This is a genomic window from Mesorhizobium temperatum, from assembly GCF_002284575.1.
In the GTDB taxonomy this organism is placed as follows: Bacteria; Pseudomonadota; Alphaproteobacteria; order Rhizobiales; family Rhizobiaceae; genus Mesorhizobium; species Mesorhizobium temperatum.
Map to the genome: position 1 here is coordinate 57,672 of NZ_NPKJ01000040.1, position 56,782 is coordinate 114,453.

The 56,782-nt window shown below is 62.5% G+C and carries 53 protein-coding genes and 2 pseudogenes (2 of these 55 only partly in view); 33 read left to right on the forward strand and 22 right to left on the reverse strand.

The features are described 5' to 3' along the window. The 8 genes from CIT26_RS11445 to CIT26_RS11480 all read right to left on the reverse strand — a co-directional run. Positions 1–428, reverse strand: the 5' end (the start) of a protein-coding gene (locus CIT26_RS11445) for an SPFH domain-containing protein (RefSeq protein ID WP_095492671.1). It extends 523 nt beyond the left edge of the window; the window shows 428 of its 951 coding nt (coding positions 1–428); the start codon lies at positions 426–428; its stop codon lies beyond the left edge, outside the window. Positions 429–680: 252 nt separating this feature from the next. Continuing rightward, entirely contained in the window at positions 681–1,751 is a 1,071-nt protein-coding gene (gene hemH, locus CIT26_RS11450) for a ferrochelatase (RefSeq protein WP_095492672.1), read from the reverse strand. A 144-nt stretch (positions 1,752–1,895) separates the two neighbouring features. Continuing rightward, positions 1,896–3,986, reverse strand: a complete 2,091-nt coding sequence (locus CIT26_RS11455; RefSeq protein WP_095492767.1) for a bifunctional metallophosphatase/5'-nucleotidase — start codon at positions 3,984–3,986, stop codon at positions 1,896–1,898. Between the two features lie 179 nt (positions 3,987–4,165). Continuing rightward, on the reverse strand, positions 4,166–4,537 hold the full coding sequence (omp10, locus tag CIT26_RS11460; RefSeq protein ID WP_095492768.1) for an outer membrane lipoprotein Omp10: 372 nt from the start codon (positions 4,535–4,537) through the stop codon (positions 4,166–4,168). Positions 4,538–4,735: 198 nt separating this feature from the next. After that, on the reverse strand, positions 4,736–6,181 hold the full coding sequence (locus CIT26_RS11465; protein ID WP_095492673.1) for a homospermidine synthase: 1,446 nt from the start codon (positions 6,179–6,181) through the stop codon (positions 4,736–4,738). A gap of 375 nt (positions 6,182–6,556) precedes the next feature. After that, positions 6,557–6,817: a nitrate reductase gene (locus tag CIT26_RS11470; protein WP_095492674.1), complete on the reverse strand. Its 261-nt coding sequence runs from the start codon at positions 6,815–6,817 to the stop codon at positions 6,557–6,559. An 81-nt stretch (positions 6,818–6,898) separates the two neighbouring features. Beyond that, the gene (locus tag CIT26_RS11475) at positions 6,899–7,879 is read right to left on the reverse strand and encodes a CobW family GTP-binding protein (RefSeq protein WP_095492675.1); all 981 of its coding nucleotides are present in this window, start codon (positions 7,877–7,879) and stop codon (positions 6,899–6,901) included. A gap of 109 nt (positions 7,880–7,988) precedes the next feature. Beyond that, positions 7,989–8,369, reverse strand: a complete 381-nt coding sequence (locus CIT26_RS11480; RefSeq protein WP_095492676.1) for a Fur family transcriptional regulator — start codon at positions 8,367–8,369, stop codon at positions 7,989–7,991. A 149-nt stretch (positions 8,370–8,518) separates the two neighbouring features. Here CIT26_RS11480 and CIT26_RS37070 point away from each other — a divergent pair, with 149 nt between their 5' ends. From CIT26_RS37070 to aztD, 3 genes and pseudogenes are all read left to right on the forward strand, one after another. Continuing rightward, positions 8,519–8,707: a hypothetical protein gene (locus CIT26_RS37070; RefSeq protein WP_095492677.1), complete on the forward strand. Its 189-nt coding sequence runs from the start codon at positions 8,519–8,521 to the stop codon at positions 8,705–8,707. A gap of 17 nt (positions 8,708–8,724) precedes the next feature. Beyond that, positions 8,725–9,711: a zinc ABC transporter substrate-binding protein AztC gene (aztC, locus tag CIT26_RS11490; protein WP_095492678.1), complete on the forward strand. Its 987-nt coding sequence runs from the start codon at positions 8,725–8,727 to the stop codon at positions 9,709–9,711. An 84-nt stretch (positions 9,712–9,795) separates the two neighbouring features. Continuing rightward, positions 9,796–11,006 (forward strand): annotated as a pseudogene (aztD, locus tag CIT26_RS38730) (zinc metallochaperone AztD). Positions 11,007–11,142: 136 nt separating this feature from the next. Here the strand turns inward: aztD and CIT26_RS11500 are convergent. The 3 genes from CIT26_RS11500 to CIT26_RS38735 all read right to left on the reverse strand — a co-directional run bounded on the left by CIT26_RS11500 (position 11,143) and on the right by CIT26_RS38735 (position 13,296). Next, complete coding sequence (locus CIT26_RS11500) at positions 11,143–11,805, reverse strand: aminotransferase class IV family protein (RefSeq protein ID WP_095492679.1); 663 nt, start codon at positions 11,803–11,805, stop codon at positions 11,143–11,145. Further along, positions 11,754–12,899, reverse strand: a complete 1,146-nt coding sequence (locus CIT26_RS11505; protein WP_095492680.1) for an aminodeoxychorismate synthase component I — start codon at positions 12,897–12,899, stop codon at positions 11,754–11,756. The genes CIT26_RS11500 and CIT26_RS11505 overlap by 52 nt, the downstream gene beginning before the upstream one ends. A gap of 163 nt (positions 12,900–13,062) precedes the next feature. Then, a complete protein-coding gene (locus CIT26_RS38735) occupies positions 13,063–13,296 on the reverse strand; it encodes a hypothetical protein (RefSeq protein WP_095492681.1) in 234 nt (77 codons plus the stop codon). Between CIT26_RS38735 and CIT26_RS38740 the strand changes: the two genes are divergently transcribed. Beyond that, complete coding sequence (locus CIT26_RS38740; RefSeq protein ID WP_095492682.1) at positions 13,286–13,834, forward strand: pentapeptide repeat-containing protein; 549 nt, start codon at positions 13,286–13,288, stop codon at positions 13,832–13,834. The genes CIT26_RS38735 and CIT26_RS38740 overlap by 11 nt on opposite strands. A 409-nt stretch (positions 13,835–14,243) precedes the next feature. On the opposite strand, the gene CIT26_RS11520 is transcribed toward CIT26_RS38740, so the two are convergent. Continuing rightward, entirely contained in the window at positions 14,244–16,082 is a 1,839-nt protein-coding gene (locus CIT26_RS11520; protein ID WP_167391368.1) for a M3 family oligoendopeptidase, read from the reverse strand. A gap of 196 nt (positions 16,083–16,278) precedes the next feature. On the opposite strand from CIT26_RS11520, the gene CIT26_RS11525 reads away from it, so the two are divergent. Both CIT26_RS11525 and mepK read left to right on the forward strand, forming a co-directional pair. Beyond that, positions 16,279–17,814 (forward strand): sigma-54-dependent transcriptional regulator, encoded by a 1,536-nt coding sequence (locus tag CIT26_RS11525; RefSeq protein WP_095492683.1) that lies wholly within the window; start codon positions 16,279–16,281, stop codon positions 17,812–17,814. Positions 17,815–18,192: 378 nt separating this feature from the next. Then, positions 18,193–20,109, forward strand: coding sequence for a peptidoglycan L,D-endopeptidase MepK (gene mepK / locus CIT26_RS11530; protein ID WP_095492684.1), 1,917 nt, complete (start codon positions 18,193–18,195; stop codon positions 20,107–20,109). A gap of 108 nt (positions 20,110–20,217) precedes the next feature. Here the strand turns inward: mepK and CIT26_RS11535 are convergent, their stop codons facing one another. Beyond that, positions 20,218–20,856, reverse strand: a complete 639-nt coding sequence (locus CIT26_RS11535; protein ID WP_095492685.1) for a 2-dehydro-3-deoxy-phosphogluconate aldolase — start codon at positions 20,854–20,856, stop codon at positions 20,218–20,220. Between the two features lie 191 nt (positions 20,857–21,047). Here CIT26_RS11535 and trhO point away from each other — a divergent pair, with 191 nt between their 5' ends. The 3 genes from trhO to CIT26_RS11550 all read left to right on the forward strand — a co-directional run bounded on the left by trhO (position 21,048) and on the right by CIT26_RS11550 (position 24,015). Continuing rightward, entirely contained in the window at positions 21,048–21,971 is a 924-nt protein-coding gene (gene trhO, locus CIT26_RS11540) for an oxygen-dependent tRNA uridine(34) hydroxylase TrhO (RefSeq protein ID WP_095492686.1), read from the forward strand. Positions 21,972–22,211: 240 nt separating this feature from the next. After that, positions 22,212–22,979, forward strand: coding sequence for a tellurite resistance TerB family protein (locus CIT26_RS11545; protein ID WP_095492687.1), 768 nt, complete (start codon positions 22,212–22,214; stop codon positions 22,977–22,979). Positions 22,980–23,259: 280 nt separating this feature from the next. Further along, on the forward strand, positions 23,260–24,015 hold the full coding sequence (locus tag CIT26_RS11550; RefSeq protein ID WP_095492688.1) for an SDR family oxidoreductase: 756 nt from the start codon (positions 23,260–23,262) through the stop codon (positions 24,013–24,015). Between the two features lie 111 nt (positions 24,016–24,126). On the opposite strand, the gene CIT26_RS11555 is transcribed toward CIT26_RS11550, so the two are convergent. Together CIT26_RS11555 and CIT26_RS11560 are read right to left on the reverse strand one after the other, a co-directional pair. After that, positions 24,127–24,507 carry a YciI family protein gene (locus tag CIT26_RS11555; RefSeq protein WP_095492689.1) on the reverse strand — a complete coding sequence of 127 codons (381 nt, stop codon included), beginning with the start codon at positions 24,505–24,507 and terminating at the stop codon, positions 24,127–24,129. Between the two features lie 159 nt (positions 24,508–24,666). After that, a complete protein-coding gene (locus tag CIT26_RS11560) occupies positions 24,667–25,851 on the reverse strand; it encodes a pyridoxal phosphate-dependent aminotransferase (protein WP_095492690.1) in 1,185 nt (394 codons plus the stop codon). A gap of 83 nt (positions 25,852–25,934) precedes the next feature. On the opposite strand from CIT26_RS11560, the gene CIT26_RS11565 reads away from it, so the two are divergent. From CIT26_RS11565 to denD, 4 genes are all read left to right on the forward strand, one after another. Next, positions 25,935–26,621, forward strand: a complete 687-nt coding sequence (locus CIT26_RS11565; RefSeq protein ID WP_095492770.1) for a GNAT family N-acetyltransferase — start codon at positions 25,935–25,937, stop codon at positions 26,619–26,621. A gap of 114 nt (positions 26,622–26,735) precedes the next feature. Further along, positions 26,736–27,716 carry a cation diffusion facilitator family transporter gene (locus CIT26_RS11570; RefSeq protein WP_095492691.1) on the forward strand — a complete coding sequence of 327 codons (981 nt, stop codon included), beginning with the start codon at positions 26,736–26,738 and terminating at the stop codon, positions 27,714–27,716. Between the two features lie 63 nt (positions 27,717–27,779). Continuing rightward, positions 27,780–27,986, forward strand: coding sequence for a hypothetical protein (locus tag CIT26_RS11575; protein ID WP_095492692.1), 207 nt, complete (start codon positions 27,780–27,782; stop codon positions 27,984–27,986). Position 27,987: 1 nt separating this feature from the next. Then, positions 27,988–28,959, forward strand: coding sequence for a D-erythronate dehydrogenase (gene denD, locus CIT26_RS11580; RefSeq protein WP_095492693.1), 972 nt, complete (start codon positions 27,988–27,990; stop codon positions 28,957–28,959). 291 nt (positions 28,960–29,250) lie between these two features. On the opposite strand, the gene CIT26_RS11590 is transcribed toward denD, so the two are convergent. The 4 genes from CIT26_RS11590 to CIT26_RS11605 form a co-directional block, all read right to left on the reverse strand. Beyond that, positions 29,251–30,390, reverse strand: a complete 1,140-nt coding sequence (locus CIT26_RS11590) for a nickel/cobalt transporter (RefSeq protein WP_425350344.1) — start codon at positions 30,388–30,390, stop codon at positions 29,251–29,253. 4 nt (positions 30,391–30,394) lie between these two features. Beyond that, the gene (locus CIT26_RS11595) at positions 30,395–31,063 is read right to left on the reverse strand and encodes a DUF1007 family protein (protein ID WP_095492694.1); all 669 of its coding nucleotides are present in this window, start codon (positions 31,061–31,063) and stop codon (positions 30,395–30,397) included. Between the two features lie 83 nt (positions 31,064–31,146). Next, entirely contained in the window at positions 31,147–32,046 is a 900-nt protein-coding gene (locus tag CIT26_RS11600; RefSeq protein ID WP_095492695.1) for a LysR family transcriptional regulator, read from the reverse strand. A 1-nt stretch (position 32,047) separates the two neighbouring features. Next, positions 32,048–33,247, reverse strand: coding sequence for an amidase (locus CIT26_RS11605; protein ID WP_095492772.1), 1,200 nt, complete (start codon positions 33,245–33,247; stop codon positions 32,048–32,050). 544 nt (positions 33,248–33,791) lie between these two features. Between CIT26_RS11605 and odc2 the strand changes: the two genes are divergently transcribed. Both odc2 and CIT26_RS11620 read left to right on the forward strand, forming a co-directional pair. Beyond that, complete coding sequence (gene odc2, locus CIT26_RS11610) at positions 33,792–34,925, forward strand: ornithine/lysine decarboxylase (RefSeq protein WP_095492696.1); 1,134 nt, start codon at positions 33,792–33,794, stop codon at positions 34,923–34,925. Between the two features lie 215 nt (positions 34,926–35,140). Further along, positions 35,141–35,809 (forward strand): GNAT family N-acetyltransferase, encoded by a 669-nt coding sequence (locus CIT26_RS11620; protein ID WP_095492698.1) that lies wholly within the window; start codon positions 35,141–35,143, stop codon positions 35,807–35,809. A gap of 65 nt (positions 35,810–35,874) precedes the next feature. On the opposite strand, the gene CIT26_RS11625 is transcribed toward CIT26_RS11620, so the two are convergent. Beyond that, positions 35,875–36,159 carry an SCP2 sterol-binding domain-containing protein gene (locus CIT26_RS11625; protein ID WP_095492699.1) on the reverse strand — a complete coding sequence of 95 codons (285 nt, stop codon included), beginning with the start codon at positions 36,157–36,159 and terminating at the stop codon, positions 35,875–35,877. 432 nt (positions 36,160–36,591) lie between these two features. Between CIT26_RS11625 and CIT26_RS11630 the strand changes: the two genes are divergently transcribed. After that, complete coding sequence (locus tag CIT26_RS11630) at positions 36,592–37,704, forward strand: TauD/TfdA family dioxygenase (RefSeq protein ID WP_095492700.1); 1,113 nt, start codon at positions 36,592–36,594, stop codon at positions 37,702–37,704. A 335-nt stretch (positions 37,705–38,039) separates the two neighbouring features. After that, entirely contained in the window at positions 38,040–39,542 is a 1,503-nt protein-coding gene (locus tag CIT26_RS11635; protein WP_095492701.1) for a coiled-coil domain-containing protein, read from the forward strand. Positions 39,543–39,643: 101 nt separating this feature from the next. On the opposite strand, the gene CIT26_RS11640 is transcribed toward CIT26_RS11635, so the two are convergent. Beyond that, on the reverse strand, positions 39,644–41,287 hold the full coding sequence (locus CIT26_RS11640; protein ID WP_095492702.1) for an MFS transporter: 1,644 nt from the start codon (positions 41,285–41,287) through the stop codon (positions 39,644–39,646). Between the two features lie 73 nt (positions 41,288–41,360). Between CIT26_RS11640 and CIT26_RS35830 the strand changes: the two genes are divergently transcribed. From CIT26_RS35830 to CIT26_RS11665, 6 genes and pseudogenes are all read left to right on the forward strand, one after another. Continuing rightward, positions 41,361–41,669, forward strand: coding sequence for a hypothetical protein (locus CIT26_RS35830; RefSeq protein WP_143747830.1), 309 nt, complete (start codon positions 41,361–41,363; stop codon positions 41,667–41,669). Between the two features lie 47 nt (positions 41,670–41,716). After that, positions 41,717–42,058, forward strand: coding sequence for an ArsR/SmtB family transcription factor (locus CIT26_RS11645; RefSeq protein WP_095492703.1), 342 nt, complete (start codon positions 41,717–41,719; stop codon positions 42,056–42,058). Next, the gene (locus CIT26_RS11650) at positions 42,055–42,981 is read left to right on the forward strand and encodes an SRPBCC family protein (protein ID WP_095492704.1); all 927 of its coding nucleotides are present in this window, start codon (positions 42,055–42,057) and stop codon (positions 42,979–42,981) included. The genes CIT26_RS11645 and CIT26_RS11650 overlap by 4 nt, the downstream gene beginning before the upstream one ends. A 36-nt stretch (positions 42,982–43,017) precedes the next feature. Further along, entirely contained in the window at positions 43,018–43,215 is a 198-nt protein-coding gene (locus CIT26_RS11655; RefSeq protein ID WP_095492705.1) for a dihydrofolate reductase family protein, read from the forward strand. Further along, positions 43,212–43,760, forward strand: coding sequence for a dihydrofolate reductase family protein (locus CIT26_RS11660; RefSeq protein WP_095492706.1), 549 nt, complete (start codon positions 43,212–43,214; stop codon positions 43,758–43,760). Before CIT26_RS11655 ends, CIT26_RS11660 begins: the two co-directional genes overlap by 4 nt. 102 nt (positions 43,761–43,862) lie before the next feature. Continuing rightward, positions 43,863–43,993: pseudogene (locus CIT26_RS11665) on the forward strand (IS5/IS1182 family transposase); the annotation flags it as partial. 80 nt (positions 43,994–44,073) lie between these two features. Here the strand turns inward: CIT26_RS11665 and CIT26_RS11670 are convergent. Beyond that, positions 44,074–45,105: a histone deacetylase family protein gene (locus tag CIT26_RS11670; RefSeq protein ID WP_095492707.1), complete on the reverse strand. Its 1,032-nt coding sequence runs from the start codon at positions 45,103–45,105 to the stop codon at positions 44,074–44,076. Positions 45,106–45,274: 169 nt separating this feature from the next. Here CIT26_RS11670 and CIT26_RS11675 point away from each other — a divergent pair, with 169 nt between their 5' ends. The 10 genes from CIT26_RS11675 to CIT26_RS11715 form a co-directional block, all read left to right on the forward strand. Further along, positions 45,275–46,942 (forward strand): amidohydrolase, encoded by a 1,668-nt coding sequence (locus CIT26_RS11675; protein ID WP_095492708.1) that lies wholly within the window; start codon positions 45,275–45,277, stop codon positions 46,940–46,942. A gap of 125 nt (positions 46,943–47,067) precedes the next feature. Next, the gene (locus CIT26_RS11680; protein WP_095492709.1) at positions 47,068–48,162 is read left to right on the forward strand and encodes an ABC transporter ATP-binding protein; all 1,095 of its coding nucleotides are present in this window, start codon (positions 47,068–47,070) and stop codon (positions 48,160–48,162) included. After that, positions 48,162–49,082, forward strand: coding sequence for an ABC transporter permease (locus CIT26_RS11685; RefSeq protein ID WP_095492710.1), 921 nt, complete (start codon positions 48,162–48,164; stop codon positions 49,080–49,082). Before CIT26_RS11680 ends, CIT26_RS11685 begins: the two co-directional genes overlap by 1 nt. Then, positions 49,075–49,881: an ABC transporter permease gene (locus tag CIT26_RS11690; RefSeq protein ID WP_095492773.1), complete on the forward strand. Its 807-nt coding sequence runs from the start codon at positions 49,075–49,077 to the stop codon at positions 49,879–49,881. Before CIT26_RS11685 ends, CIT26_RS11690 begins: the two co-directional genes overlap by 8 nt. 13 nt (positions 49,882–49,894) lie before the next feature. Continuing rightward, complete coding sequence (locus CIT26_RS11695) at positions 49,895–50,929, forward strand: ABC transporter substrate-binding protein (RefSeq protein WP_095492711.1); 1,035 nt, start codon at positions 49,895–49,897, stop codon at positions 50,927–50,929. Between the two features lie 119 nt (positions 50,930–51,048). Beyond that, positions 51,049–51,567: an amidase family protein gene (locus CIT26_RS37530; RefSeq protein ID WP_245319367.1), complete on the forward strand. Its 519-nt coding sequence runs from the start codon at positions 51,049–51,051 to the stop codon at positions 51,565–51,567. Then, a complete protein-coding gene (locus CIT26_RS37535; protein WP_245319368.1) occupies positions 51,489–52,055 on the forward strand; it encodes an amidase family protein in 567 nt (188 codons plus the stop codon). The genes CIT26_RS37530 and CIT26_RS37535 overlap by 79 nt, the downstream gene beginning before the upstream one ends. A gap of 69 nt (positions 52,056–52,124) precedes the next feature. Further along, positions 52,125–53,330: a serine hydrolase domain-containing protein gene (locus CIT26_RS11705; protein ID WP_095492712.1), complete on the forward strand. Its 1,206-nt coding sequence runs from the start codon at positions 52,125–52,127 to the stop codon at positions 53,328–53,330. Continuing rightward, the gene (locus CIT26_RS11710; RefSeq protein ID WP_095492713.1) at positions 53,327–54,508 is read left to right on the forward strand and encodes a serine hydrolase domain-containing protein; all 1,182 of its coding nucleotides are present in this window, start codon (positions 53,327–53,329) and stop codon (positions 54,506–54,508) included. The genes CIT26_RS11705 and CIT26_RS11710 overlap by 4 nt, the downstream gene beginning before the upstream one ends. Before the next feature lie 135 nt (positions 54,509–54,643). Next, positions 54,644–56,782: the 5' portion of a Tex family protein gene (locus CIT26_RS11715; protein ID WP_095492714.1), read on the forward strand. The gene runs 177 nt beyond the window's last position; the window shows 2,139 of its 2,316 coding nt (coding positions 1–2,139); its start codon is at positions 54,644–54,646; its stop codon lies off the right edge, out of view.

A 56,782-nucleotide genomic window follows, 5' to 3' on the forward strand; every position in this document is an offset into this window, starting at 1 on the left:
CGTTCGTTGATGGCGTCGCGGTTCGACAAAAGCTCGTCGAGGTCCATCGAACCCATCACGGTACGGATGTTGGTCATCGTCAGGTTGAGGATGGCGTTCTCCAGCCCAGCGACCTGGTAGGCGGCCTGCGCGGCGTTGAGCACCTGGTAGAATGCAACGCCGTCGACGGCGACGGTGGCGTTGTCGCGGGTAATGATCTCCTGGGTCGGGACGTCGAGCACCTGCTCCATCATGTTCAACTTGGCGCCGATGCGATCGACGAACGGCACGATGATGTTGAGACCGGGGCTCAATGTCTTGGTATAGCGGCCAAAGCGTTCGACGGTATAATTGTAGCCTTGCGGGATTGTACGGATGCCTTTGAAAAGCACGAGCACGACAAGAGCGACAAGAACAAGAAGCGCGATATCGAAACCACTGAAATCCATTTGGCTCTCCCTCAGATGCCGAGCACATTGATGCGACGCGCGTCCACTGGACGCACAAAGTACGCTTTAACCTTTGTACCTGCGCATCGTGCTTTCCAAAAATCGAGTCCGATTTTCCGGCCGATGCAGTAGACGTTTCAACGCAACCGACTTCACCAAACACTTAAGTGTGTTTCAGAAATGTTACAATCAGGTGATCGCGGATTGTCGGTGCATAGACAGCCGGGCTTGCGGCGCTCGATTATGTCCGCTTCAGATCCAGCCCGACAGTTCGCGCCGCACCATCGCCTCGATCACCGCCATGCCCTCGGCACTGTCGTTGAGGCAGGGGATGTGTGCGAACTTCTCGCCGCCTGCGTGATGGAAGGTCTCGGCCGCCTCTCTGCCGATCTCGTCCAGCGTCTCGATGCAGTCGACAGAAAAGCCCGGATTGACGATGGCGATCGATCTCACGCCTTCTCCGGCCAATTTCTCGACCGTCTTGTCGGTGTAGGGCTGTAGCCATTCCTGAGCACCGAAGCGCGACTGGAATGTGGTGATCAGCCTCTTCTCATCCCAGCCGAGCTTTTCCCGCAGCAGCCGGGTCGTCTCCAAGCAATGGGCCTGATAGGGGTCACCCTTGTCGGAATAGGGTTTCGGAATGCCGTGATAGGAGGCGATGACCACCTCCGGCTCGAAATCGAGCGTCGCCAGATGGCGCGAGATCGAACGGGCAAGCGCCTCGATATAGACCGGTTCGGCATAGTAGGGCGGCACGCTGCGGACCGCCGGGGAGCGGCGCATCTTCATCAGCGCGCGAAACAGCTGGTCGTTGGCGGTCGCGGTGGTGGTCGCGGAATATTGCGGATAGAGTGGAAAAGAGAGAATGCGGTCGCAGCCTTGCGCGACCAACCCTTTGGCGACGCTCTCGGTCGACGGATTGCCGTAACGCATCGCCCAGTCGACGATAACGTCGGGCAGGTCGCGCAGCGCCTCGGTCAGCTTTTCGCTTTGGGCGCGGGTGTAGGTGCGCAGCGGCGACTCGTTGCGCTGCCGGTTCCAGATCCTGGCATAGTTGGCGCCCGACTTCTTCGGCCGTGTGGTGAGAACCAGCCCGTAGAGGATCGGGTACCAGATCGCCTTGTTGAGCTCGATGACGCGCGGATCGGACAGGAATTCCCTGAGATAGCGCCACATCGGCTTGAATTCCGTGCCGTCGGGCGTGCCGAGATTAACCAGCATGACGCCGATCCTGCCCGCCCCGACCGGCGGCTGTCCTGCCGGGAGCGGGCCGACGCCCTTCGCCGCCGCGGCCTTGGGATCGACAGGGTTGGAAAGCGTCATTAGGGATCTCCGGACACCGCGCGAAACTAGCGATGCCGCGCCGGTTTTCAATGCAGCGTCTGGCCGCACCTTATCTTACCTCGGGCGGAAAGCAGAAAACCCGCCCGGTTCCCCGGACGGGTTTTCCAGAAACGACGGAAGAATTTAGTTTGCGGCCGGGATGGTCAAGGTTGCGCCGACGGGAAGGCGGCGCGGCTCATAATCCTTGTTGGCGTCCGAGATCGTTTTCCACTTGGCGCCATCGCCATAGGCCTTCTCCGCCAGGTCCCAATAGGTATCGCCGACAACGATCACATGGCTGCTTTCGGCCGGTGTTGCCTCGGCCGGCTTTGCCGGCTCGGCAGGCGCAGCCTCGGCTGGTTTGGCCGGTTCCGCCGCAGGAGCCGGTGCCACGGGCGCCGTCTCGGCCGGTTTAGCCGGCTCGGCAGGTGCCGGCGCTGCCGGGGCGGGTTCCGCCGGGACGGCTGGCGGCGTCGTGGCGATATCGTCCGAACCAGCCGGCGGTTCGGGCATCGCCGGCTCCGCAGTTGCGGCTGGAGCCGTTTCTGCCGGTTTTGCCGGCTCGGCCGGAGCAGGCGCGGTTTCAGCCGGCTTAGCCGGTTCCTGGGCCGGTTCCGCCGCGGCGGCCACGATCTCGGTGATACGGCCATCGAGCTTCGGCGTATAGGGCCGATGCGCGCCGAGATAATCGGCGACCACCTGTTCGAGCCCCGGACCGTAATCGTAGGCGTTCTTGGCCTTGTCGGCGAATACGTCGTAGCCATCGCCGCCCTGGCGCACATAGTTGTTGGTGGCGACCAGGTAATCCTTGTCCGGATTGATCTGCGTCCACGCGCCGCCTTGCATGACTTCGACCGACTTGACGCGCCCGGCATTCGGGGCGGCCGATTTGTCGAATGAATACTTCAGGCCGGCAACCTGCGGGAAGCGGCCGGCGCCGTCCTCGATCTGGCTGAGACCGTTCTCGAGCCCGGCAACCAGATCCTTGCCGGAAATCTGGAAGGTCGCCACTGTGTTCTGGAATGGCAGCACGTTCAGCACCTCGCCCATGGTGACGGTGCCCTGGTCGATCGAAGCGCGCAGACCGCCGCCATTCGTGATGACGATCTCGACACCCTGATCCTTGACGCGGTCGAGGACGGCATCGGAGACAAGGTTACCCATCTCGCACTCGCGGGTGCGGCAGTTCTCACGGCTGCCGTCGATCGCCTTGGTGGTCTCGGCGACCTCCTTGTTCTTCAACGCCTCGATCGGCGCGCCAAGCTCCTTGATGCGGGCAAGCGCGGCGGAATCCGGCGTGATCGACTTGTCGAGGTAGATCGGGTCGCCGCTGGCTTGCTTGACGACGCCGTTATCGTCAAACACGACCTTGAACTCGCCGAGATATTTCGAATAGGACGCCGCCTGGACGACCGGCACCTTGTAGCCGTCCGGATTGTCGACCATCGTCGGGTAGGGGCCTTCAGCCTTGGGGTCGGTGTTGGACAGCAGCGAATGGCTGTGGCCGCCGACCACCACGTCGACACCCGGGATCTTGGCGATGACGTCGCGCTCGCGCTTGTAACCGATATGGGTGACCGCGATGATCTTGTTGACGCCTTCTCCCTTCAGCTTCTCGACCTCTGATGTGATCGACTTGACGTCGTCCTCGATCGTGACGTTAGGACCTGGCGAAGCGAGCTCCGGCGTGTCGTTGGTGACCGCGCCGACGATGCCGATTTTCTGGCCGCCGACCTCGATCACGACCGACGGTTTCACGCGATCGCCGAGCTTGGATTGCGCGTTGGCCTTCACATTGGCGCCGAGCACCGGAAACTGGATCATGTCCAGGAACGGCGCCAGCGCCGCCTCACCGTCGTCGAACTCGTGATTGCCAACCCCCATGGCGTCGAATTTCATCTGGTTGAGGAATTCGCCTTCGGTCTTGCCCTTGTAGGTGATGTAGAATAGCGAGCCCTGGAAGTTGTCGCCGGCGCTGAGCAGCAGCACATTCTGCCCCTCGAGTTTCTTGCGCTCCTGGGCGATCGCGGTGATCAGCCGCGCCGCGCCGCCGATGCACTCGCCCTTGGTCTCCTCTTCGGCCGAGCAGGTCGATTCATATTTGTTGTTGCTTTCGATGCGGCTGTGCCAGTCGTTGATGTGCAGGATGTTCAGCGTGTAGTCGGCAAAGGACACGCCGGCCGAAAGGCCAAGCGCGGACGCCGACAGGGCGGCAATGACGGCTATCTTCTTCATCTTCGTCTCCCGGATGACCTGTTTAACGCCCTTGCTTGACTGGAGCATAACAGCCAGCTTTTTGCCCATGTTCACATCGCGTTTTAGGTGATGCAAGCGGAATCGGGGACAGCTTTGCCGGCGCAAAAAGGACGGCGGCCTCAAGCCGCCGTCCTTTGCAAAAGCAATTCAGTATGGGCTCAGGTGCGTCGCGTCAGCACGAAGTTCTGTCCGCTCGCGCTGGTGCAATTAAGCTGGGAGGTGGAGATCAACAAGCAGTTGAAGCTGATCGGCGTCTGGCGGATCAGCGAAGTGCCCTGGATCTCGACCGAGGTACCGCCGGTCATGGTATAGCTGCCGTCGGCAAGTTTCTGGCCGGTGTCGGTCGCGACGGTGTTGAAGCTGCCGCCGGCGAAGGTCGACAGGCCCGTGCCTTGCGCGTCGATCCATGAGCCTTCGACCGGGCTCCGCGTGGCCAAAGGCGGCCCGCCCGGGCCGGCGGTGGTGCACGCCGCCGAGGCGGCAGCGGCCGCGACAATGCCGGCCGAAAGCAATTTGCGCGCAATCGTCATCATCAAAATCCTCTCCTCTCGCATCGGCCCGAAAATCGATCCGATTTTTCGGAAAGCACGATGCGTACATTTCAAGCGCTGGAGCGCACTTTGTGCGTCCAAATGGACGCACGTCGCTCTGGCCCACCTTCCTTCAATCGCCCGATTTCCAGGCGATTGCAAGGCAGTGAGATATTGCTATCGAACGAGGATATTGCACTATCGAACGAGGATGTTGCGGAATTGCCATGGGTCGTTCTTGTCGAGGTCTTCCGGGAACAGACCAGGGCGGTTATCGAGCGGCGTCCAATCGGTGTAGTAGCCCTTGATCGGCCCGAGATAGGGGGACTGCACTTCCAGGCAGCGCCTGTAGTCCATCTCGTCGGCCTCGACGATGCCGGCCTCGGGATTTTCCAGCGCCCAGACCATGCCCGCCAGCACAGCCGACGTGACCTGCATGCCCGTGGCGTTCTGATAAGGCGCCAGCTTGCGCGCTTCCGCCAGCGACAGTTGCGAGCCGTACCAATAGGCGTTCTTGTCGTGGCCGTAGAGCAGCACGCCGAGCTCGTCGACACCGTCGACCAGTTCGTTCTCATCGAGCACGTGATGTACGGCTTGCGCCTTGCCGGCGGCGCCGAACATCTCGTGCAGCGACAGCATGGCGTCATTGCAGGGATGGTAGGCGTAGTGACAGGTCGGGCGATATTGAACCTTGCCCTTCTTGCCGCGCAGGGTGAAGAAGTCGGCGATCGAAATCGACTCGTTGTGCGTCACCAGGAATCCGTATTGCGGTCCGGGCGTCGGGCACCAGCTGCGCACACGCGTGTTGGCGCCCGGCTGCTCCAGGTAGATCGCGGCCTTCGAGCCATGCTTGTGCTCCTTGGCGTTCTTCGGCATCCACTTCTCATGCGTGCCCCAGCCGAGCTCGGCCGGTTGCAGCCCTTCCGAGATGAAGCCTTCGACCGACCAGGTGTTCCAGAACACGTCCATCGGCTTCGGCTTCTTGGTGCGCTGTGTGTCGCGCTCGGCGATGTGAATGCCCTTGACGCCGGCCTTCTTCATCAGCCTGGCCCAGCCTTCGCGATCGTGCTGCGCGGGCTCCGAGAACTCAAGGCCAAGATCGGTGGCGAGGTTGACCAGCGCCTGCTTGACGAACCACGAGACCATGCCTGGATTGGCGCCGCAGGTGGAGATTGCGGTCGCCCCGCCGGGATGCGCGTGCTTTTCTTCGATCATGGATTCACGCAGCGCGTAGTTGCTGCGGCTGGCATTGTCGGCCTTGGGGTCGAAATAGAAGCCGAGCCATGGCTCGACGACGGTATCGATGTAGAGCACACCAAGCTTGCGACAGAGCCGCATCAAATCCACTGAGCCGGTGTCGACCGACAGGTTGACGCAAAAGCCCTGGCCGCCACCTTTGGTCAGCAGCGGCGTCAGCAGCTTCTTATAGTTCTTCTTGGTCACCGCATCCTGCATGAAGGTGATATCGCGCTCGTCGAGCAACTTGCGGTCGGTATCGCGTGGGTCGATGACCGTCATGCGCGACTTGTCGAACTTGAAATGGCGCTCGATCAGCGGCAGCGTTCCCCGTCCGATCGAGCCGAAGCCGATCATCACGACAGGGCCGGTGATCTCACCGTAAACGGGCCAGTTTTCATTCGCCATTTTATCGATTACTCCCTCAGATAGGCTGAAAAGCCGGGCAAACAGACGCAAAGCGGAGCATTTTTTTGCCCGACCGCCACGCGCTACAACCACAGATCATTGTCATAAACCAGCGAAAAGCCGCGAGCTACGCCGCATTCGTCATGTGGTTAAGGAGGACGACCAGTCGCTGACGGTCGGCGGTCATTCCCCGTGATCGAGTTGGCCCTTGTGGTCGAGTTGGGCGAAGTCGAGCGCCAGCAATGGCGCGGCGAAAGATGCGGCGAGCACTAGCTCTCGTCGACGGTTCCCGATCTCGGTCACAGCCCGGTGACACCCGGTAAGCGCCACAGCTTCGGTCGAGAGGCCGAACACCCTGCGCCTACGCCGATCTATTCATCCTCGCGGCAGATCGTGCGAGGTCACATCGGCGATTGCCTTGCGAAGCCGGATCGTCTCGATTTTCTCGCCGGGACGCATTATGCCGATCACCGTTTCGATGTCGGGACAGCCATCTTTGCGGCATACCAGCTCCGTGACGGACACGACGACATCGTCATCGAGCCCGCGGGACTCACGAATCCAGACCTTGATCTGGCTGGTCTTCTCCGGAAGGGCAAACCCGCGCGGGGCGAGTGGGTTCGCGAGACGGTTCATATACGATCCCGTCCCGAAGACGAAGACGCTCGGGCTGACCAAAGGGATAAAGGACGCGCGCTCTCGTCAGCGTTGCTGAACCTATGCATTCAGGGCCTCTACGGAGTCCACGTCGGCACGGCATTTGAGGAAGCCGTCTTCAATCAGCCCTTTGGGCAGGTTGCGGCCGATAAACACCAGGCGGCTCACGCGCTTCTCCATCTTTTTCCAGGGGCGATAATGATCGCCTTCGAGCAGCATGTGGACGGCCTGAACGACAAAGCGGTCTTCATCGCCCTTGAACGCAAGGATGCCTTTCATGCGCAGCATGTCGATGCCGAATTTCTGTGTGATCATCTGGATCCACGGCAAGAACTTGCGCGGATCGATCGAAGCTTCCGTGACAAGCGAAAAGCTGGTGACGTGATCGTCATGCTCATGGTCGTGTTCCGCGTCGAGAAAGTCCGGCTCGACTTCTAGGACACGGTTCAGATCGAACGCCGCGCGATCCAGAACCTCGTCGAGTGGGACGTTGCAACGTATGGAATGCCTGATCGCAGCTGTCGGGTTGATCCTGCGAATGCGCGCCTCCACTGCCTTGAGTTCGGTCGGCGCTACCAGGTCGGTCTTGTTGAGTATGACGATATCGGCAAAGGCGAGTTGCTCCTGCGCCTCGTGCGCATGATCCAACTCGCAGAGGAGATGCTTCGCATCGACGACGGTGACGATCGCGTCGAGTTTCGTCTTCTGCCTCACATCGTCGTCGACGAAGAAGGTCTGGGCGACGGGCGCGGGATCGGCGAGGCCGGTCGTCTCGATCAGGATTGCGTCGAAACGGTCTCTGCGCCGCATCAAGCTCTCAATGATACGGATCAGGTCTCCGCGCACCGTGCAGCAGATGCAGCCGTTATTCATCTCGAAGACTTCTTCATCGGTATCGACGATGAGGTCGTTGTCGATGCCAACCTCGCCGAACTCGTTGACGATCACGGCGTATCGCTTGCCATGCTGTTCGGTCAGAATGCGGTTGAGCAGCGTCGTCTTGCCGGCGCCGAGGTAACCGGTAAGAACCGTGACGGGCATTTTCTGGGGATGCTTCAAGAGGCATGGTCGTCTCCGGATGTTGGATTGCGGATTTCAGCTGGTTCAGGCGCGAGCCAATGGGATCGCCCGTCGACGGAAGGCGGGCGTCTCATCGATGCGCGCAGGCCTCGCAGAGACCCGAAAGCTCCACCGTGGCCGACTTGGTTCGGAAGCCCTGCCGTCGGGCAATCCGGCGCAGCACCCGCTCCAATGCCGGGTCATGAACTTCACTTGCCCGCCCGCAATTCGCGCAGATTGCAAAGGCGGCGCGCCCATGAGTGCATTCGCTATGGACGCAAAGCGCGAACGCGCTCAGGCTCTCGATCCTGTGAACCAGGCCCTCCTCGATGAGCCGATCCAGAGCGCGATAGATCTGTAGCGGAGAGCGGAGCCCTTCCTGGCGAAGGAGTTCAAGCAGTTCGTAGGCCCCCATCGGCCTCTCGGAGCGCGTCAACGCGTCGAGCACGAACTGCTGGTTGCGTCCAGGCATCCAATGTTCCCTCGTGTTCCAGGCAGTTTTGAGCACAACGGTGACCGTTAGTTATAATATAACGTTTTCGATTGACGAACGTGATAACATAACATAACGGATCGTCAAGAGCTGGGCTGACTTTGATGGCTCCCGCGGAGATGGATCGAATGGCTGCCTGTGTGATCTTTCAAGACCTGACGCTGGACTACAACAGCCATCCCGCCGTGCATCACCTCGATGGGATCGTCCGGCCCGGCGATCATCTGTCGGCGGGCACGATCTACGTTTCTTCCATCTCTGCCGGGACGCGCGGCTGCTCGCCACGCGTCCGGCACATCTCCCACAGAACCGCTTGAACAAAGGAGTTGATCGAATGTCCAGGACGCTGAAGCTCGCCGCCGTGATGGGCGTCATAACATCGTTGCCAATCATCCCGTCGGTGGCCGCGGCCGAGAACCTCAAGGTTGTCGCCAGTTTCTCGATCATTGCCGATTTCGCCAAGAATGTCGGCGGTGACCGTGTCGACATCATCACGCTGGTCGGCCCGAATGGTGACGCCCATGTCTACGAACCGAAGCCGGCCGACGCGGCCACCGTCGGTTCTGCCGACGTGGTGCTGGTCAACGGCCTCCAGTTCGAGGGCTTCCTTCAGCGTCTCGTCGAGGCGAGCGCGACGAAGGCGCCGGTCGTGGAGTTGACCAAAGGCGGCGAGGTGTTGCGCAACACCGAGGAAGAAGGTCACCACGATCAGGATAAAGCCGCCAAGGGCGAGGCAGGGCACGCCGCGGAGGCGGAAGAGGGCCATGAGGAAGGGCACCATCATCACGGCGAGTCCGATCCCCATGCATGGCAGTCGGTGCACAATGCCGAACTCTACGTGAAGAACATCGCCGATGCCTTCTGTGCCGCCGATGCAGCCAGCTGTGACACTTATCGGGCCAATGCCGAATCATACGGCCAGCAGCTCGAGGCACTGGAAGAGGAGATCAAGGCTGCTGTAGCTGAGATCCCCGAGGACAAGCGCACGATCATCACTTCCCACGACGCCTACGGGTATTTCGAGCACGAATACGGCATAAAATTCCTCGCGCCGGAGGGCGTCTCCACCGAATCTGAGGCTTCAGCTTCCGACGTCGCGGCCCTCATCAAACAGATCAGGCAAGACAAGGCTTCGGCAATCTTCGTGGAAAACGTCACCAATCCGCGCCTGATCGAGCAGATCGCCAGCGAGACGGGTCTGAAAATCGGCGGTGAACTCTACTCCGACGCCCTGTCCGACGAGAACGGCCCGGCGGCGACCTATCTCGAGATGATGCGGCACAACATCACGGCGATCAAAGGCGCGATCCTCGGAAGCTGATCGCCGCGCCACGACGAAAAGGCGGAGCAATCCGCCTTTCATCAACCGCAATCAGTTATGTAATAACATCTAAGGGAGAATACCGTGAGGACAAATTTGGCGTCAGCCACGGCCATCGCGCTGTTTCTGTCTCTATCGACAAGTGCGGCCCATGCCGAGGAGGTAACCGCCTGGCGCCTGTTCATCTCGGATCACGCGGATCCGAAGGTGACCGTAATCGATGCGGTCGATGGCGGAAAGCTCGACACATTCCAGATTAAAGGGCCGGCCTCGCTCCATCGCAGCGAAAGCGGCCGGACCGTGTTCGCCGTGCAGGGCGCGGCCGGCGTCGTTACCGGGATCGCGAGCGGCATTTCCTCGAGAACCACGGCGAACACGGCGACATCGACGTTGAAGCGCCAAAGCTTGCCGGCGTCGAGATCACAGGCAAGAAGCCGTCGCATTTCGTCGAGCATGACGGAGACTTCGCCGCTTTTTTCGACGGCGAAGGTGTCGCCCGTATCATCTCCGAGAAGGTCGTCCTGGAAGGCAAATTGGACTTCAGGGAAGTGAAGACGGACGCGCCGCAGCACGGCGTCGCAGTCGCCTATGGCTCCCATGTCCTCCTCTCGGAGCCGAACAGGGAAAAGCCGGACGAACTCCCGGTCGGCATCAGGGTCGCTGACGAAGCCGGCGCGCCGATCGGCGGCATCCACGCCTGCCCCGACCTCCACGGCGAGGCGTCTTCCGGCAATATCCTGGCTTTCGCCTGCGCGACCGGCCTGCTTGTCGTCAGCCATGGCGACGGCACCCCCGCGATCCGTCATCTGCCCTATGCCGACAGCCTGCCGGACGGCAAAACGACGACGCTGATCGGCGGCAGTGGCCTGCAATATTTCCTCGGCAACTACGGCGCCGACAAGGTGGTGATGATCGATCCGACGGTCGAAAGCGACGCTTTCCGGCTGATCAGCCTTCCGACGCGCCGCGTGCATTTCGCAATCGATCCTGTTCGTCCGAAGTTCGCCTACGTTTTCACTGAGGACGGCCAGCTTCACCAGCTCGACGTGGTCAAGGGGGAAATCGCAAACTCGCTCAAGCTGACCGATCCCTATTCGATGGACGGTCACTGGAGCGAGCCGAGGCCGCGTGTTGCGGTCGCCGGCGACAGGATTGTGGTTACGGATCCTCTGCAAGGTGTGCTGCATCTCGTTGACGCGACGTCGTTCGAGAAAACCGGCGACATTGCCGTCGAAGGCAAACCCTTCAACATCGTCTCCGTCGGCGGCTCCGGTCAGACCCACGAAGGCGAATAGTCGCCCCTCCCAAGCGGCTGCCGCGCGTCCGGCCCATTCTTTCTCGGGCCGGACGCATCTTCTCCAGCTCGCAAGGGGAAAACCATGCTTGAGACACAGCCAAGGGCGTGTCGTCGGTATCTTTTCGGTTTGCGTTTCAGCCCAGCCGTGCCGGGATCAATCCGCGCAGTGAATTGCCGACGAACAGCGCTTTGGCCGACTTCAGATCATCCAAGCTGTAGATTGCTTCGCGGGCGCGACCTTCGTCCAGCAATTCGCCGCGCAATACGCCAGGCAGCAGGCCGCAATCGAGCCGCGGCGTTGCCAGCGCGCCGTCGCCGAAATCGGCGAAGAGATTGGTGATCGTGCCCTCACAGATTTCGCCACGCTCGTTGGCCAGCAAAACCTCGTCGGCCCGGCTGATCAGATATTCGGCTCGCGCCCGCTGATAGGTGTCCCGGCGGCTCGTCTTGTGGCGCAGCAGCGTGTCGCTTGAATCGAGCCGCACCCGCGCCAGTTGCAGCCTCCACACCTTGTCGGCTGCATGCGGCTCATAAGGCAGCGCCGAGACCGTCACCTTGCCGCTGCGCGACAGGACGAGGCGTGTGCGCAAGGCTATGTCCGGCCGGTCGACGGCGTTCCTGAGCATCTCACCGACCTTCTGCGGATCGCAGGTAAAACCCAGTTCGGCTGCCGAGCCATAAAGGCGGGCCAAATGGCGGTCAAAACGGAGGAAGCCCTGGCCCGGCTGCCAGCGCATGGTTTCGATCAGCTCGAAATCGGCGGTGTTCCCGTCGCGTAGCGCGCTTTCAGCAGGCACTCCTGATACTCCTCCTCGGCCGTCGAATCGAAGACGACGCCACCACCGATATTGTAGACGGCTTCGCCACTGGAAAAGAGCGATATGGTGCGGATCGCCACCGAAAAGCGCATCGTGCCGCCGGGGGCGATCCAGCCGATGGCGCCGCAATAGACGTCGCGCGGCGTGGCTTCCAGATCGTGCAGGATTTCCATGGCGCGGATTTTTGGGGCGCCGGTGATCGATCCGCATGGAAACAGCGCAGCGAAAATCTGTCGGATGGTAAGGTCGGGCAAGAGCTTGGCCCGCACACGGCTCACCATCTGGTGGACGGTCGGGTAGCTCTCGATGCGGAAAAGCTCCGGCACCTCCAGCGTGCCGACCTCGCTGATCAGCGAGATGTCATTGCGCAGGAGATCGACGATCATCCGGTTCTCAGCCTGGTTCTTCTCATCATTGAGCAAGAACGCCTTCAGCCGCTTGTCCTCCGCCTTGGTCGCGCCGCGCGGGGCGGTGCCTTTCATCGGATGGGTCTCGATCATGCCTTCGGCGTCGACCTCGAAGAACAGTTCCGGCGAACGCGACAAAACGACCGGATCGCCGAGCGCGATCAGCGCGCCGTATTTTACAGGCTGGCGCTCGGTCAGCGCTTCGAAGGCGGCCAGCGGATCGCCCGACCACTGGGCATGAACTGGAAAGGTCAGATTGCCCTGATAGCAATCGCCCTTGCGAATGTGATTGTGGAGCCGCGCAAAGCGTTTTGCGTAGTCTTCTGAAGACCAGGCAGCCCTCGCGTCGAAGATCGGACCGTTGGTCGCCGGCGCGTTGCTGGGCACGACCGTCTGTTCGACAGGCGCGTCGAAGACCCCCAGGCAGACAAGCGGGGCGCGGCGTCCGCCCGGCAGCAGCGGAACGAGCTTCGGTTCGAGCAGGTAGCCGGCCTCGTAGGAGAAATAGCCGGCCAGCCATTTGCCGGCGTCATGCGCGGCCTGCGCAATTTCCAGCGCCGGCAGGAAATCCTCCGCCTCGTGCGCCACGATGATGCCGGCCGGGCGGTCGAAAACGAGCTGATGGGCGCGCTCGTCATTCCGGAAAATTGCAGAGGGCAGGGACATGGGACTCGGATGCTGCGGTCGATGACGCCGGCTATCGCTCTATATGGGGGCTCGATCGCGCGCAATCGAGAGAGCGGCGTCTCAGGACGCAAAGGCAGCCTTGGTGCAAAAGCAAACTGGCGGCACCTCGAGGCGCCGCCAGTGCTCGATGCCGACAGGCAATTCAGGTGTTGCTCGCGGTCCCCGCGGTCGGGAAGCGGCGCGCGAATTCCTTCTCGTCGCCGGCGGCAAGCAGTTTCGCCTGTTCGATCCAGCGCTCACGCTCGATGCGGCCGTCGAACTGGAGAACGTCTTCGATCCGCTTGATATCCGCCGCCGTCCAGGCGGCGATCTGAGCGTAGGTTCTAACCCCCAGGTCGTGCAGCTTCTGCTCGTTGACCGGGCCGATGCCGATCAAGCGACGCAGACTGTCGGTCTTATCAGCTGCTGCCGCTGTTGCCTTGCCGGCGGTTGCCTTCTTTGCCGCCGGCGAAGCCTTCCTGGCTGTGGCGCTCGTTTCCGACGCGGCCGCTTTCGACGCACTGGCCTTTGGCGCGGCTGCCGCCTTGGCGGCCGCCGGTTTCTTGGACGCGGTCTTGGCCGGTGTCGACTTGGCCGGCGCGGTCTTTGCTGGCGCGGTCTTTGCTGGCGCGGACTTGGCCGGCGTGGGCTTGGCCGGCGCGGATGTCGACATCAACGCCGACGGTGCCGGGATTGCTGCCTTTGTCGCGCCGGTCTTGGCGCCTTGTGCCTCGGCCAACTGGCGCTCCAGGTCGGCGCGGGCGCCGCGGCATACTTCCAGCTCACCGGTCAGGCGGTCGGCGGCGGCGCGCAGCCTGTCGCGCTCGCTGCGCGTGCGGTCCATGTCACCGCGCAGGCTGTCGAGCTCGCCACGCAGGCGTCCCCAGATGAACCAGCCAACCAACACACCTACCAGGAACGCCAGGAGCATGTAGAAAAAAGTGCCCATTGTCTCTCTCTCCAGTCCGATCCATCTGCCACGGCCTGGAGTGGTGACCTTGGCACAAGGACCATTCAATGGTGGCTCCGCTGTTCGCGGAACAGCCGGCTTAGATCGAGCTGTCGGCGACCGGCTTTTCCTGCCGTGGCCAACGGCCGCTGTCGCACTCGCCGAAGCGCCGTGACCGGCCGAAGATTTTTTCCTGGCCTGAGCCCCGCGCCCGACTGAGCTTGAGGCGGGACGCTATCATACAGCTTCCGGAAAGCTAACGGAAAAATTCCACCGAGAGTTATTTAAGAACAGATATTTTATTTAAGAACAGATATTTAGGGCAAGAATAGAACGGCCTCAATATGCATTGCGGCTAAACTGTTCTGTCAGCCCCGGATGTTCAGCGCTGTGCGTCAATTGTCCAAAGCTTCGAGCTCGTCGATCAGCCCGCCGATCACGCCAAGTCCGATCTGCCAGAAGGCAGGATCGGTGGCGTCAAGATCGAAGGGTGCCAGGAGCTCGGAATGATGCTTGGTGCCGCCGGCGCGCAGCATGGCAAAATATTTCTCCTGAAAGCCATGCTCTGCATTTTGATAGACCGCATAGAGCGAATTCACCAGGCAGTCGCCGAAAGCATAGGCGTAGACGTAGAACGGCGAATGGACGAAGTGTGGAATATAGGTCCAGAAGACCTCGTAACCATCGCGCAGCTTGATCGCCGGCCCGAGGCTTTCCGCCTGCACTTCCAGCCAGAACTGGCCGAGCCTGTCGGATGTCAGTTCGCCGTTCTTGCGCTCGGCATGCACCTTGCGCTCGAATTCGTAGAAAGCGATCTGGCGCACGACCGTGTTGATCATGTCCTCGACCTTCTGGGCGAGCATGGCCTTGCGCTCGCGCTTGTCCGTGGTCTGGTCCAGCAGCGAGCGGAAGGTCAGCATCTCGCCGAAGACGGATGCCGTCTCGGCCAGCGTCAGCGGCGTCGAAGCCATCAGCGCGCCCTGGCCTGCGGCCAGCACCTGATGCACGCCATGGCCAAGCTCATGCGCCAGCGTCATCACGTCGCGCGGCTTGCCCATGTAGTTGAGCAGAACATAGGGATGCGCCGACGGCACGGTCGGATGCGCGAAGGCGCCCGGCGACTTGCCCGGCCTGACCGGCGCGTCGATCCAGTTGCGGTCGAAGAAAACCCGGGCGATCTCCGCCATGTCAGGTGAAAAGCGCTGATAGGCTGAAAGCACCGTGTTCTTGGCCTCGTCCCAGCCGATGATCGCTTGCGGGGTCTCTGGCAACGGCGCGTTGCGATCCCAGTGGTTCATCACCTCCATGCCGAGCCAGCGCGCCTTCATCGCGTAGTAGCGGTGCGACAGGCGCGGATAGGCGTCGCGAACTGCTGAGGCCAGCGCATCCACCACGCTGCGCTCGACGCGGTTGGCGAGATGGCGCGAATCGGCGATGTCCTCGAAGCCGCGCCAGCGGTCGGAAATCTCCTTGTCCTTGGCCAATGTGTTGGTGACCAGCGTGAACGTGCGCAGATTCTTGCGGAAGGTTGCGGCCAGCGCTTCAGAGGCCCGGCGGCGCACCTCGCCATCGGCGTGCTGGAGGCGATTCAGCGCCGGCTCCAGGGTAAGCTCCTCGCCATCGATGTCGAAGCGCAGATCGGTCATCGTCTCGTCGAACAGGCGGTTCCAGGCGCCGCGTCCGGTAATCGACTTCTCGTGGAAAAGCTGCTCGACCCGATCCTCGAGTTGGTAGGGTTTGTCCATACGCAGATCGAGTACCCACGGCCGGTAGTGAGCGAAGGCGGGATCGGCAGCAAGCGCGGTTTCGATCGAGCCATCGTCGATGAGGTTCAGTTCGAGCGCGAAAAACAGAAGATGCGCGCTGGCGTCGGTCATCTTCTCCTGAATGTCACCATAGAGCTTGGCGCGCTGCGGATCCGCGGTGTTGCCGGCATAGATCAGTCCGGCATAGGAGACGATTCGGCCGATCAGTTCCTCCAGCGCCTCATAGGCGGCAAGCGCCTCGCCCAGCCTGCCGCTGTCGGCACGCTCCGCCTCGGCGGCGAGTGTGCCTTTCCAGCGGCTCTCGAAGCTGATTGCATCGGCCGCCGCCCTGGCGATGTCGCGCTTCAGCTCGGGGGCGTCCATGCCCGAATAGAGATCGGCGAGATCCCATTCCGGCAGATTGCCAAGCTCCGCCGCGCCCTGACCGGACGCCGCCGCCGCAAGCTGCCGACCAAAAACCATGCGCATTTCCGATACTTTCCAGATTGCAGGACCCAAGCGGCCAGACTCAAAGATTCAAGAGGGGGATGAGAAAGCCGGTCAAATCCTAAGGAATTCGTTCACCGGGTTTTTTGAAACCTTATTTAGAACCCTGTGCCAGGATGATCCATAGGGGTGGATTGCCCTTTGGTGGGCTTATTGGGCGAGCATCGTTGAACCAGTCATGACAGGTTCCATACTCATAGTCGATGACGATCCCGTGCAGCGCCGGCTGCTCGAGGCGGCCGTGACGAAATTCGGCCACAGCGCGATCATCACGGATGGCGGCGAGGCCGGTCTCGACGCTCTCGACGGGCCCAACGCGCGCGACGTGTCGGTGGTCATCCTCGACCTCGTCATGCCGGGCCTCGACGGCATCGGCGTGCTGAAGGCGATGCGTGAGCGCGGCATCCAAGTTCCGGTCATCGTACAAACTGCCCAGGGTGGCATCGAGACCGTCGTTTCGGCCATGCGTCACGGTGCTTTCGATTTCGTCGTCAAGCCGGCCTCCCCCGACAGGCTGCAGGCATCGATCGGCAATGCCCTCAAGGTCGAAGCGGTCGAAGGCGAAGTGAAGCGCACGTCGCGGCGGCGCGGCGGCCATCTGACCTTCAAGGACATGGTCACCCACAGCCCGGCGATGGACCGGGTGATCCGTCTCGGCCAGAAGGCGGCCGCGTCCAACATCCCGATCCTTATCGAAGGCGAATCCGGTGTCGGCAAGGAGCTGGTGGCGCGCGCCATCCAGGGCAGCGGCGATCGCCGCTCAAAGCCCTTCGTTACCGTCAATTGCGGCGCCATCCCCGACAATCTGGTCGAATCGATCCTTTTCGGCCACGAGAAGGGCTCTTTCACCGGCGCCACCGAAAAACACACCGGCAAGTTCGTCGAGGCGCATTCGGGCACGCTCTTCCTCGACGAGATCGGCGACCTACCGCTCGACGTGCAGGTCAAGCTGCTGCGCGCCGTTCAGGACGGTGAGGTCGATCCGGTCGGCGGGCGTTCGACCATCAGGGTCGACATCAGGCTGATCTCGGCGACACACCGCAATCTTCTGCAGCAGGTCAAGGACGGCAAGTTCCGCGAGGATCTGTTCTATCGCCTGAACGTCTATCCGATCTTCGTGCCGCCGCTGCGCGATCGTCGCGACGATATCCCGTATTTGGTCGAGCACTTCCTCGAGAAGGTTGCGCCCACCGATCCACGTCACCGCCTGCACGGCATTTCGGCTGCGGCGCTCGCCATGCTGCAGGCCTACGACTGGCCGGGAAACATCCGGCAGCTGGAAAACGCCGTCTTCCGGGCCTCGGTGCTTTGTGAAGGCGATGTGCTGACCGAAGAGGAGTTTCCGCAGATCCGGGCGCAGGTCGAGGGCACCGTCAACCTCGATGCGGATGGCACGTTGCCCGCCTCGCCTTTGGTCATCGAGCCGCCTGGCGAGGACGCCCCGGCCGATAACGGCATCGCTGCGACCGAGCGCGATCCGCCGGCCTGGCCGCAGCCCCGCTTCGGCACGCTGCGGGCACTCGACGAACGCGGCAATGTGCGGGCGCTGGCCGATGTCGAACTCGAAATGATCAAGCTCGCCATCGACCATTACAACGGCCAGATGAGCGAGGTTGCCCGCCGCCTCGGCATCGGCCGCTCCACGCTCTACAGGAAGCTCAAGGAATACGGCATCGATCCGGAAACAGGCCGTATCGACCGGCTTGCTTCCTGACAAAGCAAGTCCGGACCAGCTTGTCAGCCTGGCATCAGGACAATCGACAGTCATGGATCGGGCGTGACGTGCGTCGGGCGACGCGCTTGCGGCGGTGTTCACGCATTAAGGCGGCCGGTAACAGATCGTGTTCATGGCAAAGGCCGAAACATGATCTAAACCAGCAGTTTACCAAGAAACCCTGCGCAATATTTTTGACGGGATATCGCCACGGTGTTACCGCATTTCGGCTTCAATAAGCGATGATTAACCATTAGGATCGATATTCGGATGCGAACACCACCGCATCCGTTGGTCAAATCCGGGGACAAACGGCAGCCTGCAAGGCCTTTTGATTTGAACAAAGTCGAACGACACACAAACGGGCGGCATTATCACATGAGCGTCTGGCCGAGATGGCTGGCAGCGGTGATCCTCGCCTTTGGCTTCCTTACAGCGGCTGCGAGCGGCGTCAGCGCCCAGTCGCGTTCGCTGAAACTCTATAACCTCCACACCAAAGAGAAGGCGGAGATCGTCTTCAAACGCGGCGGCCGCTACGACCAGGCGGGCCTGAAAAAAATCAACGTCATCCTGCGCGACTGGCGCCGCAACGAGCCGACCAAGATGGATCCGCGCCTGCTGGACCTGGTCTGGGAGGCTTACCGGCAGAGCGGCGCCACCGACTATATCCAGGTCGTGTGTGGTTATCGCTCGTCGTCCACCAACTCGATGCTGCGCAGCCGCAGCAGGGGCGTCGCCAAGAAAAGCCAGCATATGCTCGGCAAGGCAATGGACTTCTACATTCCCGGCGTGCCGCTGAAGAAACTGCGCGACATCGGTCTGCGGATGCAGGGCGGCGGCGTCGGCTATTATCCGAGGTCAGGCTCGCCCTTTGTCCACATGGATGTCGGCAATGTGCGCCACTGGCCGGGCATCAGCCGCCAGGAACTGGCGCGCGTGTTCCCCAATGGCAAGACGCTGCATGTGCCGAGCGACGGCAAGCCGCTGCCCGGCTATTCACAGGCGCTCGCCTCCTACAAGGCGCGCAAGGGCGCCGGCGCTCCCGCCATCGAACTGGCCAGCGCAGGTGGCGGTTCCAAAAGATCCGGTGGTCTGCTGGCGGCTTTCTTCGGCGGCGGTGAAGACGAGGCCGATGACAGCGCCGATGTCGCAGCCGCGCCAACGCCGAAATCAACGAACGTGAAGCCGGCGAACGTGAAGCCGGCGAGCGTGAAGCTGGCGAACGCGAAGGCGGCGCCCCCCAAGAACAGCAAGCTTCCGGGCATTGCCATCGTATCGCCTGAGGATGCGAAGCGCGCCGAGATTCCGCAAATCGCCGATGCGCCCGCTCCGGAACCGGAGGAGGACACGCCGGAAACGATCATCGCGGCGCTGCCGGCGCGCAGTGTGCCACTGCCTGATTTCGCCCCGCGCCCGAAGACCGATGTCGGCGCTCAGCAGCCCCAAAACGTTCCGTTCGGCGTGGCGGATGCCACCGCCACCACCGAACAGGCGGTGGCGACCGCGCAAGCGCCGGCAAGCGCTCCCTTCGGCATGGCCGAGCCATCTGCTGTCGCCGATGCGGCGCAGGTTGCAGCCAACAACATTCCGTTGCCGACCCGGCGTCCCGATCACTCGCTGCCGGCCGACCTTGCAGCGGCCGACCTTGCGCCGCAGGACAAGGCTGTGCTTTTGGCGCTGGCGGATACGGCCGGGCACGGCAAGACCGCTACCGATGCGTTCTCGGTGCTGCCGTCGGCACGGCCCGACCTGGCCCAGCCCGACCTGGCCCAACCCGACTTGGAGCGGCCCGACCTGGCCCAGACGGACCACGTCCAATCCGATGCGGTCAAGGCCGTCCTCGAGCGGGTCAGCGCAACCGACGAATACCAGGTCGCTTCGCTCTCCCAGCCGAGCTCGGTTCTCAGCAATCCGGCGAACGTCAATGCCGCATCGCCGCGCCAGGCTGTCTTTGCCCGTCCGGCCGGCTCGGATCCGGCCGCGGCGATCGGTGCGGGTGTGAAGACCACCCGCAAGGCAGCCAGGGCAACCGCCCGTGACCTGAAGCCTGGTCCCAAGTCAGTGGTGGTCGCCGCCGAGCCGAAGGCCGCGCGCTGGGCATTGAACAGCGGCGAGAATGTCGCCACCGTCTCCAGCGCAACGACGGCGCCGCGCTATGCCTACAATATCGTGCACACGCCGCCGACCGAGGTCTACACCGCGGGCTTCCAGCCGAACGATCAGCTGGCCGACGCCAATCGGTTCACCGGCAATGCCGTCAAGTTCATGTCGGTAGCCCGCTTCCAGACCAAGTAGCGGATCGACCAGCAATACAAAGCCGCCGGTAACCCGCGCGGCTTTGTATTGCTGGTCGCAAACAAAAACGCCGCGATGCTGCCAGTCCACCTGGGGAAAAGAGTTTCTCTACCGCCCGAGCTTGCTCGCCGCGAGCGCCAACGCCTCGATTTCGTCCCACCTGCCGGCCCTGACCAAATCGTCCGGCGCCACCCACGAGCCGCCGACGCAGATGACGTTGGGCAGGCTCAGATAGTCGGCGGCGTTCTTGCCGGTGATGCCGCCGGTCGGGCAGAATTGCACATCGGCGAGCGGCGAGGCGAATGCCTTGAGCGATGCGATGCCGCCCGACTGTTCCGCCGGGAAGAATTTCAGGAAACGCAAGCCCGCCTCGCGGGCGGCCATGATCTCACCCGGCGTGATGGCGCCGGGCAGCAACGGAACGTCGCTGTCCTTCGCCGCCGCCAGAAGCTCGCGGGTGATGCCGGGGCTGACGATGAACTTGGAGCCGGCTGCTGCCGCCTCGCCGAACTGGCGGGGGTCCAGAATGGTGCCGGCGCCGACGATGGCGTCCTCGACTTCGCTTGCCACAAGCCGGATCGCCTCCAGCGCGTCAGCTGTCCGCAGCGTGATCTCGATCGCCGGCAGGCCGCCGCGTGCCAGGGCACGCGCCAGCGGCACGGCATCGGCGACGTTGGCGATCTTCAGCACTGGGATAACCGGTTGGCCGTTGAGGAGCGACAGGAGCGTTTCGGTCTTGCTGGGCATTTGTCGTCTCTCCGGTATTGATCCGTTCAACCGGTTAGCAGAAGGCCGTTTTTCTGTCCACGAAACGAAGCGTGTCGCGATGTCACGCACTGCCGGCAATTCCGGCAGCCCGGCCGTCAAAGCAAACAAGAAGAGGCGGTTCCACGCGTCAGCCTTGAATCGGCTTTCATGAGCGTTTAGTGGCTTCGGCGATGACACTGCCCAATCAACCTTTCCGCGTTGCCGCGCTCTACAGGTTTGCCCGTCTCGACGACTTCGAGGCATTGCGCGCGCCGCTCGCCGCCTTCTGCTGCGGACGCGGTATCAAGGGCACGCTGCTTCTGGCGCATGAGGGCATCAACGGCACGCTCGCCGGCAGCGAAGCTGACATCGCCGCGCTCATCGATCATCTCGAATCCATCGAAGGTCTCGCTGGTCTCGAGGTCAAGTACAGCAGCGCCACGCAGATGCCGTTCCACCGCATGAAGGTGCGGCTAAAGCGCGAGATCGTCACCATGGGCGTTAGGGATATCGATCCGACGGCAAGCGCCGGCACCTATGTCGCACCAGCCGACTGGAACGCGTTGATCTCGGATGCGGACACGATCGTCATCGACACGCGCAATGCCTACGAGGTATCGATCGGCACATTCAAGGGCGCGGTCGATCCCGCTACGGCGAGCTTTCGCGAATTCCCGGCCTGGGTCGAGCAGCACCAAGCCGAGCTCGTCGGCCGGAAGGTGGCCATGTTCTGCACCGGCGGCATACGCTGCGAGAAGGCAACGGCCTATGTGAAGTCGCTCGGCTTCGAGGATGTGTTCCATCTCAAGGGCGGTATCCTGAAATATCTGCAAGAGGTGCCCGCCGAACAGAGCCTCTGGCAGGGCGAGTGCTTCGTCTTCGACGAGCGCGTCTCGGTGTCGCACGGGCTGGTCGAGGGTGAGGCGGATCTGTGCCGCGCCTGCCGGCATCCGCTGATCGGGCAGGACCTGTTATCGCCGAAATACGCCGCCGGCATCTCATGCCCGCATTGCTTCGATGCCCGTTCCGACGAGGATCGCGCGCGCTACGCCGAGCGTCAGCGCCAGGTCGAGCTTGCAGAAGCGCAAGGCAGGGCTCCGCACATCGGACGTTAGAGCGACGTGCGTCCGCTTGGACGCACGAAGTACGCTCTCACACTTTGAATCTACGCATCGTGCTTTCCAAAAATCGATTCCGATCTTCGGGCCGACACGGCAGATCCTGACATCATTTCGTTTCCGCCGTCATTGGCAAAGCGCGCGTCGGTCATTGTAATGTCCATATGCGGGGCCTACCTCTTCAACGTCCGAAAACCTGCCCGTCCACGTTCGGCTGGGCCAATCCTGGAGGCATTGATGTTCGATCCCAAGAAGCTCCTCGACGATCTGCTCGGCTCGCAAATTCCCGGAACGGGGTCGACCGTCCGCGACAAAGGGGGGCAGGCGATGCAGATGGCCAAGGACAATCCGCTGGCGGCCGGCGCGCTGGCCGCGGTGCTGCTCGGAACCGGCGCCGGCCGTCAGGTCACCGGCACCGCGGTGAAGCTCGGCGGCCTGGCCGTGATCGGCGGCCTCGCCTACAAGGCCTACCAGAATTACAAGAACGGCAAGGCGCCTGCGGAGACGGCCGCAGCCGGTTCGCCGGAATTGCTGCCGCCACCCGCCGACACCAGCTTCCATCCCTCGCAAGCGCCGCAAGGCGAGGACGAATTCACGCTGACGCTGGTGCGGGCGATGATTTCGGCGGCGAAGGCCGACGGCCATATCGACGACGACGAACGGCAAAAGATCGCCGGCAAGCTCAGCCTCGCGGGCATCGGCTCCGACGCGGAGAAATTCCTGATGTCTGAGCTGGAAACGCCGCTCGACCTGGATACGCTGGTCGCCGGCGCCCAAACCGACGCGCAGAAGCTCGAACTCTACACCGCCTCGCGCCTCACCATCGATCCGGATACGCGTGCCGAACGCGGCTACCTCGATCTGCTCGCCGGCCGCCTCGGGCTGCCGGACGCACTGGTCGACCATGTCGAGGCGACGGTGTCGGCGGCAAAGGTACCGGCGCCAGAGGTGCCGGAGTCAGGGGTGCCGGCGTCGGGCAAGGCAACCGCCGGTTCGCGCTGGTAGGGTTCCGGGCCGTGGAGAGCGGGAATCCGGGCGCCGCTCTCGCGTTAATGTCTCGTTTACCTAGGAAGCGCATGATTTTAGGTAGTCGGATCGGCTTTCCTCCTCCCAAGCCGGTTCAGATCAGGGCGGCCGCCAATGGCCGCCCTTTTGTCAAAGCCAGTTAGCGCATGAGCCGAAATCGGAATCGATTTTTGGAAGCGATCATGCACAAAATCAAATTGCTCGATATCAAGGTGCTATGGCGTCCTTTGCGGACACGCGGCGCTGTAGGAGGACAGTTATGACAGACTACAAAACAGCCATCGTCACCGGCGCCGGCACCGGCATCGGCAAAGCCGTCGCTACGGCGCTGCTCATGGCCGGCTGGAATACGGTGTTCTGCGGACGCCGCAAGCCGGTGCTGAACAAGGCGATCGCTGATGCCGGATCTACACAAGCCAAGGCGCTGGCGGTCGCCTGCGACATCAGCAAGGCCGATCAGGTCGACGAGATGTTCGAGACGGTGGCGGCGGCCTTCGGCCGTGTCGACCTGCTCTTCAACAATGCCGGCACAAGCTACAAGTCGACATTGATCGACGAGATCCCCGTCGAGGTGTGGAACGAAGTTGTCGGGGTCAATCTCACCGGCTCGTTTCTGTGCGCCCGCGCCGCCTTCGGCGCCATGCGCAGGCAGCAGCCGATGGGCGGCCGCATCATTAACAACGGCTCGGTGTCGGCCTACGCGCCGCGTCCGGGCTCGGTACCTTATACCGCGACCAAGCACGCCATTACCGGGCTGACCAAGACGCTGGCGCTGGACGGCCGGCCTTATGACATCGCCTGCGGCCAGATCGACATCGGCAACGCCTTGACCGACATGGCGCAGGCGATGACGGTCGGGGTACCGCAAGCCAATGGCTCCATCGCCGCCGAAGCGGTGATGGATGTTCAGCAGGTCGCCAATGCCGTCGTCCACATGGCCAGCCTGCCGCTCGACGCCAATGTGCTGTTCATGACCGTGATGGCGACGAAGATGCCGTATGTCGGGCGAGGGTGAGCGGCCGGTTCGCGTAGGCGAATTCATCGTGCCAGTGACACGATGAAAGGCCGGCGAACGCCGGGACGCTGCGCAGCAGCGGGGACCCGGCCGGGCGGCGTTCAATTTTGGCTAGGACTGCCTAACCGAAAGCGGCACGCCGGGAAGATACAGCGAAATGGGGCGGATTTCGTAAACGGCGGTCGGATTGACGCGGCGAAGGTCGCGCGCAATCGCGATCGCGGCATCACGCGTGGCGCAGTCGACGACGTAGAGCCCCAACAATTGTTCCTTGGTCTCGGCGAAGGGTCCGTCAATGACCATTCCGGCGCCCGGCCCGCGCAAGGTGCAGGCGTCTTGGGTCGCCCCGAGCCGCGCCGCCGGGCCAAGGGTGCCTTCCCGGTATAGCCGTTCGTTTATCTGGAGCAGGTCGGTCATCAGCGCCGCATCCTCGTCCGGAGTCAGCGCCGTGATCACTTCCTCAACGTGATAAGCGAGGATGGCATAAAACATCTGACGTCACCTTTCTTCGGTCGTGAATTCTATCGCCGACGACAGCGATCTCCTTGTTGAGACAGTGCCGCGCGTCCTATCGGGCGCAAAGGACGCCGTAGCACTTTGATTTGCGCCTCCGCGAAAATCGATTCCGATTTCGGGGTCATGCGCTTGTTCTCACTTGCCCAGAAACGCCTCGATCCGCTCCAGCGCGCGCAGGATGTTCTCCTCGGAATTGGCGTAGGACAGCCTGATATAGCCTTCGCCGAGAATGCCGAAATCGGGCCCGCCGATCAGCGCCACGCCGGCATCCTCGAGCAGGGCGGACGCCAGCTTCTTTGCCTTCCAGCCGGTTTTTGAGACATTGGGGAAGGCATAGAACGCGCCCTTCGGTGTGATGCAGGAAACGCCCGGCAAGACGTTCAGCCCTTCGACCACGACTTTCCTGCGGCGGTCGAAGGCGCGCATCATCTTGTCGACGTCGTCCTGCGGACCGTCGATGGCCGCGATACCGGCATACTGGCTCGGCGCGTTGACGCAGGACCAGCAATTGACCGCCAGCTTGCGCACCTTGTCGTAGAGGTGGGCGCCCTTGTCGCCGTTCGGCCAGATCGACCAGCCCATGCGCCAGCCGGTCATCGCCCAGGTCTTCGACCAGCCGTTGAGCACGATCAGCCGGTCGCGGATTTCGGGAAAGTTGAGCAGCGAGCAATGCGTCTCGCCGTCATAGGTCATCACGTCGTAGATCTCGTCGGAGAGGATGGCGACGTCAGGGTGCGCTTCCAGCCCTTTGACCAGCTTCTCGATCTCGGCGCGGGGGGTGACCCCGCCGGTCGGGTTGGCCGGCGAGTTTAAGATCAGCAGCCTGGTCTTCGGCGTGATCAGCGCCAGCGTCTCCTGCGCCGAGAAGGCAAAGCCGTTCTCCTCGCGCATCGGCACCGGTACCGGAGCAGCACCGGTGAACTCGATCATCGAGCGATAGATGGGAAAGCCGGGATCGGGATAGAGGATCTCGGCGTCCGGTTCACCGAACATCAGGATCGCGGCAAACATGGTGGGCTTGCCGCCGGGCAGGATCATCACCGCCTCGGGCGAAACCTCGACGCCGGTGGTGGTCAGCGTGCGGCGCACCACCGCTTCGCGTGTCGCCAGCAGCCCGTTGGCCGGCGTATAGCCGTGGTGGCCGTCGCGCAGCGCCTTGATCGCCGCCTCGACGATGTGCTGCGGCGTCTTGAAGTCGGGCTGGCCGATGCCGAGATTGACGATATCGCGGCCCTGATGGGCGAGCGCGGTGGCACGAGCCAGCACCGCGAAGGCGTTTTCCTCGCCGAGACGATCGAAGGCCGAAATCGTGTGGAGCATTTTTCCCGTCCGTGTGGTTCTTTCACCGAGCGAGCGTTTTTGTGAGCGTCCTTTCGCAAAAGTCAAACGGATTGGAGCTTTGGGTGTCGGAAAACCTCAAGAATTGGCAACCGCGCCCGCGGCCCGAACGCAAAGTCCTGGAGGGGCGCACTGTCAGACTGGAACCGCTCAACGCCGAAAAGCACGGCGACGGCCTGTTCGAGGCGTCGTCGGTGCCCGATATCGATGGCCGCTTCGCCTGGCTGTTCGACTATCCACCGCCGACCCGCGCCGCCTTCCAGCCATGGCTGGACAAGGCCGAAGCCAGCGAGGACCCGCTGTTCTTCGCGGTCATCGACAAGGCCAGCGGCAAGGTCGCCGGACGCCAGACGCTGATGCGAATCGATCCGGCCCATGGCGTGATCGAGATCGGCAACATCTATTGGGGGCCGCTGATCTCGCGCAAGCCGGCGGCGACGGAAGCGCAGTTCCTGTTCATGAAATACATCTTCGATGAGCTTGGCTATCGCCGCTACGAATGGAAATGCAACAGCCGCAACGAGCCGTCGAAGCGCGCGGCGGAGCGTTTCGGCTTCAAGTTCGAGGGCATTTTCCGCCAGCATCTTGTGGTCAAGGGCGAAAACCGCGATACCGCGTGGTACGCGATCATCGACAAGGAGTGGCCGGCACTGCGCAGAGCCTATGAGGCATGGCTCGATCCGGCCAATTTCGATGGCGACGGTCGCCAGAAGCGACGGCTCGAGGATTTCCGCGCCGAGTTCGGCGCCTGACCATGATCCCGAAAAGTGGAAGCCGTTTTTCGGGCGAGATCATGGTCAAACAAGGAGATAAAGCCTCCATCCCGATTCTGCCGGGATGGATCAGGCTCTAATAGGAGTTTGCAGATGGCGCACGACCATGGTTCGCAAAGGCATGACCGCAGCCACGGCGCCGGTCATGTGCACGGCTCGACCGACAAGAAACGGGTGCTGGTCGCAGCCTGCCTGACCGCCGGCTTCATGGTCGTGGAAGCGCTTGGCGGTCTCTTCACCGGATCGCTGGCGCTGCTGGCGGATGCCGGCCACATGCTCGCCGACTGTATCGCGCTCGGCCTTGCCTGGTATGCTTTTCATCTGGCCGGCCGGCCGGCCACCGTTCGCCTCACCTATGGTTTCGGCCGGGTCAAAACGCTGGTCGCCTATACCAACGGCATCGCCATCTTCGCCATTGCGCTGTGGATCATCTATGAGGCTTGGGAACGCCTGCTGACGCCTGCGCCCGTGCTCGGCGGGCCGATGCTGGTCGTTGCGATCGCTGGTCTGCTGGTCAATATCGGCTCCTTCTTCGTGCTGCATGGCGGCGACCGCGACAGCCTGAACATGCGCGGCGCGATCCTGCACGTGCTCGGCGATCTGCTTGGCTCGGCGGCGGCGATCATAGCTGCGCTGGTCATCCTGGCGACGGGCTGGACACCTATCGATCCGATCCTGTCCGTCCTTGTCTCGTTGCTGATCCTGTCCACGGCCTGGTCGCTGATGCGCGAAGCAGCCCATGTCCTGCTCGAAGGCGTGCCGGCGAGTCTCGATCGCGACCTGATCGCCAGAGATATCGAGGGGACGGTCAAGGGCGTGCGCGAGGTGCATCACATGCATGTCTGGTCGCTCGACGGGTCAAGCAACATGGCGACCTTGCATGCTTGCCTCAACGATGGCGTCGATGCCCACAAGGCGGTCAGCGCCATCAAGAAGCGGCTTGCCGCCGAGCATGGCATTGCCCACGCCACCGTAGAACCGGAATTCGGCCATTGCGCCGACAGCCATGATGGCCACGATGGCGGGCACGACCATGCGCACGATGCGGCTCCGCATCATGGCCACTATCACTGATTCCGGGAGTTCCATGGCATTGGTAACGAACTTGATGAATTCCCGCCGCGTCAGGGCCGCGTGATGGATCGCGACACGCGCAACGCGACGATAGGCGCCCTCTGGGTGCTGCTGCTGTTCGGCATCGCCGCCTACTATTTGCCAACCGTGATGCTGGCGGTCGGCCGCGTCTCGACCATTCTTGCCGCTGTTATTGCCGCTGCGTTCATGGTGGCGATTTTCGTCGTGTTTTGGCTGCGTGGCCGCAGTCAGCGCAAAAAGGATCATTGATATGCGTGTTTTGATTACCGGCGCGGCAGGCATGGTCGGCCGCAAGCTCATCGCCCGGCTGGCGAAGGACGGAACGCTCAGCGGCCGGAAGATCGCTGCGCTCGACCTGCACGATATCGTGCCGCCGCAGGCGCCGACACTGGAAGGCGTCGGCGTCACCATCCATACGGGCGATCTCGCCGCGGCGAGCGCGATGGAACGGCTGGTCGCGCCGCGCCCCGACGTGATCTTCCATCTCGCCGGCGTCGTGTCGGGCGAGGCGGAAGCCAACTTCGATCTCGGCTATCGCGTCAATCTCGACGGCACAAGGGCGCTGTTCGATGCCATAAGGCTGGCGGGATTTGCGCCGCGCGTCGTCTTCACCTCGTCGATCGCCGTGTTCGGCGCACCGTTCCCAGACATTATCCCCGACGAATTCCACCCGACGCCATTGACCTCCTACGGCACGCAGAAGCTGATGGGCGAAGCATTGCTCGCCGATTATACGCGGCGCGGCTTCTTCGACGGCATCGGCATCAGGCTGCCGACCATCTGCGTCAGGCCGGGCAAGCCCAACAAGGCCGCGTCAGGCTTTTTCTCCGGCATCATCCGCGAGCCGTTGAGCGGCCAGGAAGCAATATTGCCGGTGCCGCGCTCTGTCGTGCACACCCACGCCAGCCCGCGCTCCGCGGTGAATTTTTTGATCCACGCAGCAGGGATCGACGGCAGCGTCGTCGGGCCGCGCCGCAATCTGACGATGCCCGGTGTCGCCGTCACGGTCGGCGAGCAGATCGAGGCCTTGGAACGCATTGCCGGCGCCAGGGCGGTGAACCTGATCCGCGAAGAGCCCGACGACACGATTTGGGCGATCGTCAAGGGCTGGCCGACACGGTTCGAGGCGCGGCGGTCGAGGGAGCTTGGCTTTGCCGCCGAAACCAGCTTCGACGACATCATCCGCGCCCACATTGAGGATGAGCTGGACGGGAAGATCTAACTGCGTTGATATTCAGGTCATGGTGGGCTGCCGCCCGGTACTGCGCCAATTGTCGACCTCGGCGCTGCCCCTCACCTGCCTGCCGGCATCCTCTCCCCGTAAACGGGGCGAGGGGGCGCTCTCATCGACGGTTTCGCCAATCACCAGCGCTGCAGAAACAGCGCCGGCGTTGCGGTCAGCCCCTTCTCCCCGTCACTATACGGGGAGAAGTGCCCGGCAGGGCGATGAGGGGCGGCGCCAAGATCGACAATTCGTGGTCAGTACTGGAGGGCTGCACGTCCGATCGAGACATCATCCGCCAGTCGTCAGGCTGGCCGACAACAGCAGCAGCCCGAACAGGAAGACGAAGGCTGCGCCGCCGATCTCGACGATCGAATGGATGCGGTTGCCCATGCGGCCATCACCGGCGAAATAGACGGCCCAGTTCTTGGCCGTCACCGCCAGCGTCGCCAAGATCGAGACCGTGATCGCGGTGCCGAGCGCCATCGCCAGCACCGACAGGATGCCGCCGAACCACAGCCCGTTGAGCATGGCAAAGCTCAGCACGATCAGCGCGCCCGAGCAGGGGCGGATACCGACCGCAGCCACCGCCGACCAGGCGGTGCGCCAGTCGAATCGGTCGCCGGAAAGCAGCGCCGGGTCGGGCGCGTGTGAATGTCCGCACGTCTCGCAGACCTCGCCCGCATGGTGATGATGATCGTGCCCGCCATGCTCATGGTGATGGTCGTGTGCGCCATGATCATGGTTGTGGCCATCATGGCCATGTGCGTGAAGCGCATGGGAATGGGCCGAATGAGCATGTGCGGAATGTGAGTGGCTTGTTTGCGAATGGCCGGCATGAGCCGCCGACAGGCTGTAGGCAGGGTTCGCGCCGAACAGGCGAAGGATAGCGGGGCCGGCCTTGCGCCACAAAAGCCAGGCGCCGAACAGGGTGACGAAGACAAAACTCATGACTTCGAGGAACCAAGCCGCGTCGGTCATCGATATGGTGGTGCCGCGCAGGACGAAGTAGGCGAGCATCATCACGAGGATCGCCGTCAGCGCCTGTAGCAGGGCCGAGACGAAGGACAGCATGATGCCACGCTTGAGCGCGACTTCGTTCGCCACCATGTAGGACGAGATCACCGCCTTGCCGTGACCGGGGCCGGCGGCATGGAAAATGCCGTAGGCGAAGGACAGGCCGATAAGCAGCCACAGCTTGCTGCCATCCTCGCGCATCGCCTTCATCGCGCCGGCAAGCGCGCGGTAGAATTCCTGCTGACGCAGATTGATCCACATCAGGATATGGGCGAGCGGGCCGGTGGTGGGAGCTATCCCGTCATTGGTGCCGATGCCGAGCGAGCTCTGGGCGTGGGCGGAGCCGAGGACGTGCGTCATCACAAGGGCGGCGGCCAAAAGGCCGAAAGCCAAACGCAGGGACGGTTTCGTCACCGGATTATCCTTCTGGCCGGCAGTTCAGTTCAAGCTTGGTCGCAAAGATCTTGCTCATATCGGTGCCTGTCGGATCGTTGAAGAAGGCGTCCGTCAGGGTCTTCTGGTTCTCGGCGATCGCCTCGTCGGGGTTCGGACGAACGACCTTGCTCGTGCAGGTCGACGGCAAGCCGGCGACCTGCAGATTGGCGTCCTCGGTGAAATCGATCGCCGTGTAGAAGGTCGGGTCATAGACGCCGATATCGATCTTGCCGGCCAGCTTGGTCGGTGCCTTCGGTTCGGATTCGAACAGGATGATGAGCTGGTCGTTCTCGAAATTTGCCATCAGCTGCGGCGGCGGGTTCATCGCCTCGTCCTTGCCGTCGACGGTGACGAGCTGGAAGTAATTGAATTCCGCCAGCGAAGCATGGACGGTGTCGGCGACTTCCTTCAGTTCCTTGTCGTCGAGCTTCAGGTCGGAATTCTTGTCGAATTCCATCATCACCGTACTCGAAAACAAATCGTCGAAGCGCCAGAGATGGCGCAAAGCCTTCACAGTTTGGTGATCCGGACTGAGGACCACTTCGAGGCGAGCCTCGGCGAAGACGTGGGGATGCACCTCGGCTGGCCCGACCGTGGCAAATGTCGCCGCCATGGCCGTAGCCATCACGATTGCTTGACGTTTAGGATGCATTCTGGGTCGCGATTCCATCAGCTTCGGAAATATCGAGAGTTACCAGAAAGGGGGCGAAAATGGGACCCCCGGCGGCTAAAAGCTCATGCATTGTCAATCGTCTTGAACCACTGCACCAGGAAATCGACAAAGACGCGAACCTTCGCAGGCAAATAGCGCCGGTGCGGATAGACGGCGAAGATCCCGCCACCCGACAGGATGCGGTCATTCAGCACGGTCACGAGTCGGCCGCTTTCGATGTCGGGAGCGGCGATGAAATCCGGCAGGATGGAAAACCCCAGTCCCGCGACGGCGGCGGCCCTTGCCGCCATCGGACTGTTGACCTCGATCGGACCGGAGACCGAAACGGTCACCGTGTCGCCGCTCTCGCCCTTGAACGGCCAGTTGGTCAGCCAGCGGCCATTGGTGTCGATGATGCAGGGCACGCGGGCAAGGTCCTGCGGCCTGACCGGCATGCCGTGCTTGGCGATCAGTTCGGGAGACGCGCAAAGCCGCACCGAAAACGGCGCCAGTCGCCTCGCGATCAGCGAGGAATTTTCTAGCCGCGAGATGCGCACGGCGAGATCGAAACCTTCCTCGACCAGATCGACAAAGCGGTCGTCGAGGTGAATGTCGAGCACGATGTCAGGATGCTGCTTGGCGAAGTCGATCAGCGATTGTCCGATCGGTGCGTCGGCAAAAGTGCGCGGCGCTGAAAGCTTGATCCTGCCGCGAACGTCGCCGGAGGATTCACGCACCGCATCGGCCAGGCTGTCGACCTCGCGGACGATTTCCGAGGCGCGGCGGTAATAGGTGTGACCAGCCTCTGTCATCGAGAACTGTCGCGTGGTGCGGTTGAGCAGCAGCGCGCCGAGCTCGTCCTCCAGCTCGCGCACATATTTCGACAGCAGCGCCTTGGAGCGGCCGATCTTGCGCGCTGCTGCTGAAAAACCTTCGGCCTCGACCACGTCGATGAAGGCGCGCATGCGGGTCAGCGTATCCATGTCATGCGCTCCTTTGGTGGGCTGAAAGGATGCGCGCGGCAAGCGCCATCAGCTGCCGGTCGCTGTTCTCAGGTCCGAGCAGCGAGAGGCCGAAAGGGGCGCCGTCGAGATGGCCCAGCGGCAGGGTGATCTGCGGAAAGCCCGACAGGCCGGAAAGACACAGCAGTCTCAGCGCGCGTTCGCGATAGGTCTGCAAATCGTCGAAGGAATCAGCCTTGAGCGGGGCGGCACCCGGAACGGTCGGCAGCACAAGGACGCCGTCCTCGCCAAGCAGGTCGGCAAGTTCAAGACGAAACGAAACGCGACGTTCCGTTTCACGTTGTGCGGTTGCCGCGTCGATGGTCGCGCCATGCTCGAAACGCTCCTTGACGCCGGGGCCGAGCATCCGGTCACCCTGCGAGATCCAGGCACCATGATTTTGCCACGCCTCGTATCCCTGCAGCGTGCGGAAGCACCAGTAGAGATCGTCGGTAGAATGCGAGAGCGGCGCAATGACCCGCGGCGTGCCTATCACCGAACAGGCATGGCGGACCAGGCCGCGATATTCATCGGCTTCCCGCGGGCCGAGCACGAGCCCGTCCAGCGTATCCAGGGCGAGCGGACGCTGCAATTCGTGGCGATGCAGATCATTGCCGAGCAGCACCGCGCCGACCTTGTCATAGGTCGCCATATCCTTGGCAAACCACCCGAACGTATCGAGGGAGGGAGCCAGCGGCATGGTGCCATCGAGCGAGATGCGGCCATGCGTGACCCTGAGGCCGATTAGGCCGCAAAAGCTTGCCGGCGCGCGGATCGAGCCGCCGGTGTCGGATCCGATGGCGATGTCGGCCAGCCCGCCGGCGACCGCGGCGGCGGAACCGGAGGACGAGCCGCCGGTGATGCGGTCCGGCGCTGCCGGATTGACCGGCGACGGAAAATGCGCGTTCAGCCCCATCAGGGAGAAGGCCAGCTCGTCGGTCTGCGTCTTGCCGACGAAGCGCGCGCCCGAATCAAGCAGCGCCTGGACGGCCGGCGCTGTCGCCGAGGCGGGTGAAGACTCCTGGTATTTCTGTGGATTGCCGCAGCCGGTGCGGTAGCCGGCCACGTCGTAAATATCCTTGACGGCCAGCCGCAGGCCGGCAAGCAGGCCGGATTGCGCATTGGATACCGGGATATCGTCGAGGTCGAGAAAAGCGTTCAGGGGGCCGCGAGTGCCTGTCATGCGTTCGATATCCGGATACAGTCTGTCCAACATTGTGCGCTGCTGGAAATTTTACAACCTGCCATACGATTTTTATTGATTGTGAAACCCTTCGCTCTTATATCGCGCTTGCCCAAAGTCGCACGTGCCTGTGGGTGTCCGCCGATCCTCAAAATGGTGAGGGATATCGGTAAGGTAACTGGAGCTAACCCCTCCAGTCGGTTTAGCGGCCAACCGCCAGACCGAGGACACCTTGAAGCAACGACGGTGCGGGCCTTTCTGGTGTTCTGCCGGTTGTCCAAAGACCGGGGTTACTGAAGAGGCACACCTTCATTGCCGGCAGTGCGGACGGGTCTCCCATCCAAGCCAAGGCAGACAAAGCGAACCGAGGCCGGGCAAGGCCAAGGTTCACCGCCGCGAGACGGCGCTTCATGGTTCCGGGGTCTCCACCGGCTGGTTCCATGGATTTGACGTCCCGCCTTTGTCCACCGCGTGTTCGCGAGGTCGATGACCCGCGTCCCGCAGCCCTTGTGCGCGCCGAAAAGGCGCTGATGGAGAGACCCCGATGGCTACCCAGCGCATCCTTGACTTCCTCGCCACCCGACGTCCGAACGGCCCTTGCCTCGTCGTCGATCTCGACGTCGTGCGCGACAATTTCCGCGCCTTCGAGAAGGCGCTTCCCGATTCGAAAATCTACTATGCGGTGAAAGCAAATCCGGCGCCGGAAATCCTGCGCCTGCTTGCTGCGATGGGCTCGTCCTTCGACACCGCTTCCGTTGCCGAAGTCGAGATGGCGATGGACGCCGGTGCGCCGGCGGACCGCATCTCCTTCGGCAACACCATAAAGAAGGAGCGCGACATCCAGCGCGCCTATCAGCTCGGCATCCGGCTGTTCGCGGTGGACTGCGTCGAGGAGGTCGAGAAGATCGCCCGCGTTGCACCCGGCGCCCGTGTGTTCTGCCGCGTGCTGACCGACGGCGAAGGCGCCGAATGGCCGCTGTCGCGCAAGTTCGGCTGCGTGCCGGCGATGGCGGTCGACGTGCTGCGCCATGCGAGGACGCTCGGCCTCGACGCCTATGGCGTGTCGTTCCATGTCGGCTCGCAGCAGACCGACCTGACCGCTTGGGACCGCGCCCTCGGTGACGCCAAAAAGGTGTTCGTCACGCTCGCCGAGGAAGGCATTGTGCTCAAGATGGTCAATATGGGCGGCGGCTTCCCGACCCGTTACCTCAGGGATGTGCCGGTGGCACAGGCCTATGGCCAGGCGATCTTCTCGGCGCTGCGCAAGCATTTCGGCAATGCGATTCCCGAGACGATCATCGAACCGGGCCGCGGCATGGTCGGCAATGCCGGCGTCATCAAGTCGGAAGTCGTGCTGATCTCGAAGAAGGCCGACAACGACAATGTGCGTTGGGTCTTCCTCGACATCGGCAAGTTCGGCGGTCTCGCCGAGACGATGGACGAGGCGATCCGCTACCCGATCGTGACCGCGCATGACGGCACCGAGACCGCTCCGTGCGTGCTCGCCGGCCCGACCTGCGATTCGGCCGACGTGATGTACGAGAAGACGCCGTATCCGCTGCCGCTGTCGCTGACCATCGGCGACGAGGTGCTGATCGAGGGCACCGGCGCCTACACGACGACCTACGCCTCGGTCGCCTTCAACGGCTTCGAGCCTCTCCGATCCTACGTGATCTGACGGTGCTTTTCTTGCGCATTTTCGGACGGCGAACCGGTTTCCACTTCGCCTGAAAATGCGCTGAGGGCCCTCAGATCACCCGGTGCGGGCGACGAGATCGCCCGCTTCGGTTCGCCTGTGGAACAATCCGCTCGTGAAGGATCGCGGAAATGGACGTTTTGGATTTCATTGTTGAGGGCGCTGCGCACTGGCCGATCTCCCCCCTTGAGGGGGAGATGGCCGGCAGGCCAGAGGGGGTCGGTTCGGCTGCCGCGACCTCTCTTGGACTGTGTGGGGCCGGCGCTTCACGTGCGGCGACCCCCTCTGTCGCCTTCGGCGACATCTCCCCAGCGAGGGGGGAGATTGCCAGCACCTTCGTCATCGCCGCCGAAACCGCTGCCGATGACCCGGCGCGCGAGGCTTTGCTCGATCGCGCCATGGGGCCGAAGCGCCGGAAAAAATCATCGGAAAAGCTGCGGCGCGGCCGCCGGCCTTCGGAAGGCCTGGCCTTTGTCGCGCGCGGCGCGTCAGGCGCCGTCGCCGGCACCGTACGGCTCTGGGATGTGGTGCTGGGCGAGGGCGGTCGGGCAGCGCTTCTGCTTGGCCCGCTCGCCGTCGACCCCACAATCAAGAATGCCGGCATCGGCTCGGCGCTGATGCGCCATGCAATCGCTGAAGCCGCGCGGCTCGGCCATGCGGCGATCCTGCTGGTCGGCGATGCGCCCTATTACGAGCGCTTCGGGTTCTCGGCCGAAAAAACCGGCTCGCTGGCCATGCCAGGCCCTTATGAGCGGCACCGCCTGCTGGCGCTGGAGCTGGTGGAAGGCGCGCTCGCCGGCGCGCAGGGCACGCTGAAGGCGGCGGGGCGCAAGCTGAAGGCACAGCGGCTGCCGCTCGCTGCCTGACGGATCGGCACAAGCCGCCGCCCATCAGGCGGCGGCTTTGTTTTCATCCCGGATTTTGGAGTGGATCAGCCGATCAACTGGCTCAGCGCCATGGCGACGCTCATGTCGCCTTCGACCTTTATCTTGCCGGACATGAACGCCATGGTCGGGTTGAGATCGCCTGATATCAGCGACTCCAGATCGTCGAGCGAAAGCTTTATGGTGCAGTCGGCTGGCGCGTCGGTGGTCGAGATGGTGGCGCCGTCGATGACAATGACACCGTCGCCGCCGGTATCGAATTTCACGGAACGATCGAACCCGGCACTCGCCACGCGCGCGCTGATCTTGTCGGCAATTTCCTGAACGCCCATGGCCGTTCTCCTCGTCTCGTTGCGTTTGTCGCACATTGGCACTTCGATCTGGCCGAAGTCGCCGTCTTGCGCATTTCGCGATCACGATCGCTGGCGCATATAGCTTTGGGTTGACGTTTACGTCAACGCGGATCCCTGAGATGAGGATGGGTTTTATCGCCGCAGCGAAGCTGGGTTGGTCACGAGACGCAGCCGAGAGGGGGATGGCGGTCCATTGCATTTAGCTGGACACTGCCGGCAAATGGCCGCTACCATCGTCATGTGGCTTGAATCAGGTTTCACCTGGAGATCGAGTGCTCGAAGAACCGAACAGAAATCCCGGATCCCATCGTTATGGGAGGCCGAGCTTGTGGTGGCCACCACCGCTGGGTTGATGGCCTGCGGGCCTGATCCAAGCTGAAAATTTAATTTCGTGTTCAGAGAGACACAATCATGAATACCATGCTTTCCGTGGAAGCCCGGGAGACCGCGCTTGCCGTGACTTTCTCGTCAGGCGAAACTGTCTGCTATCCCTGGCTTTGGCTAAAGGATAATGCACCATCGGCGTTTCACCCACAGACCGAAGAGAGAATATTCGACCTGACCAGCGTAGACGCCTCGCTCAGACCCCTCAACGTGCAGGACAGACGCGGCGCGGTGAGCATTGTCTGGCCGAACGACCAGGCTGAGGAGGAAATCCCGGGCCATTTCTTTGAATCCTACCGCCCAGGCAGAAAGCGGGACGATCCGGCTGAGATCGCTCCGAAACTCTGGGACGGCTCGATCGATATTGAAACCATACCGCGTTACTCAGCCCGGGACTTCTTTCAAAGCGATGCCGATCTGCTTGCCTGGCTGAAGGCGACGGCTGCATACGGGCTCTCCATCGTCGAGGGGCTTGGCGATGATCCAGACGCCGGGCGGCGTGCGGCAGAGCGGATAGGTTTCCTGCGCCAGACAAATTTCGGCACTATGTTCGAAGTCGTGTCGATGCCGAACCCGAACAACTTGGCCTACACCCCGGTCGCCCTGCCGTTACACTCCGATCTCGCCAACCAGGAGGTGCCGCCCGGCTATCAATTCCTGCATTGTATCGCGAATGAAGCTGAAGGCGGTGGATCGGTCTTTGCCGACGGGTTTGCGGTCGTGGCCGCATTACAGGCGGAAGATCCGGAAGCCTACCGTCTTTTGTGCGAGGTCGATATCCCCTATCGTTTTCACGACGAAAACTACGATCTGCGCGGTCGGTTTCCTGTGATCGTAACTCGACGCAATGGAGACGTGACAGAGTTGCGGTTCAACGCCCATCTTGTCGATGTCATCGACCTTCCCTCCGAGATATGCACTCCCTTCTATGCGGCTTATCGCAAGCTGATGATGATGATCCGCAGCTCGCGTTTTCAAATAGCCTACCGCCTCAAGGCCGGCGAAATGGCGGTCTTCGACAATCGCCGGGTGCTTCACGGCCGCCAATCGTTCAACCCAAACACGGGGCTGAGACATCTGCGGGGATGCTATGTCGATCGGGGTGAGTTTCAGAGCCGCATTCGCGTCCTCTCCCGATAGCGGCACGACGATGATCGCGGATGCGGTCAGTAGCTGTCGGTACCCAAGGTCTTGAACTCCGGCGGACGTTCCGACGGTGGTTGTTTGCCCGAAAGCCGGCGGCAATCAGGGCAGTTACAGTTTGCATCATTCAAACAGACGAGGACAGTGGCCAAGCCTGTCCCTAGCGTGGACTCGGCCTCTTGCGCTCAGGGTGGTGTAAACGGGACCATGACAGCAGGTTCAAGAGCGGTCGTCTCACGCGGCGACCGCGTCAGGGGAGGTAGGATGAACCCGTATCCGGCAGGCGAGGATCAAGACTCCGTGGTGGCGCTAGAAGGGGGGGACGTTCAGTCATGAGAATCAAAAGTCTGATCAAGCGTGCCGAGAAGGTGGACAGAGCATTCAAGGAGCTCGAAGCCGATTTGGCGGATGCATTCGATGAGTGTCTCAACCTAGACTACCAATCGCCGTTGAATGACGTCCCGGATGAGAATCTCGCGGCAAGGGCGGATGCATTCGATGAGTATCTCAACCTAGACTACCAATCGCCGTTGAATGACGTCCCGGATGAGAATCTCGCGGCAAGGAATGATAACTCTCAGCCTGAGGACGATGCGGACAATCCCGAGATCGCATTACGGCTGACTTCCCATACACAAACCCGACTGGCTGCGTTAAATGCCGTTGATGGGCTCTTTGACGATGCACGGGAGTATCTGGAGGAGATCAACACGAAACTGTCGGAGATCGCGACCTCGCATCATCTGACAGGCGAATTCCTGAAGCTGCTTCACGGGGACATCCTTCGCGCCAACGAGCTGGAACTGGCAAATGTCAGCCTGACCACACAGCAAAGAGTGCTGTCGGAGCAGCTCCACGACGCGACCAGAAAGCAGCGCGAAGGTGAAAGCGCTGTCGAGGCCCTGCAGCAGCGCGAGATAAGCCTGGTCGAGGACAAGGAGGCACTTCGCGGTGCGCTGGCTGCAGCGAGGCTCGGACTCGTCATGGCAGGCAATGCGAGCGCAGAACGCGAAGCGGAGTTCGGCGACCTCGTCAAAACGCTTTCGGCCAGAACGGCCGAGGCCAACAGATGCGCACGCGAGAACGAGATACTGAGGGAAAAACATGTCAGCCTGTCGATCGACCTCGACAAGGCGCTGAAACGGGAAGCTGAGGCGCGGCACAGGCTGGATGAACTCTCGACGATTCATGCCAGTGATGCGACGCGACTTTCGGAACTGCTGGCTGCGCTTGGCAAGAGCGAGAAAGAAGAGATGCGGCTGCAGAAATCGCTCGATATCGCGCAAGCGAAGCTGTCGGAAATGACGGAAGCGGCCCGTATCATGGAAGGTGACAGGGAAGCCGAGCGTACGCGTAGTTTCACGGAGATCGGCGGCCTGCGTTCTGAAATTCGCAACCTCCAATCACGATTGGAAGTTGCCTCGAACGAGAACAGTCAAGCCGCCAGCGAGATCGCCAATCTCAAGGCTCAATGGAGCGACGCTGTGGCCGAAAAGCAAATTGCGGAGGAAAGGTTGTCCGCTCTCAGAAAGGAGAACGAAAACGACAAGATGCACCTCTCGACGGTGAGCGCGAATTTTTCGCAGCTTTCCCTGCAGCAGGCATCCGAACAGATACAGCTCGATGTCCAGAGGCAGGAATGCGAGGATCTGCGAGCCGAAGTCGCGCTGCTCGATGCTCGGGTCAAGGAACTGTTGCCCTATGAGCGTCTCCACAAGGTCACAAACGCCAAACCGCATGAGAACGGCGTGGTCGAGATCACCGGTGTCGTGGCGGAGAATGCCCGCGCCACAAGCAGGCGGCGCGTCCGTACGAGCCTGCGCGCTGCATCCTAAGGCGCGGGTGGGGCTGCGCCGATTAGGGTACGTGTGACCCATCAGCTTGGCGCATGGATTTTAGCGTCATGTGCTCATCCAGCTGGACACACCGGCACGGCCTAATGCTCGATCGGTCCTTTCGGCATGACGATCGTGGTGCCGGCGGTTGTCGGACGCTCGATCATGCGACGGACGCGCGGCGGCTCGTCGCCGCTGTGCAGCGCCCGTACGCGCTCGCCGATAACGGCGTCGGCATGGGTGGCCCGCTTGTTGTGGCGGATGTATTCGAGCCATGTCGGCGTGTGATAGTGCTCGATCCATATTGCGGGATTTTCGAGATCGCGCGCCAGCGTCCAGTTGCGGGCGCCGTCACGGCGGCGGATGCGGCCGCGTTCGGCCATGGTGGCTAGGAATTCCGGCACGTCCTCCTCGCGGATGATGTACTCGATCATGATGGCGATGGGGCCGCTGCGCAGTTTTAGGTCGAGCGCAAGGTGCGGCTCCTTGAAACGGTTGGTGGGATCGAGGTTGAGCACCGCCTGCTGCGGCAACGGCAACAAGAGGCCGATCGCGCCGCCCGCCAGCATCGCAACCGCCGCCGCGACCAGCGCGAATTCGGCGCCATGCGCATCGGCGACGACACCCCAAATCCAGCTGCCGAGCGCGATGCCGCCGAATGTCGCGGTCTGATAGACCGAGAGCACCCGGCCGACCACCCAGCGCGGCGTCGACATCTGCACGGTGACGTTGAAATGCGACAGCGCGATCACCCAGCAGGCGCCGCCGATGGACAGCCCGAGCGACGTCTGCCAGGCGTGGTCGCTGACGGCGGCATTGAAGGCGCAGAGCGCGAAGCCGGCGAATGCCATGCGCACCATCGTCTCGCTGGACAGGATCTGCCTCAGCCGGACGCTGATCAGCGCGCCGCCGACGGCGCCGATACCGAAAGCACCGAGCATGATGCCGTAGGTCAAGGCATCGCCCTTGACGACATCGCGCGCCACCAGCGGCAGCAGCGCCAGAACCGCGCCGGCGCTGAAGCCGAAAGCCGCACCCCTGACCAGCACCTTGCCGATATTGGGCGACATGGCGACGTAGCGCAGGCCGGCGCCCATCGCCGCGCCCAGTGTCTCGCGCGGCAGTGTCGAGGCCGGCAGGTCCGGCTTCCAGCGGGCAAGCACGATGAGGAGCCCGACATAACTCAAAGCGTTGGCGGCAAAAGCCGCTGCAGCACCTGCGGCGGCCACGATGATGCCGCCGATCGCCGGGCCGACGCTGCGCGTCAGGTTGAAGCCCAAGGAGTTGAGCGCGACGGCCGCAGGCAGCTTGGCGCGCGGCACCATGTCACCGACAGAAGCCTGCCATGACGGGTTGTAAAGCGCCGTGCCGCTGTTGATCAGGAAGGCGAAGGCGAGCAGCGTCCACGGCGTGATTAAGCCAAGATAGGTGAACACGGTCAACAGAACCGAGACGACCAGCATGAAGATCTGGGCAATCAGCATGACCTTGCGCCGGTTGAAGCTGTCGGCGATCGCACCGGCAACGAGCGCAAACAGCATGATCGGCAAGGTGGTCGAGGCCTGGACCAGCGCAACCTGATAGGACGAGGTGGCGATCGTGGTCATCATCCAGGCAGCGCCGACGCCCTGGATCAAGCCACCGAAATTCGAAACCAGACTGGCGGACCATACGGCGCGGAAAATGCCGTGCCGGAACGGCGCCAGCGCCGAGACGCGTTCGCTGTCCGGCTCGTCGTCGATCATGGATGCTTCCCCGACTTCAAATGCTGCGTTCTTCCAGAATCGGTGCCCTCATGCCGTCCCTTCAAAGTAGAGCATGACTTCGCAAAGGGCGAACGGCTTTTCAAAGAAGATCATGGTCCAACAACAAGATAGCGGTGGCTGGAACAGGTCGGTGGCCATTCTTGCAGGCCGCGTGAAGCGCTTCGGTGAGGTGGCCGACTTTCCGCCCGCCGCGCCCGCTGCCTTCTGCCGTGAACCCATAAAACGCGAACGGCTGAGATTGGTGGGAAGCGGACTGGCGGCTTCAGGAATTTGTCTTCGATTACTTCCCTGCGGACTCGGCAACGGAAGCCGCCTGCTCCAAGAACTCGGCGCGTTGGGCAAAAAATACTTAGCGACTTGACGAAGTTTTCGCTTGCGCTATCGGCAAATTGGGCGATAGTTAGCGACATGGCTAAGCATGATCCTGCTCTCTCGTTGCTCTTCCATGCGCTCGCTGATCCGACCCGCCGGTCGATCCTGATCCGGCTCGCCGAAACACCTGCGCGGGTGACGGATTTGGCTGGCCCCACGGGACTACGGCTGCCCACGGTGATGCGGCACCTTTCCGTGCTGGAGGCGGCAGGGTTGATCACCACGTCCAAGGACGGGCGGATACGCACCTGCGCCATCGTACCCGAGGCTCTGGATCCGGTGCGGACATGGCTCGATGAACAGCGCGCCATCTGGGAGGCTCGGCTCGACCGGTTGGATGCATTTGTGATGAATGTGATGAAGGAACGCGAAGAATGACACAGAACCTCGCTACAAACGATGCGACCCGTGCTGCGCCTGATGATAGGAAAGGCCGCTTTGCGACACTCACCTTCGAACGGGACGTGGCCGCGCCATTGGCCGTGCTTTGGGAGGCATGGACGGCCCCGGCCGCGCGGGCGATCTGGGCTGCGCCATCGCCCTCGGTCACCGTGGAGTTCCTGGAGGCCGATACCAGGGTGGGTGGACGCGAGGTCTCGCTCTGCAAGGTAGAGGGCCATCCGGACATCCGCTGCGAGTGCGGCTGGCTGGCGTTGCAGCCGGCGCTGTGCAGCGTGAACTACGAGGTGATCTCATCCGAAGGCGTGACGCAATCGGTCGCGCTGGTGACGGCGGATATCTCGGGAACGCACGAGCGCAGCCGGCTGGTCGTGACGGTGCAGCTTTCCTCGCTGGCGCAGGACATGGAGGCAGGCTATCGAGAAGGCTTCGGCGCGGGACTAGACAACCTCGCGGGCGCGGCTGAACGGACCATGGTGCTGCAGCGGGTGATTCAGGCGCCGCGGTCCATCGTGTGGGGCGCGTGGATGAACCCTGAAACGCTGCCGCAATGGTGGGGGCCGGAAGGCTTCTCCTGTCGAACGAAGAGGATCGACTTGCGAGCGGGCGGCGAGTGGGTATTCGACATGATCGCGCCTGACGGCACGGTCTTCCCGAACCACCATCTCTATAACGAGGTCCGGCCCGAGGAGAGGATCGGCTATACGCTGCATTGGGGCGAAAACGGGCCGAAACATGCCGACGCCTGGGCCTCGTTCGAGGATCAGGACGGGGCAACGAAGGTAACGCTGGGCATGGTATTCAGCACGGCTGCCGAGTTCCAGGAGGCGAAGGGCTTCGGTGCCGTGGAACTGGGACTGCAAACTCTGGGCAAACTGGAACGCTTCGTCGCATCCCGCTGAAATGCTGCGGTCTCCCGTCGGCCCGAATTAGGGCTTGTGGACGAGGTCCTCATCCATGTCGCGCCCGTCTTCATCGGCGACGGCATCCGCCTCTTCATTCAGAACGGCATGGAGCCGGTCAGGCTGGAGAAGACCCAGGTCTCGGAAGCGGGGCCGATCACCAACATGCGCTTCCGCTTGGCGGGATGGGGCCGAGAATTCACAAAGGGATACACGAAGAGGAGGGTTCTATGAGAAAACTGATCATATGGGACATGGTGACCGTCGACGGCTTCTTCGAAGGTCCGGACAGGGACATCAGCTGGTTCGTCTTCGAAGAAGAACTCGAGAACTACATTCGTGAGACCCAGGAAAAGGCCGACACGCTGATCTTCGGCCGCGTGACCTACGAGCTCATGGCAGCCTATTGGCCGTCCGAGCAAGGCTGGATCGCGGACTTCATGAACAAGATCGAGAAGGTGGTCTTCTCGCGCACGCTGAAAAGCGCCGACTGGAACAACACGAAGCTCTTCAACGGCAATGTCGCGGAAGAAGTCTCCAAGCTGAAGACCAGGGACGGCGGAGACATCTTCGTGTTCGGCAGCGCCGACCTCACGGCGACCCTGATGGAGCACGGCCTGATCGACGAGTATCACCTCGGGATCAACCCCGTCATTCTCGGGAGAGGCACGCCGCTCTTCAAGGGCGGCCCGAACCGAATACCCCTGAAGCATCTGGAGACGAAGACGCTCAAGTCTGGTGTTGTCATCCTCCATTACGCGCCGGAGAGCAGACAATGACGATCGATCCGCTCTTTCCCGTCAACTAGGCTTGTCGAAATGGGAGGGCCTGGGGAAGCGGCGCGCTCCAGACGATCGGCGGCCAAGGGGCGTAGCTGCCAGAGCTTCTTCTCCAAGCTGAAGCACTTCCGCTGCGTCGCCACCCGATACGACAAGCGCGCCGCCAACTTCCTTGCAATGGTTCAGCTCGCCTCAATGCGGCTTTGACTCCGCGCTATGAGTCTACGGCCTAGATTTCTACGAGTGCCGTTTCCCAAAGCCGCTGCGCTTCTCTCGGGTCGAATGCCCGGGGCAGCGCTTTGGGCGACATGCATTACCGATCTTCGAATCCGGTCAGCACGCCGACGGCGTTGATGCCGATTTCCTCGACGGCATAACCGCCTTCCATGACGAACAGCGTCGGCAGGCCAAGCTTGGCGATGCGACGGCCAATCTTGGGATAGTCGGCGCTTTTCAGCTTGAACTTGCTGATCGGGTCCTTCTCGAACGTGTCGACGCCGAGCGAGACGACGACGACATCGGGAGCGTAAGCCGCAAGTTTCGCGCAGGCATCGTCCAGCGAAGCATTCCAGGCATCCCATGCGGTGCCGAACGGCAGGGGATAATTGACGTTGAAGCCTTCGCCGGCGCCGGCGCCGCGCTCGTCGGCATGGCCGAGGAAGAACGGATATTCGGTCATCGGGTCGCCATGCAGGTTCAGCACTTGCACGTCGCCGCGGCTGTAGAAGATCTCCTGCGTGCCGTTGCCATGATGGTAATCGACATCGAGGATCGAGACGCACCTGGCGCCGTGGTCGCGGAACCATTGCGCGGCAACGGCGGCATTGTTGATGTAGCAATAGCCGCCCATGAAGGCAGCACCGGCATGATGTCCGGGCGGGCGGCAGAGCGCGAAGGCTGACGTCTCACCGCCCTTGACCAGAGCGGCCGCAGTCAGCGCCACGTCATAGGATGACTTGATCGCCTCCCAGGTGCCCTTGACGAAGGAGGCGCCGCCATCGAAGGAGTAAAAGCCAAGCAGCGCATCGATGGTTTGGGGGCGCACATCGCCGCGCAGGCCGCGCGTCGGCCAGGTGAATGGGAGGGCCGACCCCGTCCGGCCCGACTCTTCCCAGAGCGGCCATACGGTCGGCAGGAAATCGATGTAGTCGCTGGTATGCACCTGCTTAGCGGTTGCGAGGTCGTGGGTCTCGGGTGGCAGGATCGGGCCGAGCTTTTCGCTCTCCACCCTCGCCTTGATGAACTCGGCGCGCGAGGGCTTCTCGAAGGCCGGCACGATGGCGCCCGAAATGAGCTCGAAATTGCCGGCATGACCGGCGTGGAGAGGGGAGAAAACAGTCTTCATTTTGGCGGCCGGCTCGCTCTTCGAGTTACGTATCTGTCATTGACGGACAGCTTTGTGGCAGAGAGTTCCAGCGCCGCCAAGAGGCATTCCAGACCGTCTTTGCGAGTGGCCGCGGCCGGCTTGCCAGACGCCAATACTCTGCTAGCCTAAGCTCAAACGGGAGAAAATTATGCCGCCATCGGCCGATCTGATCGTCGAGAACGCCAGCATATTGACGATGGATCCCGATACTCCCCGCGCCGAAGCCATAGCCATCAAGGGCGGCGAAATCATTGCGATCGCAGATCGCGCGACCGTGCTGGAGCACAAGGGACCCGGGACGCGCGTCATCGATGCCGAGCGCGGCTCCGTCGTCCCCGGCTTCATCGAAGCGCATATGCATCTTTTCGCCGGAGCGGCCGAACTCGATCACCTCCAGCTGATGGGCATCCACGGTTTCGATGCGCTTTGCGATGCTGTGCGCCACTATGCAGCAAAGCGGCCGGATCTATCCGTCCTGCAGGCGCAAGGCGCCGACTATACCATCCTGTCGGCGACGGAGCGGGTCAGCCGCCATCACCTCGACCGCATCCTGCCGGACCGGCCCTTCGTCATGGCGGCGCCCGACCACCACACAATGTGGGCGAACACCAAGGCGTTGGAACTGGCCGGCCTGCTGAGAGGCAAGCGGCTTGGTCCCGGCAACGAGATCGTCATGGGCGACGACGGGCTGGCCAGTGGCGAATTGCGCGAGGGCGAGGCTTTTGGGCCGCTGATCGCGCTGGCCGGCGAGGATCGCGTGCGGCTCGGCCTGGCCACCGGCGGCGAGCCGGACCCGAAGCCGACGCCGGCGGAGCAGGCCTCCGACCGGGCGATCATGCGCCGCGGGCTGGAATGGTGTGCCAAGCACGGCATCACATCGATCCAGAACATGGACGGCAATCTGCACCAGCTCGAACTCCTGTCGGAGATCGAGGCCGAGGGCGGCTTGCTGTGCCGCGTGCAGGTGCCGTTCCACTATAAGAATTTCATGACGCTCGACATGCTCGACAAAGCCTCAGTGATGGCTGAGCGCTACGATGGCGAATGGCTGTCGTCGGGCATGGTCAAGGTGTTCTACGACGGCGTGCTCGATTCATGGACTGCGGTGATGGTCAAGCCCTATGCGGACCGTCCGGATTGGCTGGGCGAGCCGCTTTTCACGCCGCAGCAATTCATCGACCTTGCCGTGGCCGTCGACCGGCGCGGGCTGCAGATGGCGGTGCACTCGATTGGCGATGGCGCCGTGCGCGCCGTGCTCGACGGCTACGACGCAGCGCAAAAGGCGAATGGCAGGCGCGACAGCCGGCATCGGGTCGAGCATATCGAGGTGGTCACCGCCGCCGACATACCGCGTTTCGCGAAGCTTGGCGTCATTGCCTCGATGCAGCCACCGCATCCGCCGGGCAGCATGGGCTTGCCGCTGGAGCCGACGGTGTCGCGCATCGGGCCCGCCCGCTGGCCGCTCAGCTATGCGTGGCGGACGCTGAAGAATGCCGGCGCGCGCGTCGTCTTCGCCTCCGATTGGCCGGTGTCGCCGATCGATCCGATGCTGGGCATTCAGGCGGCAGTGCTGCGCAAACCATGGGCAGAAAGCGATCCCGACCAGAGCTTCTCGCTGCATGAATCGCTCGGTGGTTACACCGTGGAAGGCGCCTATGCCGAGTTCATGGAGCATCGCAAGGGCCGTTTGAAGTCAGGCTTCATGGCCGATCTCGCGGTGCTGTCAGGCGACATCGAGGCGACCGCGCCGGAAGCGCTGCATACGGTGCGGCCGGTGACGACGATCTGCGGCGGCAAGATCACTTACCAGGCATGACGGTGGCATGGGAATTGCGTTCTGAATCGACATTCAGATGTATGCTTGCCAAGCCATGCGCCGTGTGCTGACAATCGAGTGGGAACTGGATCCGCCAGAAGAGCGGACACAAGAATGGGGTAATCGTGCCGGAACAACCGGGTAAAAGTGCAATTGAAGTTCGTGGCGTCCGCAAGGTATTCGGTACCGGGGACGCACAAGTCGCCGCCCTCGACACGGTTTCGGTGTCGATCCGCGAAAATGAGTTCTTCACGCTGCTTGGTCCGTCCGGCTGCGGGAAGACGACGCTTTTGCGGCTGATCGCCGGCTTCGATTTCCCGAGCGCCGGCGAGATCCTGCTGCATGGTCAGGACATCGCGCCGCTGCCGCCGTTCAAGCGGCCGGTCAATACCGTGTTCCAGAACTATGCGCTGTTCCCGCATATGACGGTGGCCGAGAACATCGGCTTCGGCCTCGAAATGCTCGGCAAGCCCAAGGCCGAAGTGAAGGCGCGCGTCGCCGAGATGCTGAAGCTGGTCAAGATGGAGGCGCTCAGCAACCGCCGCACCAGCCAGATTTCCGGCGGCCAGCAACAGCGCGTGGCGCTGGCGCGGGCTCTGGCGCCGCAGCCAAAAGTGCTGCTGCTCGACGAGCCGCTGTCGGCGCTCGACTTCAAGCTGCGCAAAGAGATGCAGATCGAGCTGAAGCGGCTGCAGCACGAGACCGGCATCACCTTCATCTTCGTCACTCACGACCAGGAAGAAGCGCTGACCATGTCGGACCGCATCGCGGTGATGTCGTCGGGCAAGATCCTGCAGGTCGGAACGCCCTGGGATATCTATGACAAGCCGGCGGAGCGCTTCGTCGCCGACTTCATCGGCGAAACCAATTTCCTCACGGCGGCGATCACAGGCATGGGCAACGGCAAGGCACGCGCAACGCTCAAATCCGGCGCGACGATCGACGCAACCGTGGCTGAAGGCTTCCAGCCGAAGGACAATGCCACCGTGGTGGTCAGGCCGGAACATGCCAAGCTGACCAGCGGCAAGGGCGACCTGTCAGGCACGGTCGAAAACATCGTCTACTTCGGCACCGACACGCACATTCAAGTTCGCCTGGACAGCAGCGAGGCCTTCACCGTGCGCCAGCAGAACACGCGCAGCGCCGGCTGCGGTTTCGAGCGGGGCGACAAGGTCGGCATTTCGATCGGCAATGACGCCGCACAAGTGCTGAGGGATTGATGGCGAGCGCGGAAGAAGTCGCCAAGGACGCCGAACGCCGTGAAATCCGCGATCGCTGGCTGCTGTCGGCGCCGGCACTGATCATCATCTTTCTCGCGGCGACCGGCCCTCTGCTGATCGTCGTGATCTACTCATTCCTGACGCCGGGGCCCTACGGCGACGTGGTGTGGAAATTCTCCACGGACGGCTGGCTGTCGGTGCTGATGCAGCGTGACATCTTCGACGACACGCTGGCCTTCGCCGACGCGCATCTGTCGATCTTCTGGCGCTCGGCCAAGCTGTCGTTCCTGACGACGATCTTCACGCTGCTCTTTGGCTTCCCGACTGCCTATTTCATCGCCACCCGGCCGGCGCGACAGCGCAACATCTGGCTGTTCCTGATCACCATCCCGTTCTGGACCAATCTGCTGATCCGCACCTTCGCCATCCAGGAGGTGATCCGCAACGAGGGCATCGTCAACACGGTGCTGATCAAGCTCGGTATCATCAGCCAGCCGATCCAGATGATGTTCACCGATTTCGCGCTGATGGTCGGCATGACCTATGTCTATCTGCCGCTGATGGTGCTGCCGCTCTATGCCAGTATGGAAAAGATCGACTTCCGGCTGGTCGAGGCGGGTTACGACCTCTATGCCAACCGGTTCCAGGTGCTGAGGCGGGTCATCATCCCGCTGGTCAAGCCCGGCATCGTCGCCGGCTCGATCCTGGTCTTCATCCCGGCGCTGGGCGCCTATGTCACCCCGCGCGTGCTCGGCGGGTCGAAGAATATGATGCTCGGCAATCTGATTGAGCTGCAGTTCGGGCAAGGCCGCAACTGGCCGCTCGGCTCGGCGCTGTCGCTGTCGCTGATGGCGATCGTGATGGTCGCGCTGCTGTTATATGTCCGCTCCGTCGGGCGCCGGGGCGGCGCGCATGGCTAGCCGCTTCGACATCCGCCGGCAGACCGGCTTCACGACCATCGCAATGATCTGCTTCTTCGCGCTGTACCTGCCGATCGTCACGCTTGTCGCCTATGCCTTCAACGCCGGCAATTCGATCGCGATCTGGGAAGGCGTGTCGCTGCGCTGGTTCTACCAGGCCTGGAACAACAGCCAGGTCGTCGATGCCTCCATCCGGTCGCTGCAGATCGCTTCGGTCGCCGCGACTATTGCCACCATCGTCGCCACCATGGCTGCACTCGCTACGACCCGAACCAAACCCTATCCCGGCCTCGGCTTCAAATACGCCTTCATCAACCAGCCGCTGATGGTGCCGGAGATCGTCACCGCGGTGGCGCTGCTGATCTTTTTCTCGCGCATCAAGATCTGGACCGACTATTCGGGGCTGGGCTACCTGATGGCCGCGCACACCGCCTTTTGCATTCCCTTTGCCTATCTGCCGATCCGGGCGCGGCTCGAGAACATGGATCTGTCTTTGGAGATCGCGGCGGCCGACCTCTACGCGACACCCTGGAAGGCTTTTCGGCGCGTCACCTTTCCGCTGCTCTGGCCAGGCATCCTTGCCGGGCTGATGCTGGCCTTCGTCATCTCGCTGGACGACGTCGTCATCACGGAGTTCGTCAAGTCCGGCGGCCAGGATACATTGCCGACTTACATGCTCGGCCAGTTCCGGCGCGTCATCACGCCGGAAATCAACGCGATTTCGACGGTGTTCCTGCTGATCTCGATCTTGATCGTCACCGTCTTCTTTTTCATCAGCAGGAAAAAGGATCAGGAGTGACAGGAGAGAAACGATGAAGTGGAAACTGGTCGCGACGACGTTCGGCACTGCGCTTCTCGCCTCGGCGGGTCTCGCCCGCGCCGATGGCGAACTCAACATTTACAATTGGGGCAATTACACCAACCCGGATCTCATCAAGAAGTTCGAGGAGACATACAAGGTCAAGGTAACCGTCACCGACTACGATTCCAACGACACAGCGCTGGCCAAGATCAGGCAAGGCGGCAGCGGCTTCGATATCGTGGTGCCCTCGGCGAGCTTCGTGCCGATCTGGATCGGGGAAGGGCTGCTCTTGGAGACAGAGCCGAACAAGATGGAGAACTTCAAGAATATGGATCCGAAATGGGTCGATGTTCCCTTCGATCCGGGCCGCAAATACACCGTGCCGTGGCAGTGGGGCACGACCGGCGTGACGGTCAACACTTCCGTCTACAAGGGTGACCCCAACACCTCGGCCATCTTCATGGACCCGCCCGCGGAACTGGTCGGCAAGGTCAATGTTGTGCCCGAAATGGCCGATGTCATGCATCTCGCCATCAGATATGTCGGCGGCGAGCCCTGCACCGGCGACAAGGAGGTGCTGAAGAAGGTGCGCGATGCGCTGGTGGCGGCCAAGCCGAAATGGATCTCCATGGACTACGGCACGGTCGAGAAGTTCACCAAGGGCGACTTCGCAGCCAGCGTCGACTGGAACGGCGCGTCCTTCCGCTCCCGCCTGCAGAACAAGGACATCGTCTATGGCTATCCGAAGGAGGGCTATCCGATCTGGATGGACAATGTCTCGGTGCTGAAGGACGCCAAGAACGTCGAAAACGCCAAGCTGTTCCAGAACTTCATCATGGATCCCGAGAACGCCGCGCTGATCTCATCCTTCGCGCGCTACGCCAACGGCATCAAGGGATCGGAAGCCTTCATGCCTGAGGACATGAAAACGGCGCCGGAGGTCAACATCCCCGCAGAGTTCGTCGACAAGGGCAAGTTCATGCTGAACTGCGAGCCCGACGTGCAGGCACTCTACACCAGGATCTGGACCGAACTGCAGAAGTAATCGCAGTACCATTGACCCGGCAGCAATGGCTGCCGGGTCCTGTTTGAATCCATCAAGGGAATGCCTTCGACAAGAACCAACGTCGGGCTGTCGCCCGACGCGCCTGGAGCGCGCCTACCATGTCCGATGTCGATCTTTGCTATATGCCGGCAAGCGAGGCGCTGAAGCGCTTCAAGGCAAAGAAGCTCTCACCGGTCGAACTGATGGAAGCGGTCATCAGCCAAGCCGCGGCAACGAAGGACACGGTCAACGCCTTCACCAACACGCATTTCGACGAGGCGATGGCGCTGGCCAAAAAAGCCGAGGCGAAATACGCCAAGGGCAAGAAAACGGGTCCGCTCGAGGGCCTGCCCATCGGCATCAAGGACGAAAGCTACATCAAGGGCAAGCCGACCACCGGCGGCTCGCTGATTATGAAGGGCTTCGTTGCCGACACCAGCTCGACCATGAATGAGCGGATCATTCGGGCTGGCGGCATCGTCCATGCACGCACGGCAACGCCGGAATTCTCCTGCGCGGCCTATACCTGGTCCAGACTGTGGGGCGTCACCCGCAATCCGTGGAACCCCAAGTTCACGCCCGGAGGCTCGTCGGGCGGCTCGGGCGCCTCGTCCTGGAGGCCGGGCTCGCCTATCTGAACCATTTGTTCGGTGCGTTCCTGTCGAAACTGCTGCGCGACCATGCCGACGAGATGACGACCTACGCCCGCAAGTTCGCCGAGGAGGGAGCAGTATCCAAGGCGACCGATTTCGTCGGCAGCCTGGAGGTGGCTGGCCGCATGTACATGACGCTTGGGCCGCTGCTCGAAAAGTACAATGTGCTGATCTGCCCGACCACGGCTCTGCCGTCAGTGCCGGCCGACTATGACCAATCGAAAGATGAGATCAGGATCAACGGCAAGCTGGTCAATCCCTCGCTGGGCTGGGTGATGACGACGCCGTTCAACACGATGAGCCGCTGTCCGGTGCTGTCGGTTCCATCCGGCCACGCAAAGAATGGCGTGCCGACAGGTATCCAGATCGTCGGCCGCACCTATAGCGACGAAGATGTGTTCCGCGCCGGCATGGCCTATGAGAAAGCAGTTGGTGGCTGGTACGGAGAAAAGACGCGTCGGCCGAAACTATGACGGGCGGCACGACCGCACTGAAAGCAAAACCGTCGGGACACCGCGGGACGACACTTCCCGGAGCATGCAATGACCTCCTACCGTAACAGTGAACCGGTGCCGCCGATCATGCAGGGCTCGCCGCCGCTGATGGTGCCGCCGAAGCTCGACTGGGACAGGGGACCCTGGAACCGCTGGACGTTCCAGCACATCCGCGAAATTCTGCCGACCGTCGAAGTCTGGCGCGGCAATGGCCATCGCCGCAGACTGGAGCGCGCCGAGGTCGATCTCGACGCGCTGCCGGTAAGCGACAGCACGGGCGCACCGACGACGCTGGCCGGGCTGCTGGACGAAACCTATACGGATGGGTTCGTCGTGCTCAAGGACGGCAAGATCGCCTATGAGCGCTATTTCAACGGCATGACCGACCGCACGCTGCATTTGTCGCAGTCGATGGCGAAATCGGTCACGGGCTCGGTATTCGGCATACTGGCCGGGCGCGGCCTGATCGATCCCGCCATGCCGGTGACGACTTATCTGCCGGAGCTGGAAGCTACCGGCTGGGCGGGCGCCAGCGTGCAGCATGTGCTCGATATGACGACAGGCGTGCGCTTTTCCGAGGAATACACCGACCGCTATTCCGACATCGGTCAGGTCGATGTCGCCAGTGGCTGGAAACCGGTGCCGCCGGGCAGCGACCCGGCCTTCGAGTGGCCGTCGCATATGTTCGAATTGATCCTGGGGCTCAAGGAGACAAGCCGGCCGCATGGCGCTGCGTTCGAATATCGTTCGATCGAGACCGACGTGCTCGCCTTCATCATGGAGCGGGTGACCGGCAAGCGGCTGGCGCAGCTGGTCTCGGAAGAACTCTGGCAAAAGCTCGGGGCGGATGAAAGCGCCTGCTTCACCGTCGACAGCGCCGGCTACGCCATCGCCGACGGCGGTTTCAACGCCACGCTGCGCGACTATGGCCGTTTCGGCCAGCTGATCCTCGACGATGGCGGCGGCGTCGTGCCGGCCGGCTGGATCGAGGCAACGCGCACCGGCAGGCATGGCCCCGAATTCAATCCCAGCCTGCCGGAAGGCAGCTACCGCAACCAGTTCTGGATCGAGGACCCGCGTTCGCGCGCGCTGATGTGCCGGGGCGTGTTCGGGCAGCTGATCCATATCGACTGGAACACGAGAATGGTCGTGGTGAAACTTTCGAGCTACCCGGATTTCACCAGCATCGCCTTTTCGGTGGCGACGCTGAAAGCCGTGCACGCGATCGCCGCCGCGTTGAGGAACACGCCATGACCGGTAAGACCGCGTTCGAGACCAGATACGGCTTTGCCCGCAACCAGGTGCTACTCGGCAACTGGCGCGAAAGCCCGTTCAGCCGGTGGTCATTCAAGAATGTCGGGGAGTTGGTGCCGAGCGCACGTGTCGCTGCAGCGTCAAGCGGCAGTGAGGCGCCGGCACAGGATCTTTACGGGCTGCTTGGCGAAAAGATCGCGCTGGCTGGCGGACCGGAGACTGTTGCGGCCTTTCTCACGCGTTCCGATACCGACGCGCTGACGATCATGAAAGGCGGCAAAATCGTCGGCGACTGGTTCGCACCGCATATGGAGTTCGGTGCCCGCCACATCATCTTCTCGATCAGCAAGTCGCTGACCGCCATTCTGGCCGGCATATTGGAAGGCGAGGGGATTTTTGATCCGCAGGCTCCGGTGACCCGCTATCTGCCGGAAGCTGCCGGCTCGGCCTATGGCGATGCCAGCGCGCGGCATGTGCTCGACATGACCGTCAGCCTCGACTTCGAAGAAGCCTATCTCGATCCGGAAAGCGCCTTTGCCCGCTATCGCCGTGCGACGCTGTGGAATCCGGATGGCGGCACGGAAAGCCTGGCCGACTTCATCCTGACGCTGCAGCGCCTTGCCGAGCCGCATGGCCGGACCTTCCGCTACCGCTCGCCCAATTCCGATCTGCTCGGCATCCTGCTCGAACGCGCGTCCGGCCAGCGCTTCGCAGAGCTGTTGCGCGAGAAATTTTGGCTGCCGCTTGGTGCAACGAGCGAAGCGTCGGTAACGGTCGACAGGGAAGGCACCGGGCGCACGGCTGGCGGCATTTCGGTGACGCCGCGCGATCTGGCGCGTGTCGGCGAGATGATGCGGCAGGGCGGCATGGCCAATGGCCGCCGCATCGTGCCGGAAGCCTGGGTGCGCGACACTGTCAGCACAGGCGGAGACACCGAGGCCTGGCAGCGTGGCACGATGGCATTCCTCTTCCCGAAAGGCCGCTACCGCAACAAATGGTATCAGACGGGCGCGGCAAGCGGCGCCTTCTGCGGCATCGGCATCCACGGCCAGTGGCTCTATGTCAATCCCAAGGCGGAGGTCGTCATCGCAAAGATGTCGTCGCAGCCGGAGCCGGTCGACGAGCCGCTCGATGTCGATATGGTCACTTTCTTCGAAGCGCTGAGCCGGATGGTCTGAGCCAATCCAGGTACCCGCAGCACGGTATCGCAGCTTTCCTGTGGACCTGTCAGGGTGATCGAAAACGCCGCGGTTGGCGGAGCGACGCTCTGCGCTTATGGTCGCCGCTCTTTTCGACAGGACAGCAGGAACGACATGGCATCCGACATCAAGCGCATCGCAGCAATCATCGCAGCCGAGATCGCGGCCCGGCCCGAACAGGCCGCGGCGGCGATCGGGCTGCTGGACGAAGGTGCGACGGTGCCGTTCGTGGCGCGCTACCGCAAGGAAGTCACCGGCGGCCTGGACGACACGCAACTGCGCCTGCTTGCCGAGCGGCTCGCCTATCTGCGCGAGCTCGACGCGCGCCGCGACACCATTCTCGGTTCGATCCGCGAGCAGGGCAAGCTGACCGAAGAGCTTGAAACCAAGATCGCGGCCGCCGCCACCAAGGCGGAACTCGAAGACATCTATCTGCCCTACAAGCCGAAGCGCCGGACTAAGGCCGAGATCGCGCGAGAGCGTGGCTTGGGGCCGCTGGCCGAGGCTATCCTCGCCGACCGCGCGGCGGTGCCCGCCGAACTGGCGCTGGCCTACATCAGCGAAGAGGTGGCCGATGCCAAGGCGGCGCTCGAGGGCGCGCGCGACATCCTGTCCGAGCAGTTCGCCGAGAATGCCGATCTGGTCGGCAGACTGCGGAGCTACATGAAGGAACGGGCCTTCATGCGGTCGCGCGTCGTCGACGGCAAGCAGGAGGCTGGTGCGAAATTCTCCGACTATTTCGACCATGTCGAGCGCTGGGCCAACGTGCCGAGCCATCGCGCGCTGGCCATGTTGCGCGGCCGCAACGAAGAGGTGCTGTCGCTCGACATCGAGGTCGATGCCGACGACGCGTCACCAGAGAAGCCGGTCGAACGCATGATTGCCGACGCCTACGCCATCGGCCGCCAGTTGCCGGGCGACCGCTGGCTGATGGAGGTGGCCGGCTGGACCTGGCGCATAAAGCTGTCGCTGCACCTGACGCTCGATTTGATGCGGGATCTGCGCGAGCGGGCCGAGGAGGAGGCGATCCATGTCTTCGCCCGCAATCTGAAGGATTTGCTGCTCGCGGCACCCGCCGGCTCGCGCGCCACGATGGGGCTCGACCCCGGCATCCGCACCGGCGTCAAGGTGGCGGTGGTGGACGGCACAGGCAAGTTGCTGGCGACAACGACGGTCTATCCGTTTCCGCCAAGGAACGATGTGCGCGGCACGCAAGCCGAACTGGCGAAACTCATCCGCCTGCACAAGGTCGAGTTGATTTCCATCGGCAACGGCACCGGCAGCCGCGAGACGGAAAGGCTGGTGGCCGACATGCTGTCCGACATGCCTGCCGAGTCCCGGCCGAAGCCGCTCAAGGCGATCGTCAGCGAGGCGGGTGCCTCGGTCTATTCCGCCTCGGCAACGGCAGCGGCGGAATTTCCCGGCCTCGACGTGTCGCTGCGCGGCGCGGTGTCGATCGCGCGGCGGCTGCAGGATCCGCTCGCCGAACTGGTCAAGATCGAGCCGAAGTCGATCGGCGTCGGCCAGTATCAGCATGACGTCGACCAGTATCGGCTCGGCCGCTCGCTGGAAGCGGTGGTCGAGGACGCGGTCAATGCCGTCGGCGTCGACCTCAACACCGCCTCGGCGCCGCTTCTGGCGCGGGTTTCGGGCCTTGGCACATCGCTGGCCGAAGCGATCATCGCTCACCGTGATGCGGCGGGCCCTTTCGCCAGCCGTCGTGACCTGCTGAAGGTGGCGCGGCTCGGACCGCGCGCGTTCGAGCAATGCGCCGGCTTCCTGCGCATTCCCAACGGCAGCGAACCGCTCGATGCCTCGGCCGTGCATCCGGAAGCCTATGGTGTGGCGAAAAAGATTGTTGCGGCCTGCGGACGTGACCTCCGTTCGCTGATGGGCGACAGTGCCGCTCTCAAGGCGCTCGATCCGCGTGTCTTCGTCGATGAGCGGTTCGGCCTGCCGACGGTGCGCGATATCCTAGCGGAACTGGAAAAGCCCGGCCGCGACCCGCGCCCCGGTTTTAAGACCGCGACCTTTGCCGACGGCATCGACGACATCAAGGATTTGAAGCCTGGAATGCTGCTGGAAGGCACCGTCACCAATGTCGCCGCGTTTGGCGCCTTCGTCGATATCGGCGTGCATCAGGACGGCTTGGTGCATGTCTCGCAATTGGCCGACCGTTTCATCAAGGACGCGCATGAGGTGGTCAAAGCCGGCGACGTGGTCAAGGTGCGCGTCGTCGAAATCGACATCAAG

Excerpts from the sequence above, each read along its gene's own strand:
- hemH (WP_095492672.1), bottom strand. The coding sequence starts at position 1,751 with ATGACGCTTTCCAACCCTGTCGATCCCAAGGCCGCGGCGGCGAAGGGC.
- CIT26_RS11455 (WP_095492767.1), bottom strand. The coding sequence starts at position 3,986 with ATGAAGAAGATAGCCGTCATTGCCGCCCTGTCGGCGTCCGCGCTTGGC.
- omp10 (WP_095492768.1), bottom strand. The coding sequence starts at position 4,537 with ATGACGATTGCGCGCAAATTGCTTTCGGCCGGCATTGTCGCGGCCGCT.
- CIT26_RS11465 (WP_095492673.1), bottom strand. The coding sequence starts at position 6,181 with ATGGCGAATGAAAACTGGCCCGTTTACGGTGAGATCACCGGCCCTGTC.
- CIT26_RS11470 (WP_095492674.1), bottom strand. The coding sequence starts at position 6,817 with ATGAACCGTCTCGCGAACCCACTCGCCCCGCGCGGGTTTGCCCTTCCG.
- CIT26_RS11475 (WP_095492675.1), bottom strand. The coding sequence starts at position 7,879 with ATGCCCGTCACGGTTCTTACCGGTTACCTCGGCGCCGGCAAGACGACG.
- CIT26_RS11480 (WP_095492676.1), bottom strand. The coding sequence starts at position 8,369 with ATGCCTGGACGCAACCAGCAGTTCGTGCTCGACGCGTTGACGCGCTCC.
- CIT26_RS37070 (WP_095492677.1), top strand. The coding sequence starts at position 8,519 with ATGGCTGCCTGTGTGATCTTTCAAGACCTGACGCTGGACTACAACAGC.
- aztC (WP_095492678.1), top strand. The coding sequence starts at position 8,725 with ATGTCCAGGACGCTGAAGCTCGCCGCCGTGATGGGCGTCATAACATCG.
- CIT26_RS11505 (WP_095492680.1), bottom strand. The coding sequence starts at position 12,899 with ATGTCCCTGCCCTCTGCAATTTTCCGGAATGACGAGCGCGCCCATCAG.
- CIT26_RS38740 (WP_095492682.1), top strand. The coding sequence starts at position 13,286 with ATGCCGATCAAGCGACGCAGACTGTCGGTCTTATCAGCTGCTGCCGCT.
- CIT26_RS11520 (WP_167391368.1), bottom strand. The coding sequence starts at position 16,082 with ATGCGCATGGTTTTTGGTCGGCAGCTTGCGGCGGCGGCGTCCGGTCAG.
- CIT26_RS11525 (WP_095492683.1), top strand. The coding sequence starts at position 16,279 with ATGACAGGTTCCATACTCATAGTCGATGACGATCCCGTGCAGCGCCGG.
- mepK (WP_095492684.1), top strand. The coding sequence starts at position 18,193 with ATGAGCGTCTGGCCGAGATGGCTGGCAGCGGTGATCCTCGCCTTTGGC.
- CIT26_RS11535 (WP_095492685.1), bottom strand. The coding sequence starts at position 20,856 with ATGCCCAGCAAGACCGAAACGCTCCTGTCGCTCCTCAACGGCCAACCG.
- trhO (WP_095492686.1), top strand. The coding sequence starts at position 21,048 with ATGACACTGCCCAATCAACCTTTCCGCGTTGCCGCGCTCTACAGGTTT.
- CIT26_RS11545 (WP_095492687.1), top strand. The coding sequence starts at position 22,212 with ATGTTCGATCCCAAGAAGCTCCTCGACGATCTGCTCGGCTCGCAAATT.
- CIT26_RS11550 (WP_095492688.1), top strand. The coding sequence starts at position 23,260 with ATGACAGACTACAAAACAGCCATCGTCACCGGCGCCGGCACCGGCATC.
- CIT26_RS11555 (WP_095492689.1), bottom strand. The coding sequence starts at position 24,507 with ATGTTTTATGCCATCCTCGCTTATCACGTTGAGGAAGTGATCACGGCG.
- CIT26_RS11560 (WP_095492690.1), bottom strand. The coding sequence starts at position 25,851 with ATGCTCCACACGATTTCGGCCTTCGATCGTCTCGGCGAGGAAAACGCC.
- CIT26_RS11570 (WP_095492691.1), top strand. The coding sequence starts at position 26,736 with ATGGCGCACGACCATGGTTCGCAAAGGCATGACCGCAGCCACGGCGCC.
- CIT26_RS11575 (WP_095492692.1), top strand. The coding sequence starts at position 27,780 with ATGGATCGCGACACGCGCAACGCGACGATAGGCGCCCTCTGGGTGCTG.
- denD (WP_095492693.1), top strand. The coding sequence starts at position 27,988 with ATGCGTGTTTTGATTACCGGCGCGGCAGGCATGGTCGGCCGCAAGCTC.
- CIT26_RS11595 (WP_095492694.1), bottom strand. The coding sequence starts at position 31,063 with ATGCATCCTAAACGTCAAGCAATCGTGATGGCTACGGCCATGGCGGCG.
- CIT26_RS11600 (WP_095492695.1), bottom strand. The coding sequence starts at position 32,046 with ATGGATACGCTGACCCGCATGCGCGCCTTCATCGACGTGGTCGAGGCC.
- CIT26_RS11605 (WP_095492772.1), bottom strand. The coding sequence starts at position 33,247 with ATGACAGGCACTCGCGGCCCCCTGAACGCTTTTCTCGACCTCGACGAT.
- odc2 (WP_095492696.1), top strand. The coding sequence starts at position 33,792 with ATGGCTACCCAGCGCATCCTTGACTTCCTCGCCACCCGACGTCCGAAC.
- CIT26_RS11620 (WP_095492698.1), top strand. The coding sequence starts at position 35,141 with ATGGCCGGCAGGCCAGAGGGGGTCGGTTCGGCTGCCGCGACCTCTCTT.
- CIT26_RS11625 (WP_095492699.1), bottom strand. The coding sequence starts at position 36,159 with ATGGGCGTTCAGGAAATTGCCGACAAGATCAGCGCGCGCGTGGCGAGT.
- CIT26_RS11630 (WP_095492700.1), top strand. The coding sequence starts at position 36,592 with ATGAATACCATGCTTTCCGTGGAAGCCCGGGAGACCGCGCTTGCCGTG.
- CIT26_RS11635 (WP_095492701.1), top strand. The coding sequence starts at position 38,040 with ATGAGAATCAAAAGTCTGATCAAGCGTGCCGAGAAGGTGGACAGAGCA.
- CIT26_RS11640 (WP_095492702.1), bottom strand. The coding sequence starts at position 41,287 with ATGATCGACGACGAGCCGGACAGCGAACGCGTCTCGGCGCTGGCGCCG.
- CIT26_RS35830 (WP_143747830.1), top strand. The coding sequence starts at position 41,361 with ATGACTTCGCAAAGGGCGAACGGCTTTTCAAAGAAGATCATGGTCCAA.
- CIT26_RS11645 (WP_095492703.1), top strand. The coding sequence starts at position 41,717 with ATGGCTAAGCATGATCCTGCTCTCTCGTTGCTCTTCCATGCGCTCGCT.
- CIT26_RS11650 (WP_095492704.1), top strand. The coding sequence starts at position 42,055 with ATGACACAGAACCTCGCTACAAACGATGCGACCCGTGCTGCGCCTGAT.
- CIT26_RS11660 (WP_095492706.1), top strand. The coding sequence starts at position 43,212 with ATGAGAAAACTGATCATATGGGACATGGTGACCGTCGACGGCTTCTTC.
- CIT26_RS11670 (WP_095492707.1), bottom strand. The coding sequence starts at position 45,105 with ATGAAGACTGTTTTCTCCCCTCTCCACGCCGGTCATGCCGGCAATTTC.
- CIT26_RS11675 (WP_095492708.1), top strand. The coding sequence starts at position 45,275 with ATGCCGCCATCGGCCGATCTGATCGTCGAGAACGCCAGCATATTGACG.
- CIT26_RS11685 (WP_095492710.1), top strand. The coding sequence starts at position 48,162 with ATGGCGAGCGCGGAAGAAGTCGCCAAGGACGCCGAACGCCGTGAAATC.
- CIT26_RS11690 (WP_095492773.1), top strand. The coding sequence starts at position 49,075 with ATGGCTAGCCGCTTCGACATCCGCCGGCAGACCGGCTTCACGACCATC.
- CIT26_RS11695 (WP_095492711.1), top strand. The coding sequence starts at position 49,895 with ATGAAGTGGAAACTGGTCGCGACGACGTTCGGCACTGCGCTTCTCGCC.
- CIT26_RS37530 (WP_245319367.1), top strand. The coding sequence starts at position 51,049 with ATGTCCGATGTCGATCTTTGCTATATGCCGGCAAGCGAGGCGCTGAAG.
- CIT26_RS11705 (WP_095492712.1), top strand. The coding sequence starts at position 52,125 with ATGACCTCCTACCGTAACAGTGAACCGGTGCCGCCGATCATGCAGGGC.
- CIT26_RS11710 (WP_095492713.1), top strand. The coding sequence starts at position 53,327 with ATGACCGGTAAGACCGCGTTCGAGACCAGATACGGCTTTGCCCGCAAC.